56 protein-coding genes and 1 pseudogene (1 of these 57 running past the window's edge) are annotated in these 57,671 nt (G+C 31.3%); 27 read left to right on the plus strand and 30 right to left on the minus strand.

Features of this window, described 5'->3' with window-relative positions:
- Nucleotides 1–550: 550 nt before the first annotated feature.
- Nucleotides 551–2,356 carry an ABC transporter substrate-binding protein gene (locus tag KMP12_RS00895; RefSeq protein ID WP_215755861.1) on the minus strand — a complete coding sequence of 602 codons (1,806 nt, stop codon included), beginning with the start codon at nucleotides 2,354–2,356 and terminating at the stop codon, nucleotides 551–553.
- Nucleotides 2,357–2,559: 203 nt separating this feature from the next.
- Complete coding sequence (yidD, locus tag KMP12_RS00900; RefSeq protein ID WP_215755862.1) at nucleotides 2,560–2,814, minus strand: membrane protein insertion efficiency factor YidD; 255 nt, start codon at nucleotides 2,812–2,814, stop codon at nucleotides 2,560–2,562.
- A 171-nt stretch (nucleotides 2,815–2,985) separates the two neighbouring features.
- On the opposite strand from yidD, the gene hemH reads away from it, so the two are divergent.
- The gene (hemH, locus tag KMP12_RS00905) at nucleotides 2,986–4,002 is read left to right on the plus strand and encodes a ferrochelatase (RefSeq protein ID WP_215755863.1); all 1,017 of its coding nucleotides are present in this window, start codon (nucleotides 2,986–2,988) and stop codon (nucleotides 4,000–4,002) included.
- 162 nt (nucleotides 4,003–4,164) lie between these two features.
- Nucleotides 4,165–4,599, plus strand: coding sequence for a Dps family protein (locus KMP12_RS00910; protein ID WP_215755864.1), 435 nt, complete (start codon nucleotides 4,165–4,167; stop codon nucleotides 4,597–4,599).
- A gap of 285 nt (nucleotides 4,600–4,884) precedes the next feature.
- On the opposite strand, the gene KMP12_RS00915 is transcribed toward KMP12_RS00910, so the two are convergent.
- The 3 genes from KMP12_RS00915 to KMP12_RS00925 form a co-directional block, all read right to left on the minus strand.
- On the minus strand, nucleotides 4,885–5,154 hold the full coding sequence (locus KMP12_RS00915) for a type II toxin-antitoxin system RelE family toxin (protein WP_215755865.1): 270 nt from the start codon (nucleotides 5,152–5,154) through the stop codon (nucleotides 4,885–4,887).
- Nucleotides 5,147–5,371 carry a type II toxin-antitoxin system RelB family antitoxin gene (gene relB / locus KMP12_RS00920; protein WP_215755866.1) on the minus strand — a complete coding sequence of 75 codons (225 nt, stop codon included), beginning with the start codon at nucleotides 5,369–5,371 and terminating at the stop codon, nucleotides 5,147–5,149. Before relB ends, KMP12_RS00915 begins: the two co-directional genes overlap by 8 nt.
- Nucleotides 5,372–5,669: 298 nt before the next feature.
- Nucleotides 5,670–5,987, minus strand: coding sequence for a sigma-70 RNA polymerase sigma factor region 4 domain-containing protein (locus tag KMP12_RS00925; RefSeq protein WP_215755867.1), 318 nt, complete (start codon nucleotides 5,985–5,987; stop codon nucleotides 5,670–5,672).
- Nucleotides 5,988–6,184: 197 nt separating this feature from the next.
- Here KMP12_RS00925 and KMP12_RS00930 point away from each other — a divergent pair, with 197 nt between their 5' ends.
- A complete protein-coding gene (locus KMP12_RS00930; RefSeq protein WP_215755868.1) occupies nucleotides 6,185–6,544 on the plus strand; it encodes a helix-turn-helix domain-containing protein in 360 nt (119 codons plus the stop codon).
- Nucleotide 6,545: 1 nt separating this feature from the next.
- Complete coding sequence (locus KMP12_RS00935; RefSeq protein ID WP_215755869.1) at nucleotides 6,546–6,779, plus strand: hypothetical protein; 234 nt, start codon at nucleotides 6,546–6,548, stop codon at nucleotides 6,777–6,779.
- A gap of 13 nt (nucleotides 6,780–6,792) precedes the next feature.
- Here the strand turns inward: KMP12_RS00935 and KMP12_RS00940 are convergent, their stop codons facing one another.
- Genes KMP12_RS00940 through KMP12_RS00950 form a run of 3 tightly spaced genes read right to left on the minus strand, consistent with a single transcriptional unit; the run spans nucleotide 6,793 to nucleotide 7,425 of the window.
- A complete protein-coding gene (locus KMP12_RS00940) occupies nucleotides 6,793–6,963 on the minus strand; it encodes a hypothetical protein (protein ID WP_215755870.1) in 171 nt (56 codons plus the stop codon).
- A 37-nt stretch (nucleotides 6,964–7,000) separates the two neighbouring features.
- Nucleotides 7,001–7,213, minus strand: a complete 213-nt coding sequence (locus KMP12_RS00945; protein ID WP_215755871.1) for a DUF2922 domain-containing protein — start codon at nucleotides 7,211–7,213, stop codon at nucleotides 7,001–7,003.
- A 17-nt stretch (nucleotides 7,214–7,230) separates the two neighbouring features.
- Nucleotides 7,231–7,425, minus strand: a complete 195-nt coding sequence (locus tag KMP12_RS00950) for a hypothetical protein (RefSeq protein ID WP_215755872.1) — start codon at nucleotides 7,423–7,425, stop codon at nucleotides 7,231–7,233.
- 175 nt (nucleotides 7,426–7,600) lie between these two features.
- Between KMP12_RS00950 and cdaA the strand changes: the two genes are divergently transcribed.
- The 3 genes from cdaA (at nucleotide 7,601) to KMP12_RS00965 (ending at nucleotide 9,704) form a co-directional block, all read left to right on the plus strand.
- A complete protein-coding gene (gene cdaA / locus KMP12_RS00955) occupies nucleotides 7,601–8,422 on the plus strand; it encodes a diadenylate cyclase CdaA (RefSeq protein ID WP_215755873.1) in 822 nt (273 codons plus the stop codon).
- Nucleotides 8,415–9,374, plus strand: coding sequence for a CdaR family protein (locus tag KMP12_RS00960; protein ID WP_215755874.1), 960 nt, complete (start codon nucleotides 8,415–8,417; stop codon nucleotides 9,372–9,374). Before cdaA ends, KMP12_RS00960 begins: the two co-directional genes overlap by 8 nt.
- Before the next feature lie 78 nt (nucleotides 9,375–9,452).
- Nucleotides 9,453–9,704, plus strand: a complete 252-nt coding sequence (locus KMP12_RS00965; RefSeq protein ID WP_215755875.1) for a hypothetical protein — start codon at nucleotides 9,453–9,455, stop codon at nucleotides 9,702–9,704.
- 385 nt (nucleotides 9,705–10,089) lie between these two features.
- Here the strand turns inward: KMP12_RS00965 and ftsH are convergent, their stop codons facing one another.
- The 5 genes from ftsH to KMP12_RS00990 all read right to left on the minus strand — a co-directional run bounded on the left by ftsH (nucleotide 10,090) and on the right by KMP12_RS00990 (nucleotide 15,456).
- Nucleotides 10,090–12,111, minus strand: a complete 2,022-nt coding sequence (ftsH, locus tag KMP12_RS00970) for an ATP-dependent zinc metalloprotease FtsH (RefSeq protein WP_215755876.1) — start codon at nucleotides 12,109–12,111, stop codon at nucleotides 10,090–10,092.
- A 7-nt stretch (nucleotides 12,112–12,118) separates the two neighbouring features.
- The gene (gene hpt / locus KMP12_RS00975) at nucleotides 12,119–12,694 is read right to left on the minus strand and encodes a hypoxanthine phosphoribosyltransferase (protein ID WP_215755877.1); all 576 of its coding nucleotides are present in this window, start codon (nucleotides 12,692–12,694) and stop codon (nucleotides 12,119–12,121) included.
- Nucleotides 12,695–12,697: 3 nt separating this feature from the next.
- The gene (tilS, locus tag KMP12_RS00980; protein ID WP_215755878.1) at nucleotides 12,698–14,020 is read right to left on the minus strand and encodes a tRNA lysidine(34) synthetase TilS; all 1,323 of its coding nucleotides are present in this window, start codon (nucleotides 14,018–14,020) and stop codon (nucleotides 12,698–12,700) included.
- Entirely contained in the window at nucleotides 14,010–14,645 is a 636-nt protein-coding gene (locus KMP12_RS00985) for a S1 RNA-binding domain-containing protein (protein ID WP_215755879.1), read from the minus strand. The genes tilS and KMP12_RS00985 overlap by 11 nt, the downstream gene beginning before the upstream one ends.
- Nucleotides 14,646–14,748: 103 nt before the next feature.
- Nucleotides 14,749–15,456: a GntR family transcriptional regulator gene (locus KMP12_RS00990; protein ID WP_215755880.1), complete on the minus strand. Its 708-nt coding sequence runs from the start codon at nucleotides 15,454–15,456 to the stop codon at nucleotides 14,749–14,751.
- 256 nt (nucleotides 15,457–15,712) lie between these two features.
- On the opposite strand from KMP12_RS00990, the gene KMP12_RS00995 reads away from it, so the two are divergent.
- The 10 genes from KMP12_RS00995 (at nucleotide 15,713) to KMP12_RS01040 (ending at nucleotide 27,052) form a co-directional block, all read left to right on the plus strand.
- On the plus strand, nucleotides 15,713–17,020 hold the full coding sequence (locus KMP12_RS00995; protein ID WP_215755881.1) for an ABC transporter substrate-binding protein: 1,308 nt from the start codon (nucleotides 15,713–15,715) through the stop codon (nucleotides 17,018–17,020).
- Nucleotides 17,021–17,480: 460 nt separating this feature from the next.
- Nucleotides 17,481–18,590, plus strand: coding sequence for an ABC transporter ATP-binding protein (locus KMP12_RS01000; protein ID WP_215755882.1), 1,110 nt, complete (start codon nucleotides 17,481–17,483; stop codon nucleotides 18,588–18,590).
- 34 nt (nucleotides 18,591–18,624) lie between these two features.
- Complete coding sequence (locus KMP12_RS01005) at nucleotides 18,625–19,533, plus strand: carbohydrate ABC transporter permease (protein ID WP_215755883.1); 909 nt, start codon at nucleotides 18,625–18,627, stop codon at nucleotides 19,531–19,533.
- Between the two features lie 11 nt (nucleotides 19,534–19,544).
- Complete coding sequence (locus tag KMP12_RS01010; protein WP_215755884.1) at nucleotides 19,545–20,375, plus strand: carbohydrate ABC transporter permease; 831 nt, start codon at nucleotides 19,545–19,547, stop codon at nucleotides 20,373–20,375.
- Nucleotides 20,376–20,378: 3 nt separating this feature from the next.
- The gene (locus KMP12_RS01015) at nucleotides 20,379–21,068 is read left to right on the plus strand and encodes an N-acetylmannosamine-6-phosphate 2-epimerase (RefSeq protein ID WP_215755885.1); all 690 of its coding nucleotides are present in this window, start codon (nucleotides 20,379–20,381) and stop codon (nucleotides 21,066–21,068) included.
- Nucleotides 21,068–21,373 carry a hypothetical protein gene (locus KMP12_RS01020; protein ID WP_215755886.1) on the plus strand — a complete coding sequence of 102 codons (306 nt, stop codon included), beginning with the start codon at nucleotides 21,068–21,070 and terminating at the stop codon, nucleotides 21,371–21,373. Before KMP12_RS01015 ends, KMP12_RS01020 begins: the two co-directional genes overlap by 1 nt.
- A gap of 230 nt (nucleotides 21,374–21,603) precedes the next feature.
- Nucleotides 21,604–22,866: a restriction endonuclease subunit S gene (locus tag KMP12_RS01025; RefSeq protein ID WP_215755887.1), complete on the plus strand. Its 1,263-nt coding sequence runs from the start codon at nucleotides 21,604–21,606 to the stop codon at nucleotides 22,864–22,866.
- 161 nt (nucleotides 22,867–23,027) lie between these two features.
- Nucleotides 23,028–23,474: a MarR family winged helix-turn-helix transcriptional regulator gene (locus KMP12_RS01030; protein WP_215755888.1), complete on the plus strand. Its 447-nt coding sequence runs from the start codon at nucleotides 23,028–23,030 to the stop codon at nucleotides 23,472–23,474.
- A complete protein-coding gene (locus tag KMP12_RS01035) occupies nucleotides 23,467–25,287 on the plus strand; it encodes an ABC transporter ATP-binding protein (RefSeq protein ID WP_215755889.1) in 1,821 nt (606 codons plus the stop codon). Before KMP12_RS01030 ends, KMP12_RS01035 begins: the two co-directional genes overlap by 8 nt.
- Complete coding sequence (locus KMP12_RS01040) at nucleotides 25,274–27,052, plus strand: ABC transporter ATP-binding protein (RefSeq protein WP_215755890.1); 1,779 nt, start codon at nucleotides 25,274–25,276, stop codon at nucleotides 27,050–27,052. Before KMP12_RS01035 ends, KMP12_RS01040 begins: the two co-directional genes overlap by 14 nt.
- A 44-nt stretch (nucleotides 27,053–27,096) precedes the next feature.
- On the opposite strand, the gene KMP12_RS01045 is transcribed toward KMP12_RS01040, so the two are convergent.
- Genes KMP12_RS01045 through KMP12_RS01055 form a run of 3 tightly spaced genes read right to left on the minus strand, consistent with a single transcriptional unit; the run spans nucleotide 27,097 to nucleotide 29,736 of the window.
- The gene (locus tag KMP12_RS01045) at nucleotides 27,097–27,918 is read right to left on the minus strand and encodes an acetylxylan esterase (RefSeq protein ID WP_215755891.1); all 822 of its coding nucleotides are present in this window, start codon (nucleotides 27,916–27,918) and stop codon (nucleotides 27,097–27,099) included.
- A 1-nt stretch (nucleotide 27,919) separates the two neighbouring features.
- Complete coding sequence (locus KMP12_RS01050) at nucleotides 27,920–28,867, minus strand: acetylxylan esterase (protein WP_215755892.1); 948 nt, start codon at nucleotides 28,865–28,867, stop codon at nucleotides 27,920–27,922.
- A gap of 8 nt (nucleotides 28,868–28,875) precedes the next feature.
- Complete coding sequence (locus KMP12_RS01055; protein ID WP_215755893.1) at nucleotides 28,876–29,736, minus strand: ROK family protein; 861 nt, start codon at nucleotides 29,734–29,736, stop codon at nucleotides 28,876–28,878.
- A 190-nt stretch (nucleotides 29,737–29,926) separates the two neighbouring features.
- Between KMP12_RS01055 and KMP12_RS01060 the strand changes: the two genes are divergently transcribed.
- From KMP12_RS01060 to KMP12_RS01075, 4 genes are all read left to right on the plus strand, one after another.
- Nucleotides 29,927–30,805, plus strand: coding sequence for an N-acetylneuraminate lyase (locus tag KMP12_RS01060; RefSeq protein WP_215755894.1), 879 nt, complete (start codon nucleotides 29,927–29,929; stop codon nucleotides 30,803–30,805).
- Between the two features lie 102 nt (nucleotides 30,806–30,907).
- A complete protein-coding gene (gene nagA / locus KMP12_RS01065; RefSeq protein ID WP_215755895.1) occupies nucleotides 30,908–32,059 on the plus strand; it encodes an N-acetylglucosamine-6-phosphate deacetylase in 1,152 nt (383 codons plus the stop codon).
- 14 nt (nucleotides 32,060–32,073) lie between these two features.
- The gene (gene nagB, locus KMP12_RS01070; RefSeq protein ID WP_215755896.1) at nucleotides 32,074–32,796 is read left to right on the plus strand and encodes a glucosamine-6-phosphate deaminase; all 723 of its coding nucleotides are present in this window, start codon (nucleotides 32,074–32,076) and stop codon (nucleotides 32,794–32,796) included.
- A 22-nt stretch (nucleotides 32,797–32,818) separates the two neighbouring features.
- A complete protein-coding gene (locus KMP12_RS01075) occupies nucleotides 32,819–33,871 on the plus strand; it encodes a cyclically-permuted mutarotase family protein (protein ID WP_215755897.1) in 1,053 nt (350 codons plus the stop codon).
- Between the two features lie 139 nt (nucleotides 33,872–34,010).
- Here KMP12_RS01075 and KMP12_RS01080 read toward each other — a convergent pair whose 3' ends face one another.
- Together KMP12_RS01080 and KMP12_RS01085 are read right to left on the minus strand one after the other, a co-directional pair.
- Nucleotides 34,011–34,304 (minus strand): PspC domain-containing protein, encoded by a 294-nt coding sequence (locus tag KMP12_RS01080; RefSeq protein ID WP_215755898.1) that lies wholly within the window; start codon nucleotides 34,302–34,304, stop codon nucleotides 34,011–34,013.
- Nucleotides 34,305–34,976: 672 nt separating this feature from the next.
- Complete coding sequence (locus KMP12_RS01085) at nucleotides 34,977–35,432, minus strand: low molecular weight protein-tyrosine-phosphatase (protein WP_215755899.1); 456 nt, start codon at nucleotides 35,430–35,432, stop codon at nucleotides 34,977–34,979.
- Between the two features lie 219 nt (nucleotides 35,433–35,651).
- On the opposite strand from KMP12_RS01085, the gene KMP12_RS01090 reads away from it, so the two are divergent.
- Complete coding sequence (locus KMP12_RS01090) at nucleotides 35,652–37,376, plus strand: ABC transporter ATP-binding protein/permease (RefSeq protein WP_215755900.1); 1,725 nt, start codon at nucleotides 35,652–35,654, stop codon at nucleotides 37,374–37,376.
- Nucleotides 37,376–38,974: an ABC transporter ATP-binding protein gene (locus KMP12_RS01095; RefSeq protein ID WP_215755901.1), complete on the plus strand. Its 1,599-nt coding sequence runs from the start codon at nucleotides 37,376–37,378 to the stop codon at nucleotides 38,972–38,974. Before KMP12_RS01090 ends, KMP12_RS01095 begins: the two co-directional genes overlap by 1 nt.
- Nucleotides 38,975–39,234: 260 nt before the next feature.
- Here the strand turns inward: KMP12_RS01095 and KMP12_RS01100 are convergent, their stop codons facing one another.
- Both KMP12_RS01100 and KMP12_RS01105 read right to left on the minus strand, forming a co-directional pair.
- Nucleotides 39,235–40,542 carry an N-acetylmuramoyl-L-alanine amidase family protein gene (locus KMP12_RS01100; RefSeq protein ID WP_215755902.1) on the minus strand — a complete coding sequence of 436 codons (1,308 nt, stop codon included), beginning with the start codon at nucleotides 40,540–40,542 and terminating at the stop codon, nucleotides 39,235–39,237.
- Nucleotides 40,543–41,285: 743 nt separating this feature from the next.
- Nucleotides 41,286–42,515 (minus strand): aminopeptidase, encoded by a 1,230-nt coding sequence (locus KMP12_RS01105; RefSeq protein WP_215755903.1) that lies wholly within the window; start codon nucleotides 42,513–42,515, stop codon nucleotides 41,286–41,288.
- 796 nt (nucleotides 42,516–43,311) lie between these two features.
- Between KMP12_RS01105 and KMP12_RS01110 the strand changes: the two genes are divergently transcribed.
- The 3 genes from KMP12_RS01110 (at nucleotide 43,312) to KMP12_RS01120 (ending at nucleotide 44,832) form a co-directional block, all read left to right on the plus strand.
- Complete coding sequence (locus KMP12_RS01110) at nucleotides 43,312–43,800, plus strand: VanZ family protein (protein ID WP_215755904.1); 489 nt, start codon at nucleotides 43,312–43,314, stop codon at nucleotides 43,798–43,800.
- Between the two features lie 76 nt (nucleotides 43,801–43,876).
- Nucleotides 43,877–44,233 (plus strand): arsenate reductase family protein, encoded by a 357-nt coding sequence (locus tag KMP12_RS01115; RefSeq protein WP_215755905.1) that lies wholly within the window; start codon nucleotides 43,877–43,879, stop codon nucleotides 44,231–44,233.
- A gap of 23 nt (nucleotides 44,234–44,256) precedes the next feature.
- Nucleotides 44,257–44,832, plus strand: coding sequence for a hypothetical protein (locus tag KMP12_RS01120; protein WP_215755906.1), 576 nt, complete (start codon nucleotides 44,257–44,259; stop codon nucleotides 44,830–44,832).
- Between the two features lie 243 nt (nucleotides 44,833–45,075).
- Here KMP12_RS01120 and KMP12_RS01125 read toward each other — a convergent pair whose 3' ends face one another.
- The 10 genes and pseudogenes from KMP12_RS01125 to KMP12_RS01170 form a co-directional block, all read right to left on the minus strand.
- Nucleotides 45,076–45,405, minus strand: coding sequence for a hypothetical protein (locus KMP12_RS01125; protein WP_215755907.1), 330 nt, complete (start codon nucleotides 45,403–45,405; stop codon nucleotides 45,076–45,078).
- Nucleotides 45,405–46,079 carry a transaldolase family protein gene (locus tag KMP12_RS01130; protein WP_215755908.1) on the minus strand — a complete coding sequence of 225 codons (675 nt, stop codon included), beginning with the start codon at nucleotides 46,077–46,079 and terminating at the stop codon, nucleotides 45,405–45,407. The genes KMP12_RS01125 and KMP12_RS01130 overlap by 1 nt, the downstream gene beginning before the upstream one ends.
- A 159-nt stretch (nucleotides 46,080–46,238) precedes the next feature.
- Nucleotides 46,239–47,039, minus strand: coding sequence for an SDR family oxidoreductase (locus KMP12_RS01135; protein ID WP_215755909.1), 801 nt, complete (start codon nucleotides 47,037–47,039; stop codon nucleotides 46,239–46,241).
- A gap of 11 nt (nucleotides 47,040–47,050) precedes the next feature.
- A complete protein-coding gene (locus KMP12_RS01140; RefSeq protein WP_215755910.1) occupies nucleotides 47,051–47,404 on the minus strand; it encodes a PTS glucitol/sorbitol transporter subunit IIA in 354 nt (117 codons plus the stop codon).
- 26 nt (nucleotides 47,405–47,430) lie between these two features.
- The gene (gene srlE, locus KMP12_RS01145; RefSeq protein WP_215755911.1) at nucleotides 47,431–48,435 is read right to left on the minus strand and encodes a PTS glucitol/sorbitol transporter subunit IIB; all 1,005 of its coding nucleotides are present in this window, start codon (nucleotides 48,433–48,435) and stop codon (nucleotides 47,431–47,433) included.
- A 15-nt stretch (nucleotides 48,436–48,450) separates the two neighbouring features.
- A complete protein-coding gene (gene srlA, locus KMP12_RS01150; protein ID WP_215755912.1) occupies nucleotides 48,451–48,999 on the minus strand; it encodes a PTS glucitol/sorbitol transporter subunit IIC in 549 nt (182 codons plus the stop codon).
- Between the two features lie 28 nt (nucleotides 49,000–49,027).
- Nucleotides 49,028–49,471 (minus strand): transcriptional regulator GutM, encoded by a 444-nt coding sequence (locus tag KMP12_RS01155; RefSeq protein WP_215755913.1) that lies wholly within the window; start codon nucleotides 49,469–49,471, stop codon nucleotides 49,028–49,030.
- Nucleotides 49,472–49,481: 10 nt separating this feature from the next.
- Nucleotides 49,482–51,395 carry a BglG family transcription antiterminator gene (locus tag KMP12_RS01160; RefSeq protein ID WP_215755914.1) on the minus strand — a complete coding sequence of 638 codons (1,914 nt, stop codon included), beginning with the start codon at nucleotides 51,393–51,395 and terminating at the stop codon, nucleotides 49,482–49,484.
- A 471-nt stretch (nucleotides 51,396–51,866) separates the two neighbouring features.
- Nucleotides 51,867–52,169, minus strand: a pseudogene (locus tag KMP12_RS01165) (hypothetical protein); the annotation flags it as partial.
- Between the two features lie 248 nt (nucleotides 52,170–52,417).
- The gene (locus tag KMP12_RS01170) at nucleotides 52,418–53,143 is read right to left on the minus strand and encodes a M15 family metallopeptidase (protein WP_215755916.1); all 726 of its coding nucleotides are present in this window, start codon (nucleotides 53,141–53,143) and stop codon (nucleotides 52,418–52,420) included.
- A gap of 871 nt (nucleotides 53,144–54,014) precedes the next feature.
- On the opposite strand from KMP12_RS01170, the gene KMP12_RS01175 reads away from it, so the two are divergent.
- Nucleotides 54,015–57,671: the 5' portion of a sialidase domain-containing protein gene (locus KMP12_RS01175; RefSeq protein WP_215755917.1), read on the plus strand. Its footprint extends 1,743 nt past the window's final position; the window shows 3,657 of its 5,400 coding nt (coding positions 1–3,657); its start codon is at nucleotides 54,015–54,017; the stop codon falls past the right edge of the window.

The following is a 57,671-nucleotide window of genomic DNA, read 5'->3' on the forward strand; positions in this document are numbered from 1 at the left end:
ATATTTTTTGTGTCTATCGCTTTATTTTGCTCAACCGCAAAATTCAGCATAAAATATTTTTTGTGTCTATCGCTTTATTTTGCTCAACCGCAAAATTCAGCATAAAATATTTTTTGTGTCTATCGCTTTATTTTGCTCAACCGCAAAATTCAGCATAAAATATTTTTTGTGTCTATCGCTTCATTTTGCTCACACGCAAAATTCAGCATAAGACACTGTAAAGAAAAGACGAATTGCAAACTTAATTTTTATAAAACACAAAATTCAAAACGTACCACCTGTCTATCGCTTCATTTTGCTAACACGCAAAATTCAGCATAAGACACTGTAAAGAAAAGACGAATTGCAGACTTAATTTTTATAAAATACAAAATTCTGTACCTAAAATTATTTCCTGTCTATCGCTTTATTTTGCTTAACCGCAAAATTCAGCATAAGATATTTTTTGTGTCTATCGCTTCATTTTGCTAACACGCAAAATTCAGCATAAGACACTGTAAAGAAAAGACGAATTGCAAAAGCAATTCGCCTTTTTATTAACAGTGTCTAATTATCCTTGAGCACCTTTGTCTGCTGTTAATTCTAAGTTTTCGTATCCTAATTCACCTTTCCCAGCTTTAACTAAGTCGAATGATTTAACACGTTTGTTTACCCAAAGCATAGCCGTATTCCAGCTAAATGGTAACCATGCTCTTGTCTCAGCAAAGTCTTTATCGAATTTTTGGTAAACTTCTTTTAATTTATTATCATCAAACATTTCAGGAGAATTAATTTTCTCTAGGGATGCTTTTAAATTATCGTCAGTATAACGTTGGAAGTTAAGCGGAGATTTGTTTCCTAATAGTTGCGTTGGGTTAGGGTCTGTTCCTAGTCCCCATGCTCCTTGGAAGAGATCGATTTCTGGGTCATCTGCTTGAACACGTTGTGACCATTCGTTTGGTGCCATTAGTTTACCGTCTACTAATTTAACGTCTAAACCAACATCTTTCCAAGATTTCAAGAATGTATCTGCTAGGGCTTGGTCGAATGTTTGCCCTACGTCACGGATAGCAAAGTTAAATGTTAATTTTTTACCGTTTTTGTCTTCACGTAATCCATCACCGTCAACATCTTTTAGACCTGCCTCATCAAGAAGTTTTTTAGCTCTTTCTTGGTCTAGTTTGTAGCCAGGATTTTCTGGATTGTAAAGGAATTTTACAATCGGTGGATATAAACCTGAACCAGTAGGTGTAAATCTTAGACCTTGGTAGAGTTTAGCATTGATTTGGTCCCAATCAACAGCGTAACCGAATGCTTCACGCACCCTAACATCAGCTGCTTTAGCGTCAGGGTTGACTACTACTTCACCTTTTTCTTTGTCAAATTTACCTAGTTTAAATCCTACATAAGACATGTAGTAGTCAGGTTGCCCTAAGATTGTTCCATTTTGTAAGTCTTTTGTATTAGACCAGATATCTGCAGTAAGGTCTCCCATGAGGTCTACTTCTCCTGCCTTCATAACCTGGCTAGCTTGGGCTGGTACTACACGTTTAAATTCAATATTTTTAGTTTTAACTTCTGATTTTTTGAAGTAGTGTTCGTTAGCTTTAAGTGAAACACTTTCTCCAGCAACCACTTGGTCGATTACATAAGGTCCATAAGATAGTGGTTTTGTATTTAATTCTGCTTCAACAAATTTAGTGAAGTCTTTTGATGCTTCAGCTACTTGTTCAGCATTTAAGAAACTTGAAATAAAGCCAGAACCCCATAATAGAGCTGGTGATAATTTAGTATATTTGATAACTACTGTTTTATCATCTTTTACTGTAATACCAGAAATTTTATCAGCTTTCCCTTCGTGGTAGTCTTTCATACCTTCGATTAAATCAAATGTATCTTCATAACGAATATTTTCCACATAGTCTTTGTTACCCATTAATTCATAAGTAGCAACTATATCTTTGGCTGTAACGGGTTGACCATTAGACCAAGTTAGGTCTTTGTTAATTGTCAATGTTGCAGTTTTCGCATCCTTATCTAGGTGTAACTTTACTGCTCCACTATCGTCGTCTTGTTTAAAACGTTTTAAATCATCAGATTTAAAAGTATCTCCCGTAAATGCAGCCGTAACATAAAGGTCTGTTGCATTTAATGCAAATGCAGGATTATACATGCCTATTAAAGGGGCATTTGACAAAATACCAACTTTAAGTGGCGTATTAACAGCTGTTCCTCCATTGTCTACAGAAGTTTTAAATTCTACGGCAGGTTTTGCTCCGCTAGATTTCTTAGTAGAAGTACCAGAAGAACAAGCAGTAAGAACTAATGACAAAGCCATAGCAGAACTAAAAACTTTTAAAAATTTGCTTTTTTTCATTAAAAATCCTCCTTAAAAATAATAAGCACCCGGGTGCTTTGAAATAATTAATAGTAATATATCATTAATATATGCAAAAGTCAACTATATTTTCTGAATATTAAAATATTTTTTAGAATATTTTATTTTTTACCTTATCTAGTTAAAAATTATATAAAATAATAAATTAAAACTAGAAATTAGGCTTGAAATTTTACCATATTTTATTTACCTTTCTTTGATTTTTTAAAAACATCTTCCTTGAACAAGGGAACATTATCAAAATATTTCCCCTTATAAAGTGGATGACATTTTAAAAGTCGTTTTATGGTGAGATAAGTTCCTAAAAAAAAGCCAAACCTCTGATAACTTTCTAAAGAATAGGCTGAACAAGTTGGCGAAAATCTACATCTGGGTTTGGTATAGGGGGAAATAAATTTTCTATAAAACTTTATCAAGACTATAAATAATTTTGCCATAAGAACTCCAAATAAAATTAATTTTCTACTATTATTATATACTGAAATAATATTTTTTAAAATTATATAGGATTGTTACCAAAAAATTTAGTATAAAATTAAACTTTAATAAAATATTAAACTATATATTATGCTATAATTATTACAAATAAAATAAAAGAGGAAATTACTATGAAAAAAACAGCTATTTTAGTTATGACTTACGGCTCGCCAGAGGATTATTCTTTTGAGGGAATTGCAAAATTTTTTACCAACATTCGCAGGGGCAAAAGACCTAAAGACGAAGAAATTCAACACCTTTACGAAAACTACAAAAAAATTAACAAGTCTCCCCTACAAAAAATCAGTCAGGAAACTGTTAGACTACTAAGAGAAAGAATTGGTGCTACTTATAACATTTATTTTGCCAATAAATTTTCTACTCCCTACATTACAGACGCCATAAAAAAAATGGAAGATGAGGGCGTAGAAAAATGTATCTGCCTTATCTTAGAACCACATTACTCTATCTATTCAATTATGGGTTATGAAAAATTTTTAGAGAGTAAAAAAATTAAATTTAATCTTATCAAAGACTGGTATAAATCTGAAGCCCTAACTACTTATTGGGTGGCTGAAATTCAAAAAATAATTACAGCTATTAACTCTGATGATTATAAGGTAATATTTACAGCCCACAGCGTGCCGACTATTGCCCTAGATTATGGCGACCCCTATATCGAGCAAATAAAAGACAATATAAATATACTTGCCCAAAGACTTAACTTGAAAAAAGAAAATTATACTAATGCTTGGCAAAGTGAATCGGATATTGGTATACCTTGGATAAAACCTGACGTTTTAGAATATCTAAGAAGTCAAGAAGAACACAAGAAAAACTACATTTTTGTTCCCATATCATTTATTAGCGACCACATAGAAACTTTATTCGACAATGATATAGAATGCAAGGAAATTTGTGATGAATTAGCTATAAACTATTACAGACCAAAAAGCCCCAACTATGATGAAAGATTAATAGACGCTTTGGTAGAAACAATAGACCTGCATAAAGATAAGGACTTTATTTTTCTAAACGGTGAGGAGGGAACTTTTAACGAAATGTCAAGCCCTGATGAAAAAGACGATTTAAAAATGCCCGACTTCGTAAAAAAAACTCATAGCCAAAAAAGGAAAAGAAAATGTTAAAATGCCAAAACACATAAGAAAAATGCTAGAAAAGGCAGGGAAAATAAAAAAAGAAAACTAGAAATAATAATTAAAATTTCAAACAAGTTTTAGTTTTATAAATTATTTTATTAGCTTTATTTTATAAATAATAGTATAATTATCTTATAGGAGGAATAAGAAATGATACAACATGAACAATTAAATAAATTAGTAGCAAATCTTACAGTTTTATATACAAAATTACATAGCTTCCACTGGTATGTAAAGGGGTCATCTTTTTACACACTGCATGAAGTATTTGAAAAATATTATGACCATGTAACAGAAACATTAGACGAAGTGGCAGAAAGATTTTTAGCCATAGGTGGTCGCCCAGTTTCTACATTAAAAGGAGCTTTGGAAATAGCAACTATCAAAGAAGCAACAGAAAAAGAAACTACGGTAGAAATGGTAGCCGCTGTTTTAGCAGATTTTGAACTGCTGATTGCTGACGCTTCAGCCCTTATCGAAGTATCAGAAGACGCTAACGACCAAGGTACTGCCGACTTAGCACTAGGTTTGAAAACTGAACTAGAAAAAAATGTTTGGATGTTAAAAGCCTACTTAGATAGATAAGAAAAAAAGACTACATTAATTTGTAGTCTTTTTTATTTTGATAAAAACTTGATATAGAAAATATAAGCATATTCTTAATTTTTTTAAGCATAAATTTTATATTTTGCTAAGAGCAAGGTTAGTAAAATTTTTAAAAAATTTATCTTTATTTTAGCAGTTAAAAATTTTAAAGATAATTTTATAAAAAAAAGACGATTATCTAGTCGCCTTAAAGACGATTATCTAGTCGCCTTTTTAATAATATCTATAATTTCCTAAAATATATTTTATTAAAAAATCTGATTTTTAATTATATATTTCTGACCTATGTCCAACATGAATATTTGTTATTATTAATTTTTTATCATCTAATATTGCAATTATACGATAATTTGACACCCTAAATCTAACATAATCAGCTAGGTTACCTTTTAAATGTTTGCCAGGAGAAGTAGGAAAATCAACATCGTTTAAATGTTTATCTATCCATTTCATAATTTGCCTTCTTAGTCCACTATCTAGTTTGTCCAAATCATCGAAAAAACTTTGCATGTACTCAACTTTATATTTAGCCATATCTTTTCATCGCTTCTTTATGTGAAAAAGTTTTTTTATCATCTTCCAGCCATTTTTTATAAGATTTATCAGCCATTTCTATATCGTACAAATCTTCTAACTTTTCCATTACAGCTTGTCTTATAAAATCTGTTTTTGTTGTATTTTTTTCTTTAACAACATGTGTTAAAAATTTATTTACATTTTCATCAAATCTTACAGAAATAGGGACACTCATACAAGTCAGCTCCTTATATTGTATTTTATTTAACTACAACTATAACATATCTAAAATTTTATAGCAAGAAATTCTATAATATATCTAAAAAATTCAAAAATAAAAAAGCAAGTTAGTAATTATTATTACATAACTTGTTTTTAATCTACTAAGTTAAGACAGTTACTTAATTACAACTTACTTTTTTACAAACTATTTTTAATCTTGACCTTGCAAGCAGAATTGCTTTAAACCTAAAAATAAAATTTTATCTGCCTATTAAATAAATCTAAATTTCTATACTCCCCCACTTCCCTATTTACGCACTAATTTTTTCAGCTAACTCACTCTTACATTCCTTAAAAATTGCCTTTAGGTGCGACTGGGAAAAATGAGTTTTCTCGGCAACCTCTTTTATCAAATAATTTTTAACATAACGCAAGAGCATAGCCTCCTTATAAACTATATCAAGGCTGTTGTAAAAATTTATGGTAGTCAAAACATCTTTCACCAACTTTATTTGTTCCTCCTTATTTAGATATTCTCTTATATCCAACTTATTTTCCCCTTCTTTTAACAAGTCTTTTTCTAATCTATAGGCATTCCTTAATAAATATTCTATATACTTCTTATTCATACTATCCTCCTTTGTAACTTTAAAAGTTACATAATAAGCAAAAAAATTTTCTTTTCTTGCTAGAATTTTTATTTTGCTCTGAAACTCCTTGTCGAAATTATAATAACATTTAATTGTGTATCTTGTCAAGTTCTATAAAATGTTTTTGTTGCTTTTTAAGTTAAAAAATATTATACTTAGTCTAAGGGGTGATTGTTATGACAGTCGGCGACAAAATTAAAAATTTACGTCTTAAAAAAAAATATACTCTTGATGAACTAGGTAAACTCATAGATTCATCAAGACAAACCCTATATAAGTATGAACAAGGTATTATCACCAACATACCCAAAGAAAAAATAGAATTATTAGCCAAGGCACTAGGAACAAGTCCAGCCTATCTCTACGGTTGGGATAGTGATGAGGGCTACTATTTTGATGAGAATACTCGGGAAATTGCAGAGGATATTTTTGAAAATGATAACTTACGCATACTTTTTGATGCTAGTAGAAATGCTAGTCCTGAAGATTTGCAGCTAGTAACAAATCTTTTATTAAATCTAAAAGAGAGGGAATAATATGTACACTACTTATATAAATGATATTTGCATAAATGTTGAAATTCGTGATTTGCATTCTTGCAAGGTAAAGGGTTGTGCTACTCCAAACGAAGATGGCTCTTACACAATATTTTTAAATTCTAAATTTAGTCAAGCCCAGCTAGAAAAAACTTATAAGCAAGAATTAAATCATATTATCAATGAAGATTTTACCAAATATGATGTCAATGAAATAGAAATTTATGCCCACTAAAAATACCAGCCCATCAATTTTGTGGCGGTATTTTTTTATTTATATCGGTATAATTATTTATTGTCTTATTCAATTCTGCTAATTTTTCCGCTATTATCTTCAAGCTATTATCTAATTTTAATAAGAAAAAGACTGAAACAAATATTGGAAAACCGACAGAATTTATTATATTTATAATATCCATATCAATGATTTAGGCTGGTCTAACCCAGCCTAAGCTCCTATTCTATCACTTGTTCTTGACGAATGATATAAACTGCCTTATCAAAACTTGCCAAAACTCTTTTGCTAGTATTGAATATCTTTGTCGCGATAATTTTACTACCTACTTGACTAACCGTATCCTTATCTAAAGATTCTTTTGGATTTTTAATAATTAACTTGTATTTTTTATCGTCTGCTGTTGTAAAAATAAGTTCTAATGTTTTATTCATTTTTTATATCTCCTTTATTATATTGCTTCTGTTACTTGCATAGCATAGTCTTCTATATTATCAGATATAATAGTTGACATTAATATGCCCACCTCTTTTGCCTCTTCCTTAGAAATCTCCGGTGAAATCTCGAAAGAATGAGCTTTTTTTACCTGTTTAGCCGCTTTTTCCAGTGTGTAATTTAATTTTAATATTTTCTGTGTAGTTGTCATAATTTTTCTCCTTTTTATTTTTTGTCTTTGGCCTCTGACACTAAATATATCGTTAAAAATTTTATTTTTTCCGAATTATTTTTAAAATTTCTATATTTTCTAAAAAATATTAAAAAACTATGCTATAATTAAAATATTGAAAAATTATATTAAAAATTATTGGAAGGAGGATAATATGTTAGCTAACTACTTCAGCGAAATTACTTATATGAAAATTATAATATCTTTAATTGATATTTTGCTCGTTTGGTTTTTGGTTTACACCGCTTTGAAATTATTGAGTGGGACACGTGGTATTCAGCTTGTTAAAGGAATAATTATTATTGTTTTTTTGCGTCTAGCTTTTAATCTTATCGGTTTCCAAACAATGAGTTACATTATAGACCAACTGGTAAATTGGGGTGTCCTTGCTATAATTATTATCTTCCAACCAGAAATAAGAAGAACCTTGGAACACCTAGGTCGCTTTAACCTATACAATATAATTTTTAATAGGGATAGCAGCCTTGCTGACAAGGACAGGGCAAATACTATTAATGTTGTTGCTGATACTTCTAAACACATGGCAAGAAGACGTATCGGAGCTCTTATCGTTTTAGAAAATAATACTGGTCTTGATGAATATGCAGAGAGTGGAATTGAATTAAATTCTAATATTAGTAATGAACTAATTATTAATATTTTTATACCCAACACTCCCCTACATGACGGTGCCCTTATCCTAACAAAAGAAAAAATTAGGGCTGCTAGTTGCTTTTTACCCCTTAGCGATAACAAAAATATTGCCAGTAATTTAGGGACTAGACACCGTGCCGCCATAGGACTTTCTGAAAACACAGACGCTATTATCGTGGTCGTGTCGGAAGAAACAGGTCATATTTCTGTTGCCATGAACGGCAAACTAAAAGAAAATCTTCATGCAGGAGATTTAAAAAATTTCCTAAATGAAAATTGGCTAACAACAAATACTACATTGAGAGGCGATACTAATGGATAAAGACAAATTATTTTTAAAAATTGTATCCTTGTTAATTGCTATACTGATGTTTTTTTCAGTAAATGATAATTTATTATCTAATTTCTTTGAACAGGGCAAAAGTTCTAACTACACAACTACTTGGATAAGATCAGTACCCATAGAAGTAAATTATGACAAGAATAAATACTACATCTTAGGAATACCGGATAGTGTTGATGTTAAAATTACTGGGCCTACTGCCAAGGTGCAAAAAGAAAGTGTCGATAGAAGTTTCAAAGCACGCATAGATTTTAGTAAAATAGATGTGGGTGATAACCAAAAACTAAAAGTTGAAATCGTCGAATTAAATAATGGGCTTGAAGCAGTTAGTAATCCAGAATTTATCACAGTTTCTGTCCGCAACAAGATAAGTAGAGAGTATCAAGTTAAACCAACAGTTAAAAACGAAAGACTACTCCTAGGTTACAGCTTAAAATCCGTATCAGTAACTGACCAAACTATAAAAATTTCTGGAGCAGAAGAAAGTTTAGACAACATTTACGAAGTTCGAGCAGAAAGTACAGAAAAAACAAAAATCAGCTCTAACATCAAAGAAGAAGCAAAACTAGTTGCTTATGACAGAAACTTCAATAAAATAGAAGATATAGAAATGGAAAAAACTACTACTACTATTTCTATTAATGTAGAAGCCATAGAAAAAACTATTCCCATAACTATCAACCAGATTGGAGAATTACCTAGCGACTATGAATTAGTAAGCATAACAGTTGAACCAAATTCAGCAAAAATAAGGGCTGAGAATAAGGACATCCTCACTAACATCGAAGAAGCCTTTGTAGATGTTGAACTAACAGATATCAAACAAGAAACTAAGGAACTAAGCAATCTTAAAATATATGCAAACACAAGCTCATTATATACTTTTGATGTCGCAACTGTTAAGGTTACTATAAAAGTCAAGAAAAAATAAAAAAGAACTTGCAGTTTTTTTCTGCAAGTTCTTTTTACTTATGCTATAATCAAATAAAACAAAATATTCGGAGGCACCATGGAGGACAAAAAATTATTATTTATCGTTATCAGCACCCTAGCATCTTGTGTCAGTTTGGGGCTTATAATCGGTTCTTTTTTCCTAAAAAATGAAAATACAAAAAATTACATTATCCTAGTAGCATTTGCTATTCTAATAATTCAAAAAATTATAGAAATTATCAAAGTAAAAGAAACTAGAAAAATAAGTTCTGCTATCTTAATACTTTTAGCCACAGCACTAGGTTACTTTATAGGTGTTAGATTTTAGAATTTAATATATAAATAACTTATTAACATCTTACACCACTTATTTTTTAAATATTTTATAGACTAAAAATAGATAAAAAAATATTTCAGCATAAATTATGCTACATTATTTTCTGAGTCTATTTTAATTTTATAAGAATTAAAAAATCATAAATTTTTATCAAGTTATTTGCGACTAGACAAATTTATAATTAAAAATTTATTCGGACTTGGCTATATTCTTTTTTGCAAATTTTTTTATTAATAAGCCAGCACTTAATACTGCACTAATAATTTTTAAAAATTTCATTTTATATCTCCTAAAATTTTTCTAACTAAAGTCTAACACAGATAAAAATAATTAGCAATAAAAGACTTAATATTACTATTAAGCCTTTTATTTTTTATTAATTTTCTTTGTCTGTATCAGATTTTGCTTCTTCAAGATTTTCTTTATTTTCTGAAATTGCTTTAGATGGTAAAACTTGTTCTTCAGCTGATTTTTCTTTTTCTAAAGCCTCTTTTTTAGCTTGTTCTTCATAGTATTTTTTATTTACTATTTTGTCTAATTTTTCAGCTGTTTCTTCATCTAATTCATTTGGCATTTTTCCAAATTCAAATAGGGCAACTATTTCTTTTCTGTCAATAGTTTCTACTTTCATCAGAGTTTCAGCAATTAGTTCAAGTTTTCCTCTATTTTCTTCTATAAGATTTAATACTTTTGAATAATTTTCTGTAATTATTCTTCTTACTTCATTGTCTATTTCTCTTAAAATTTCTTCTGAGTAGTTGCCTATACTTGATAATTGTCGCCCTGTATATGGGTCATTATAAGGGAATTGTAAAGGACCTATCTTATCACTCATACCATATTCTGTTACCATGGCTCTTGCAATTGCAGTTACACGTTCAAAATCATTGTGGGCTCCAGTAGATACTTCATTAAAGAAAATTTCTTCTGCTGCACGTCCTCCAAGTAGTCCACAGATTTTATCCGTAAGGTCTGTTTTTGTCATAAAGTATTTTTCTTCTTCTGGTATCATCAAGTTGTAACCACCTGCGTCCCCACGAGGAATAATTGTTACCTTTTGAACCTTGTCTGCACTGTCTAAAACCATACCTACGATGGCATGCCCAGCTTCATGATAGGCTACTAGACGTTTTTCTTTATCCGTATACACTCTACTACGTTTGGCTGGTCCTCCAATTACCCTATCCATAGCTTCGTCTAAATGCGATTTTTCAATTTGAGTTTTATTTTCACGAGCTGCAAGAAGTGCCGCTTCATTTAATAAGTTGGCTAGGTCGGCACCAGAAAAACCAGGAGTTTTTTCTGCCATACTGCGTAATTCTACATCTTTAGCAAGAGGTTTGCCTTTGGCATGTACTTTTAATATTGCCTCACGCCCTTTTACATCAGGTGTAGATACTTTTATCTGTCTATCAAATCGTCCAGGACGACGCAGGGCAGAATCTAAAACATCTGCTCGGTTAGTAGCAGCTATTACTATAATACCCTTGTCTCCTTCAAAACCGTCCATCTCGACCAATAGTTGATTTAAAGTTTGCTCACGCTCATCATTTCCACCACCTACACCAGAACCACGTTTACGTCCTACTGCATCTATCTCGTCGATAAAGATAATACACGGTGCTGCTTTTACAGCTTCTTTAAATAAATCACGAACACGACTAGCCCCAACCCCAACAAACATTTCTACAAAGTCTGAACCCGAGATTGAGAAAAATGGAGCCCTTGCCTCTCCTGCTACTGCTCTAGCTAATAAAGTTTTCCCTGTCCCTGGAGGTCCTTCTAAAAGTACCCCTTTGGGAATTTTAGCTCCCATTTTTGTAAACTTGCGGTGGTCTTTTAAAAATTCTACCATTTCTGCCAGTTCTTGTTTTTCTTCATCACAACCTGCCACGTCTGCAAAGGTAACTTTAGCTTCATCACCCTCAATTTTTTTTGCTTTGGATTTTTGGAAACTCATTATTTTTCCTCCTCCGCCTCCTTGCATTTGGCTCATAAAGAAGAATAACAATCCTACCATCAATAAAACTGGGAAGGCATTACTCAAAATGCTTATTATCACATTTGTTTTGTCTGCTGCCTTAACTTCTAAATTACCAATATTTTTTTCCTTAGCCTTATTGTAAAAAGCTTCCCATATTGATTTATCCTGAGTTGATATTGTTGAAGTAAATGATTTATCACTGTCAGTATATTTACCTTTTACTATAAATACTTCTTCTGATTGTTGGATAGTAACATCTTTTAATTTATTTTCATCTAATTTTTGTACTAATTGCGAATAATTAATATTCTCTATCGGCCCTGGCAGGTCTTTTTGCCAAAAAGCGAATATACCTATTGATAAAATTATCATGGCTAGTATCGCTAATGTTGGTCTTTGTTTTTTATTATTCATAGAGTAGCTAATCTCCTTCTATCTTATTTTTTACAGTATATATTTCTGGTTTCAAGACACCTATGTAGGGGAGGTTGCGGTATTTTTCTTCATAATCTAAACCAAAACCTACTAAAAATTCATTCGGTGACTCAACTCCTATATAATCTGCATTAACTTCTACTAATCTTGCTTCTGGTTTGTCTACTAAAGAAGCACAAGCTATACTCTTAACTTTTCTTTCCTTTAAGTATGTCATAAGATGTTTTAAAGTTCTACCAGTATCTACTATATCTTCAACAATTATAACATCTCTATTTTCTAAGTCCATAGTTACGTCTTTTCTCAAAATAATACTCCCTGTTGAAGATGTTCCACCATGATAACTTGCTACATCTATAAAATCTGTAACTATGTGTATATCTATATGCTTGATTAGTTCAGACATAAAGGGCATAGCACCTTTTAATGCACACAATAAAACAGGCTCTTGCTCAGAATTTTTATAATCTTCCATTATTTGTTCTGCTATTCTTTTAGAAGCGAGAACTATTTCTTCGTGGCTAAATAATACTTTTTCAATATCTCTTTTTAAATTTTTCATTATTTATCCTTTCAACAATCTTAAATAATAATCGTATTTGCTGTTTTTACTTATTTTACTACCAATACCCAAAACACCCAGAGCCTGCCCCTCCTTATTTTTAACAACTGGCAACCTATCCCTTAGACTTTTCGGGATTTTTTCATCTATAAAAATTCTAGCAATCTTTTTGTGTATATTCCCTCTTTTTATAGTATCTCCATCCTGCTTAGGTGCAAGCAAGAGTGGTAAATCACTTTGGTTAAAACCAAGTTCAGCCTTATTATTATCTCTTGTTATAATTATTTTATAATCTCCAAAATCACAGCTAAATCCATCGTAGATGTCATTAGCTAAAATTTCTATCCTATTATTATAACATTTTTTTTCTATTTTACATACACTTATACTTTGATATTCTTTGATTAATTTAATATTTTCTTTTAAATCTAGGCTAATATTAGCTTTTTTACTAGCTAAATTTTTTAAGGCTGTAAATATTGCCCGCCTGCTGACATTAAAATTATTAAATTTTTCGTTGATAATATAGTTAATAAGAAAATATTTTTCAATATTATGTAAAATATCAAAATCCGCTAGATTAATTTGGTATTTGCTATCATTAATTTTATTGATGTGGGGTATGAATTTAGATAAGGTGTTAAGCCTAACCAAATCATTCAAATCATTGTAATAAGTAGCAAATTCTAATAAATTTTCTTCAGCACCCTTGTTAATAGCTGCTAGATGGGGAACTATCTTGTGCCTAACATAGTTTCTTGTATAGTCTGTATCAAAATTAGTCATATCCTGATAAAATTTTATATTGTGTTGACTTGCATATTTTTCTATATCTTGCTTGGATATATTTAGCATGGGTCTTAAAATTTCAATATTATTTATAATAGTAGCTTCTTCTATTGATAATCTGTAATCTATGGTTCTACCTGAGAATAGTCTTAATATAATATTTTCTACACAGTCATTTCTGTGGTGGGCAGTTACTAGCTTACTTACATTCTCAAGTCCAGCAAATTCTTCAAAGGCTTGATAACGTAAAGAGCGAGCTTGCATTTCTTCGGAAATATGCTGTTCTTTTGATTTTTCTTTTAGGTGTAATTCTTTTTTATAAAATTTTACCTTATTTTTTTGAGCTAGATTTTCTACAAAAATAGCTTCTTTATAAGATTCTGTACGCAGACCGTGATTTATATGAAAGACCACAAGTTCCTTGTAGCTATCCTTATATTTATCAATAAGCAGATGAAATAAAACCACTGAATCTACACCACCAGAAAGGGCAAGGCCTAACTTATCATTTTTATTCCATAAGATATTAAGTTTCATTTAGCCACCCACTTTCTTTTATCCTGTTTTTTACCTCTTCTAATTGTTCAAGTCTTTTTTCATAATTCGCCACCATATCCTCAACAAAATTTTCTGGAATAGGTAAAAACACTTTTTCTTCTTTATTTTCTAATTTTTTTTCGTCTGCTAATTTTGTAATAGAATTTTTCTTTTGAAGGGATATTTTTATATTACCTATTGTTGTTAATTTTTTTAAATCATTTAGGCTAGGACTATTTTTATCTTGTTTTCTTTCTTCTTTTTTAACTTTTTCTTTTGCCAGCTTATCCTGTTTTTTTTGAGATTTAATATTGCTTTTAGCCAGAGTAGTTTTTTTAATAGATTTATTTTTTTCTTCCATTATATTATTATTTTTTTTATCAGTTTTTTCATCTTGCTTAATCTCTTTTTGGGTCAGAACAAAATAATCTTTTTTCTTAGAAAGTATTTTAGCAGAAATATTATAACCCACAGAAAAAATTTCTGTTAGCTTCTTCTTTTTAGAAATATACATATATTCCTTAGGCAACAAGGCTTTTTCTCCATTTTCTAACTCTATAAACATGCCATAGTTATAAACTTCTGTAACAAGCCCACTAACCTGACTACCTTTTTCTAATATCAAAATAACCACCTCACTCAAAAATACTTTTTTATTATAACATATTAAATTTACTATTAATAGAAAAGAAAAAACAGAAATAAATATTTATTTCTGCTTAATTAATTTAATCATGTATTTCTATTTTGTAATATTTGTAGTTAATATAAATTTTTACATATTCAAAAATTTTGCCGTTGGGTAAAAATGTTTGTCTGTCAAATTCAAAACACGGTTCATTATAAGGTGCAATCAAGTCTTTTACTTCTTTGGGAAGACCTACCGTAACACTTATAGTTTTTTTAAATTTTTCTTTATGAATATCTATACGATATTTATTTCTAATCATAGTTGCTAATTCACTAAAATCTTCTAAATTTTCCGTATCAATATTAGGAAGATATTTTATGGGTATATAGTTTACTTGATAGGCCCAATTAATAGTATCAATATATTTTACACGATTTACTTTTAGTAATTTTTGAGGCTTAATTTTTAAAAATTTTGTACATATTTCTTCATCAACTATTATCTCTGCTGAAAGAACCTTAGATTTTTCTATATTTTTTGGATTGAAATAATATTTAAAATTATTATTTTCTGTAAAATATATTTTTTTATTTACCAGGGTTTTACAAACAAAACTTCCCCTGCCCTGAACCCTATAAATATAACCGCTGCTTACTAAGTCATTTAAAACCCTAACCGCAGTTGTGCTACTAACATTATAAATATCTTTTATTTCTTTTTCTGTATATATTTGTTCACCCTCTTTGAAGATGCCACTTTCTATTTTTAAAATTATATTATTAATAATTTTTTCATATTTTTTCATTATATCACCACCGAACGTATAGTAAACACCTATAAATAATCAATATAATATTATCATTTTAGGATATATTTGTAAAGGAAATTTCTAATACTTTTTTTCACGCTTTCATAAAAAAATATAAATAATTAAAAATTAGTAATTCAATTAAAAAATATTATTAAAAACGCTTTACATTTTTTGAATAATGTGCTATTATAGATTTAACACGTTAAGTGCAATAATTTTTATCTTAATATATCTAAAGGGGGCTCAGTTTATGAGTAAAAAATTTTTAAAAATTATTTCTGCAGCTGCTGCTTCAGCTGTATTACTTACAGGGTGTGTAGGTGGAAAAAAAGATGATAAAAAAGCCGCTGACCCTAATGCAAAAGTTGAGATTACATACTGGAACTTCCCTCAATTCACAAAAGACAGTGAATTTAAAACAACAGAGGAATATGACGCAGCATTAATCAAAGCTTTTGAAGCTAAATATCCAAATATTAAAGTAAACTATCAAAAAATTGAGTTTACTGATGGACCAGCTAAAATCGAAACAGCTATCCAATCAAAAACAGCTCCAGATGTCATATATGACGCTCCTGGGCGTGTAATTGCTTGGGCAGCAAAAGATTTATTGGTGCCATTCGATAATATTGACAAGTCTAAATTAGCTCCAGCTGCAGTAAATGCATCTAGCTACAAAGACAAAGTGTACCTATATCCACAAGGTGTTGCTCCATTCTTAATGGGTGTTAACCTTGACCTTACAGATAAATTAGGTGTTACTGATTTATTACCGCTTAAAAAAGAAGGACGTAACTGGACAGTTGAAGAATACGAAAAATTCTTAAAAGCTGTTAAGGAAAAAGACCCAAGTATAACTCCTGCTTTATTCTACACTAAATCAGCAGCAGGCGACCAAGGCCCACGTGCATTCGTATCTAACCTTTACGGTTCTTGGATTACAGATAAAGATGTAACTAAATACACTATCAACGATGAAAAAGGTGTTAAAGGGCTTGAGTGGGTTAAAAAAGCTTATGATGAAGGTCTTTTAGGACAAGGTGTTGCCCTTGAAGCTAAAGACGCATTAGAAGCGTTCAAATCTGGACAAGCAGCTTCTACTATCCTATTCTCACCAGGGATATCATCATCGCATGCATCTGGATTTAACTTTAAATTCTTACCATTCCCTAACAACAGCGGAAAAGCTACTTATGAATACCTAGTTGCTGGTCCTGCTATCTTCGATAATGGAGATGCAAACAGAGCAGAAGCAGCTAAAAAATTCGTAGACTTCATGGTTAATGATAAGGATTGGGGTAAACGTACTCTATTAGCTTCTGGTAACTTCTCAGCCAAAGTTGGTGAAACTGGTCTTTACGATTCAGAAGAACTTAAATTTGCTGAAAGCCTAACACCACAATTTGGTCCATACTACAACACTATACCTGGATTTGCTAAAATGCGTCCGCTATGGTTCAATATGGTTCAAGGTGTACTTAACGGAACTTCTACTCCTAAAGCAGGATTAGACAAGTTCGTTAATGACGCTAACAAAACTATTGAAGAAGCAAAATAGTTTAAATTAAACAGAAACTCAAATTTGAGTTTCTGTTTTTTTATAAACTAATTTATTTTAAATTTATTTGCTGCGAATTTTTATATTACAATTAAATATCTACAAATATTTTTAAAAATAAAATAATTAGCGTTAAAATTTTTAAAATAAAAATATTTTTTATCAGTCATAATTATAATGAATTTAATATTAATTAAATTTTTATCTTATAAGCAATATAAAAAATTTTATAAATAACTAAAAAATACATAAAAAAATAAGGAGTAATTTAACATATTAAATTACTTCTTAATATTTTATATGCAAAAAATAATATCTTTTTATAAATCTCTACCATAACCTTAATACGGCTTTTTAAAATTTTAAAAATCACAAATAAAACGCTTTACAAAATGCCTATAACATGGTATTATAAATTTAACACATTAAATAATCTATTTTATAATTATCGGAGGTTTTTATGGTAAATCTTTCTTTAAAAAATATTTATAAGAAATATGACAACGGCTTTGTTGCTGTTACAGATTTTAATCTGGAAGTAGCAGACAAAGAATTTATAGTTTTTGTAGGTCCTTCTGGATGTGGTAAATCTACTACTCTACGTATGATTGCAGGTTTAGAAGATATTTCTGAAGGAGAATTCTACATAGGGGACAAATTGGTAAATAATGTGGAACCAAAAGACCGTGATATAGCCATGGTATTCCAATCTTACGCTCTTTATCCTCACATGACAGTTTTTGAAAATATGGCTTTCGCTTTGAAACTTAGAAAAGTTCCTAAAGATGAAATAAAAGCTAAGGTTGAAGAAGCCGCTAAAATTTTAGGGCTTGAAGAGTTACTTGACAGAAAACCTAAGGCTTTATCAGGTGGACAACGTCAAAGGGTTGCTCTAGGGCGTGCTATCGTTCGTTCTCCAAAAGTATTCTTAATGGACGAACCACTATCAAATCTGGATGCTAAACTACGTTCAAACATGCGTGCTGAAATAATTAAAATTCACAACTCGCTTGGAGCTACTACTATCTATGTAACTCACGACCAAACAGAAGCTATGACAATGGCAGACAGAATTGTTGTTATGAAAAAAGGGATCATTCAACAAATAGGTAAACCAAAAGAAATCTATGACGAACCAGAAAATCTTTTCGTTGCTGGATTTATCGGGGCACCTACAATGAACTTCCTACACGGTAAAATATCAGAAGGTAACTTTATAACTAAGGGGAAGACCGCTATTGAAATACCTGAAGCTATGCGTAATAAGTTAATAGAAAAAGGTTATGAAGGAAAAGAAGTTGTTTTAGGTATTAGACCAGAAAATATTTCTAATGACCCCCTAGTTTTAGAAACTTACAGCCATGCAACAATAACTTCAAAAGTAATAGTTGCTGAATTGTTGGGTTCTGAATATATTGTTCATACTGAAATTAACGGGGAAGACATAAAAGCAATAGTCCATTCTAGACAAAATATTAAAATGGGAGATGAAATAAAATTTGCTCTTGACATGAATAGAGCTCATTTCTTCGATGTAGATACAGAATTGTCTATTCTTTTAGAAAAGTAATTAAAACTAATTTTAAAAATTTAAAGGAGACAACATGAAAAAAGCAACAGTAAATAAAAAACGCATAGATTATAGTGCATACTTGTTCATCCTACCTGTTTGTATTTTCTTTATTACATTCGTTTTAGTTCCTATGATTCGTGGTCTTGAGTTATCACTATTCAGTTTCTCTAAACGAAATCCTGTTTTCGTAGGATTTAAACAATATGCAGACTTACTTTTTAGTAGTAATGGGGCTACTATTCACGAACCTTTTATGAAATCTTTAGTTAATACTGTCATAATAACTGCAGTGGCAGTTCCTATCGTAGTATTAGTTTCGATTTTTGTTGCGGTAACAATATATAATAAACACGCAACTGTAAGGTCATTCTTCCGTGGTGTATTCTATATACCAGCTATCTCTTCTGTAGTTTCTGTTACGGTAGTTTGGGCATGGATTTATCACCCACAATACGGTATTTTAAACTACCTATTTAGCTCAGCAGGTATTATAAGTAAAAATGTTGACTGGCTAGGGAATCCCAATACAGCCCTATATGCAATTATCACTATACTGATAACTACTTCTTTGGGTCAACCAATCATACTTTATGTTGCAGCATTGGGTAACGTGCCAAAAGAATTATTAGAAGCAGCTGAAATTGATGGTGCTACTAAATGGCAAGTATTTAGAAAAATAACTTGGCCACTTATTATGCCAACAACACTTTATATAGTAGTTGTTACTACAATAAACTCTTTCCAATGTTTCGCACTCATCCAACTTTTAACAGCTGGTGGTCCAAACTACGGAACAAGTACAATCATGTACCTAGTTTATGAAGCAGCAATCAAAAATGGTGACCATGGTATTGCTTCTGCAATGGGTATTATTTTAGCGATTGTCATAGGAATTATATCTATCTTACAATTCAAATTCCTATCAACAGATAACGATTAGGAGGGAAAATAATGAAAGAGAAAATAAGTATTTTTAAAATAGTATCAATGATTATATTACTAGGCTTGACAGTATTCTTCATATTCCCATTCTACTGGATAGCATCAGGTTCATTTAAACTTCAAGATGTTGCAATATCTATTCCGCCAGAATGGTGGCCTAGCAAGCCTATACTTGATAACTATACAAAACTTTTCACACCACTAACTCTACGTTGGTTCTTTAACTCAGTTTTTGTATCAATAGCAACTACTTTTCTAGTATGTGCTACTTCTGCACTAGCAGGATATGCTTTAGCTAAAAAAGAATTTCCTGGAGTTAAGATTATATTCATGATTTTTGTTGCCGCTATGGCACTACCAAAACAAGTAATATTAATTCCTTTATTAAACTTAATTACTGAATTTGGTCTGATGAACACATACTATGCTCTAATTTTACCAGCAGTTGGTTGGCCGTTTGGGGTATTCCTAATGCGTCAATTCTCTCAATCAATACCGAAAGAATTACTTGAATCAGCAAGAATAGATGGTTGTGGTGAATTAAGAACATTTACTAATATAGCCCTACCAATTATCAAACCTGGTATTGGAGCCTTAGCAATATTTACATTCATTTCTAGTTGGAACGATTACTTCTCACAATTAATCTTCTCTAACACACCAGAAATGTCTACCCTACCTCTTGGACTTGCAGCCTTAGCACAAGGTCAAGAATTTTCAAACGACTACGGACTACTAATGGCAGGAGCTACCCTAGCTTCTTTACCTATGATTATAGTATTTATTTGTTTCCAAAATTACTTTACTCAAGGTGTTACATTAGGAGCGGTGAAAGGATAAAATATGAAAAAAGAACAATTATTCGACTACTTAAAAGGTGGATTAATAGTTTCTTGCCAAGCATTAGAAGGAGAACCTCTATACAGAAAAGAAGGTGGCGTTATGATGCTTATGGCTCAAGCAGCAAAAGAAGCTGGTGCCATAGCTATACGTGCCCAAGGAATAGTAGATATTGTTCAAATTAAAAACTATGTTAAGCTACCTGTTATAGGGATTATAAAAAAATCATATCCAGGCTACGACTCGTACATTACTGCTACTATGGAAGAAGTAGACGCTCTTGTTGAAGCAGGTTCTGATATAATAGCGCTAGATTGTACTCTTAGACAACGTGGCGATGGAAAAACTGTTAATGAATTTATAAAAGAAATCAAAACAAAATATCCAGACCTAGTTCTTATGGCTGATATTTCTAATTTGGAAGAAGCTATTAATGCAGAAAAAGCTGGTGTTGATTGTGTAGGTACAACTATGAATGGCTACACTCCTTACACAGCTGATTCTAAAAAATTCGACCCAGATTTTCTAGCTAGTATTAAAACAAATGTTAATATACCGATTATAGCTGAAGGAAAAATACATGAACCAAAAGAGTTAAGAGCTGCCCTAGATGCAGGTGCTCACTGCGTTGTGGTTGGCGGAGCAATAACTCGTCCTTTAGAAATAGCTAAAAGATTTGTGGCAGAGCTATAATGACTATACTTTATCTTATGGCTTATTGGTACACATACAGCAAATGGTATATACTCGGTTCATGGTTTGTAACACACATGCTTAATGTTGCATTTAAAAAATTGTGGTTATCTCCTCTGATTGTAAATGCAGTAGCTATTATACTCCTAGCTGCTGGAATATATTTGGGTATGATTAAAGGTCAAGAAGTAGGTATATCATTTTTATCAGTATATATGCCAATAGTATTTTCTAGTATAATTATGAATTTAATTGTACTAGCTTATAGAAAAATTAAAGAAAAAATAAAAAATTCTATAATTTAATATCTAAATTTCACTCCAGAAGTTAGAAAAAAATCTAATTTCTGGAGTGTTTTTTTATTATCTATATAATAATTAGTAAGGAGGCAAAGAACAACAAGAATAATTTATAGTGAATATTATTTTTTTCATATGGTAAGAGAAAATATAGTATGCTATAATAAAACCTAGCAAAATATTATATAGAAAAAATAAAAACAAAAATAAGTAAGCAAAATAAAACAGGAGAATAGATGAAAAAGTATGAGAAATACAAAGAAATAAAACTGCCCTGGTTAAAAGAAGTGCCAGAACATTGGGAGATATTAAAAAATAGGAATATTTTTAAGTATAGAAAAGAATTAAATAAGAATAATATAGAAAAAAATGTTCTATCTTTAACTTTAAATGGTGTTATAAATAATGATATTGAAAATCCAATAGGACTATCTCCTAAAAACTATGAAACATATCAGTTATTTAATAAAGATGATTTAGTTTTTAAATTAATTGATTTAAATAATGTTAAAACAAGTAGAGTAGGTATTGTTCATGAAAAAGGTATAATGAGTCCAGCATATATTAGGTTTACTAGTGATAAAAATAAAAATTTTCCTAAGTACTACTATTATTGGTTTTATAGATTATACATAGAAGAAGTTTTTAATAAATTGGGAAATGGTGTTAGAGAGACTATAGGGAAAAATGAACTTTTAAATATGGTAGTTCCCAGTCCTTCATATAAAGAACAAAGCCAAATAGCAAACTTTCTTGATTGGAAGATAGGGGAGATTGATAGGTTGGTGGGGTTGGAGAAAAGGAAAGTTGAGAGGTTGGGGGAGTATAGAAAAAATTTTTTAAGCTACTTGATGAAAAATGAAAAAAATTGTAATTTAATTAGTTTAAAAAACATTTTAAAAATAAAAAGTATAAAAAAATCACAAAATGTGGGGGATTTAGATTTACTTTCTGTAGTTAGAGATAAGGGGATAGTCTTAAGAAATTTAGATTATGAAGATGAAAATCATAATGTAATACCTGAAGATTTATCTAATTATAAAGTTGTTTTTAAAAATGATTTTGTAATGAATAAAATGAAAGCTTGGCAAGGTTCATATGGTATTTCAAAGTTAAAAGGAGTAGTAAGCCCAGCCTATTTTGTATTTGAATTTACTAGTAAAGATATTTTACCAGATTTTTTTCATTTATCTATTAGATGTAGAAATTATATAGATGAATTTGCAAAATATTCAAAAGGAATAAGAGTAGGTCAATGGGATTTTGATTTAAGTGAAATTAGAAATATATATTTTAAATACCCAAACATTGATAGACAAGTATATATAATAAATAAAGTAAAAACAACATACAAAAAATTAGATGAAATAATTTCAAAAACAACAAACCAAATCACCTACCTTGAGGAGCTAAAAAAAAGCCTAATATCTGATGTAGTTACAGGTAAAATAGATGTAAGAGATATAAAAATACCAAATTATAAAAAACAAAAGTATTGATTAGAAAAACTAATCAATACTTTTTTATATTACTAATTTTTGTAATATTGCTTTTTTAAATTTTAATTTATTAAAAATTAGTTCTCATGAAAACTTTTATATTGACAAGAAAAATTATTAGTAGTAAAATAGTTTCCACGCTAACTATTTTGGAGGATATTATGGAAAATAATTTATCTAACATAAAAAAATTATTAAATGACCTTGAAAAGTACTGTACAAAAAAAGCCAAGTTATATGACGTGGAAAATTTGGCAGGACCTCAGGGAAAAGTACTTTATTATCTATACAAAAATAAGGACAAAAAAATTTTTGTTAAGGATATAGAAAAAAAATTCGATATGACAAAGTCAGTAACTAGCAACTTACTTAAACGTATGGAAAAAAATAATTTTATAGAAATTATTCCATCAAAAAAAGATAAACGTTATAAGCAAGTTGTCTTGACAAGCTATGCAGAAAATAAAATACCTAACCTACTTCTATTTACAGCCGATGTTCATAGCGTATTGGGTAAAGATATTTCAAAAGATGATTGGCTAATTACAAAAAAAGTTTTAAAACAATTAGCTGAAAATATTTTAAAAGAGGAGAACAGCGATGTTTAAATTATTAAAAAAATTGACAAAAACAGAACTACTATTTGTTCTAATATCGGTAGCTTTTGTTTGTGCTAATGTTTGGTTAGAATTGGAAATACCAGCATTTATGTCAGAGATAACAACCCTACTGGGTACTCCTGGCACAAGTGCAAATGATATTTTTTCATTTAGTATTCACAGTCCAGGAATGAAAATGCTCTACTATTCTTTATTAAGTTTTATAGCTTCTGTTGTAGTAGGATTTTTCTCATCAAGAGTTGCCGCTTCATTTACAAGCAGAATACGCTCAGAAATATTTCATAATATACTAGACTATTCAGAAACAGAAATTAAAAAATTCGGTATTCCTAGTTTACTAACAAGGTCTACAAATGATATTACTCAAATTCAAATTTTAATAACAATAGGTTTGCAGGTTGTAACAAAAGGTCCTATCATGGCTATTTGGGCTATGACTAAAATAGCTGGCAAGGGTGTTGTTGAATGGATGTGGGCAACAGCCGTTGCAGTTGCTTTTCTAGTTTTTGTTATTGCCATCTTACTAACTTTAGTCTTTCCTAAGCAAAGAATTATTCAAAAGATGACAGACAACTTAAACTTAATCACTAGAGAATCATTAACTGGTATCCGTGTTGTTCGTGCCTATAATGCCGAAGGTTATCAAGAAGAAAAATTCCAAAAAACTAATGATGATGTTACAAGACTAAACTTATTTGTTACTAGAATTTTATCTGTTATGAACCCCGTAATGTTATCAATATCTAGCGGTTTAACTTTAGCTATATATTGGATTGGTGCTTTCTTAATAAATGACATTAAGATACCCCAAGACCCTAGCAAGATAGAACCTGCCATGCGTGAAAAACTAGCAATATTTTCTGATATGATAGTATTCTCATCTTATGCCATGTTGGTAGTAATAGGTTTTATGCTTATGCTGGTAGTCTTTATGATTTTACCAAGAGCCATAGTTTCTGCCAAAAGAATTAATGAAGTTTTGGAAACTACAAGTTCTATTAAATTTAACAAAAATACACAAAAACATTCTCAAGAAAAGGCTACTGTAGAATTTAATAATGTTAGCTTCAGATATTCTGAAAGTTCAGAAGCTGTCCTTGAAAATGTATCTTTTAGAGCCGAAAAAAGTCAAACTGTTGCCTTTATAGGTTCTACTGGTTCTGGTAAATCAACCTTGATTAATCTTGTTCCAAGATTTTATGACGCAACGAGTGGTCAAATAAAAATTAATGGCAATGATATTAAAAATTATTCAAAAGAAGATTTACACAACATAATAGGATATATACCACAAAAAGCAGTCCTATTTAGTGGTAGTGTAAAATCTAATATACAAATGGGAACTAGTAAGCAAGAAAATCTAAGTGATGAGGCTATTTGGGCAACCCTTGAATTAGCCCAGAGTAAAAACTTTGTTGAAGCTAAAGAAGATGGTTTGAATGCCCACGTTGCTCAGGGTGGAACTAATTTTTCAGGGGGTCAACGTCAACGTTTGGCTATAGCTCGTGCCTTGGCAAGAAAACCGGAAATTTTAATTTTTGATGATTCATTCTCAGCACTCGACTATAAAACAGATAAAATTCTGCGTGAACAACTCAAAGAAAAAACAAAAGATACAACAAAATTAATAGTTGCACAAAGAATTTCTACTATTATTGATGCCGATTTAATTATTGTTTTAGAAGAAGGTAGAGTCGTTGGTCGTGGCACTCATGAAGAACTATTAAAAACTAACAAGGTCTACCAAGAAATTGCCTACTCTCAATTATCTAAGGAGGAATTAGAACATGAAAAAAAATAATACTTCTTTCTTTGGAAAATTAAAAAACCATACGCAAGGCTTCCAATTAGGATTTATTGTCGCTATTATTTTAGCTATTGTTTCTGCCATTACGACAGTAATTGGCCCCGAAAAATTAAAAGAAATTACCAATCTTATAGTAGAGGGAATAAAAATTAACAGCGACGGAACTTTTTCTAATATTGATATAGACAAAGTTGTAAATATAGCCATATTTTTAACAATTCTCTATTCAATATCGGCACTTGCAGGCTATGCTCAAAGTTTTATAATTGCAACCATTGTCCAAAAATTTAGTAATAGACTTCGTAAACTTATCTCGAAAAAAATAAATAGTCTACCCCTAAAATACTTTGATTCACATTCACAAGGAGATACCCTATCTCGTGTTACCAATGATGTTGATACGGCTAGCCAGTCTTTAAATCAAAGTTTATCGCCAATTATTTCATCAACAATACTAATTTTGGGTGCAGTATTTATGATGATTAAAACTAATTTTACTATGGCTATGACTGCAATAGGTTCTGTTTTTATCGGTTTTGCCTTATCTGTAATAATTATGATTTCATCGCAAAAAATCTTTAAAAAACAGCAAACTAACCTAGCCCTAGTAAATGGTTATATAGAAGAAATTTATTCTGGTCATAATGTTGTAACTAGCTACAACGCTATAAATCAAAGTAGCAATGAATTTAATAAACTGAATAGTAAACTCCATAAAACTATATGGAAATCTCAATTTATATCTGGTATCATGATGCCTATGATGATATTTATAGGTAACTTTGGTTATGTTATGGTCTGTGTGGTGGGAGCAATCTTGGTTATTGACGGAAAAATTACAATAGGCCATATCGTAGCCTTTATGACCTATGTGCGTATTTTTTCACAACCCCTATCACAACTTGCCCAAGCAGGAACACAAATGCAATCTGCCAGTGCAGCCATGGGACGTATCTTTGAATTTTTAGAAGAAAAAGATATGCAAGATGACAGCGACAAAAAACGTCAATTAGACCATATCAAAGGAAATGTAGAATTTAAAAATGTTTCATTCGGTTATAGCGAGGAAAAAACAATAATTCATAATTTCACAGCAAAAGCAAATGCCGGGCAAAAAATTGCCATAGTCGGTCCAACTGGAGCTGGTAAAACTACCATAGTAAACCTATTAATGAAATTCTATGAAATTAATAAGGGGGCAATAGAAATAGACGGTGTCGATATTAAAAATATGAGCAGGGCTGAAATCCACGACGCTTTTTCTATGGTTCTTCAAGACACTTGGTTATTTGAAGGAAGTGTCCGTGATAACCTGGTTTATAACCAAAAAAATATTTCTGATGAAGATGTTAAAAAAGCTACAAAAGCAGTCGGCGTTCATCACTATATCAAAACTTTACCCAATGGTTATGACACTATCCTAAACGATGCTAATAGCCTTTCAGTAGGACAAAGACAGCTAATAACTATTGCCAGATCCCTACTAAAAAATTCACCACTTCTAATACTTGATGAAGCTACATCATCTGTGGACACTCGTACAGAACAAATAATTCAAAATGCCATGGATACATTGATGAAGGGACGTACATCTTTCGTTATAGCCCACAGACTTTCAACCATTAAAAATGCAGACTTAATACTGGTTATGCGTGAGGGTAATATTATCGAACAAGGTAACCACGATGAACTGATTGAACAAAATGGTTTTTATGCCGAACTTTATAATTCACAATTTGAAGAGGGTGAAGAAGAATAAAAAAAGCAGAGTAAAATTTACTCTGCTTTTTTCTATCTATATTTTTAATCTTGGGCTAAATTTCTAAGCACATACTCATCAAAAAAGTGTTCTTGTAAAACTTCTTTTTCAAACTTGCGATATTTTTTAATTTCTTTTTTACTTGCCAGCATATCAAAAAATTTATTTTGACAAGCTAGTGGAGTTACTGGATTTAAACCAGACTGTCCGTAATAAACTTCCGCTTCTATATCTTTTACATAGCTTAGAACATCTATTTTTTCTAAAGACTTGAACATTTCATCTTCTTTTTCAATGTTGTAGCGTAGATAATTTCTTAGGGGTTCGTAATAGCCTGTATCCTTATCTTCAACTACAATAGTTTCAAAATCACAGTTATCGATATTAGCGATAAATAATTTATCTATTTTTTTACTAACTGCACTTGCAACAGCTAGACATGCAGCACCCTGACCTACTCCAAAGCCGTATATTTTTTTTGAAGAAAATTCTTTTTCTAAAATACTTACTAGGTCTAAAGTATCTTGATAAAGATTTAAGAAATAATCATTTTCTAAAAAAGGTGCATAGATAGACCAGCTTTGTTCATTGCTACTTTTTCCGATTTGACCCCTAACGTGTAAAGAACATACGGCGTAACCATGTAGGGCGTATCTACTCAAGTTTAGGTAATCTTTAGGTGATATCTTGTAGTCAGCAACTTCTAAAACTACCGCCTTTACTTCTCCTTTAGGAAGGAATAAGTCTGCATAGATATTAGAATTATCTCCTGCTAAAAAACTAAGTCCGTAACAGTCAGCACTAGGATGCCCCTCTAAAATATTTGTTTTGTTATAAGTAAATTCTCTTTTGTATTGTAATTCCATTTTACACCCCTTTATTGTTTGCCAATAAAAATTCTAGCATTTTGTCATTAAAATCTGGCATTCTCTCATGGGCAAATTTTTTATATAAAATCATTTTTTTCTTACTCTTGATATTATTATAAACTGCATATTGGGTAGGTATAGGACAAACTAAATCTATTTTGCTTCCTGCAAAAAGAACATCTGCTTTTATCCTAGGAGCAAAATTTTTCGTATCTATGTAGGCTAGTCTTTTGAAAAATTTTTCGTCATGCTCGCCAGTGTTGTTGAACCAACGAGCATAATAGCGTAAACCTTCGTAGGCTAGCAAGTCTAAATCCATGTCATATACTTTTTTCATATCTGACAAGAAAGGATATTGAATAATACATTTTTTTATATCAGGATTTAAGCCTGCACAAATCGCAGAAAAAGCTCCACCTTGAGAACCACCAGCACAATTTATATTATTTTCATCAATAAAATCTAAGTCTTTAGCTATCCTAACAAGTAAACACACATCTAAAATATTTTTACGATAAAGCATATTATCTAGGCTATCATCTAAACCTGCTACTATATGGCCTGCTACTGTTGTGCCCTTAATTCCTCCAATATCTTCACTCCTCCCTCCTTGACCGCGAAAATCCATAGCAAAAGCTACATAGCCTAAAGAACAAAAAGCACTTTTTTTAAACCAATTTCTGCTGCAACCTGGATAACCGTGGAAATAAAATAGGGCTGGTAACTTTTTAGAAGTTTTTGGTTTTATTAACTTGGAATATATGCTAGCACCGTCAAAACTTTCAAAAGTTAGATGAAAATACTCTATATCAGAAAAATTATATTCTTCTGCCCTCTCTAAATTATATTTTAATGGTATACTTTCAATAAATTTTAGTTGCTCGTCCCAATAAGTATCAAAATCATCTGGTCTGGGATAAGATCCCTTGTAATCTTCTAAAAACATAAAAACTCCTAATTAAAAAATGGACTTATAGCTCCATAAAGAGCTGCATCATTATCTAGCTGTGCTACTAAAAATTTAGTTTTATTTGTTTTTATAGAATTAATCTCTCTTACTTTTCTTTCTATAAGATTGATAATATATTCTCCCTGCTTAGATATTGCACCACCTATAACCACATATTTCGGATCTAGTATAAATAAAATATTAACCAAGCCTAGTGCTAATTCTTCTAGCCACTCATCAAGTATTCTAAGACAGTCTTTATTTTCATTTCTACATTCAACAAAGAAATCTTTAACACTTAAGTTTTCGTCATATTCTGCTTTTATTTTATTAGCCAAGGCTATGGTAGAAGCTCGCTGTTCATAAGTAGTTTTAGTTTTAGGGTCATAAAGACTTCGTCCTACTTCGCCAGCTCCAAAATTAGAACCAGTCAAAATTTCTTTAGCATAGTAGGCTCCGCCTATACCTGTTCCCAAGGCTACGCAAAATACTTCTTCTAAACCGCAGGCCGCACCATTAATTAATTCTCCTCGCAAGGCACAATTAACATCATTATCTACAAAAATTTCTAGGTCTAATTTTTCTCCGATTTCCTTTTCAAAATCAGTTCCGATATAATTTTTTATAGTAGGAGTAGCAGAAATAACTTTTTTCCTTAGTGTATCTATTACACCCGCTGATGAGATACCAACTTTTTCAAAAGAATATTTTCCTCTAATTTCCTTAGAAATTTCTACTATAAGATCTGTAATTTTTTTCTCCACATTGTCAGGAGTATCTGCAACTTGTCTATAAATTATATTTTTTTCTTTATCTACTACTGCGAATTTAATAGTTGTTCCTCCAACATCAACAGCTAAATACATAATTTCCTCCTTAAAATTTAATATGTTATTTTAATATCATTATACACAAAAATAAAAATTTATGCTAGTATTATTTTCTATAAAATAAAGAATGATAGCGTATTTGTTCTTGACATAAGATTAAAAAAAGTATACAATATAAATGAAAATAATTTAATGTGTTAAATTCTAAAAAATAAGGAGATTGTTCATGAAAGACTTAAAAGGTGTTTATTCTGCATTATTAGTCCCATTTGATAAGGAGGGAAATCTATTAGAAGATGGACTAAGAGAAGTAATAAATTACAATATCAACGTAAATAAAGTTGATGGTTTATATGTAAACGGAAGTAGTGGGGAAAATTTTTTACTAAATACCGCTACTAAAAAACGTATTTTTGAAATCACAAAAGAAGAGGCTGGAGATAAAATTAAACTAATAGCTCAAGTTGGCTCTCTTGATTTGAATGAAGCTGTTGAACTAGCTAAATTCACAACTGAATTGGGTTACGACTCACTATCAGCTGTAACTCCATTCTACTACCAACTTTCATTCGAAGAAATAAAACACTACTACCAAACAATAATTAATGCAACAGACAACACAATGATTCTGTATTATATTCCATTCTTAACTGGTGTTAAAATTAGTTTAGACCAATTTGCAGAATTATTAGACAATGAAAAAGTTATCGGTGTTAAATACACTGCCGCTGACTTCTACCAATTAGAACGTTTCAGAAAGAGATTCCCTGATAAGTTAGTTTGGTCAGGATTTGATGAAATGCTTGTTCAAGCCGCAGTAAGTGGTGTAGACGGAGCTATCGGTTCTACATTTAACGTACAAGGAGCCTTAAGTAAAAAAATATTCCACCTTGCTAAAGAAGGTAAGCTTGAAGAAGCTTACCAATTACAACACAAAGCAAATGACCTTATCGAAAAAGTTCTTGAACTAGGACTTTATCAAACTCTAAAAGAAATTCTAAAAATCAAGGGTGTAAATGCAGGACACTGCAAAAAACCTATGAAAGAATTTGACACAGAAAAATTACCAGAACTAAGAAAACTGGTAGAAGACTATAACCTATAATATATTCAGGTTAAATATAATTTAAAGCCTACTAAAAATAATATGATTGAAGCCTGAGAAATTCTCGGGCTTTAATTATAGATAAGGAAATGAGGGAAAAATATGCTAATAAAAAGTAGAAAAGTTTGGCTATCTGGTCAATTTTTACCACTAATCATAGAAATTATAGACGGAAAAATAACTTCTATCTTTGAATACGATGAAAATAAAAGTGTAGATTATGACTTTGGAGCAAATAGAATCTTGCCCGGTTTCATAGATATACACACACACGGAGCTTACGGTTTCGATACAAATGACGCCGACAAAGAAGGGCTTAGCAAGTGGGCAAAGAATATTGGTGAAGAGGGCGTTACAGCATTTTGTCCAACAACCATAACACAAACAGAAGAAGTTTTAACTAAGGCTGTGAAAAATGTAGCCGAACTTATGGCTGAAGATTATGAGGGAGCTGAAATATTGGGTATCCACTTTGAAGGTCCCTACCTAGATGTTGAAAAACGTGGTGCTCAACCCCTATCTTGTTTAGCCAAACCTAGTGTAGACCAATTTAAAAGATTTCAAGCAGCTAGTAAGAACAATATTCGCTTAATTACCATAGCCTGCGACCTAGACCCTGACTACAAACTAACTAAGTATCTTGCCGCTCAAGGTATAAAAGTTAGCATGGGGCATTCATCTGCAAACTACAAACAAACTGCCCTAGCCTTTGCAAATGGAGCCAACTCACAAACTCATGTTTATAACGGTATGACAGGTTTCCACCACAGAGACCCGGGACAAGTAGGTTACGCCTATTTTTCAGATGACAGCTACGGAGAATTAATATGCGATGGTATCCACTCTACACCAGAAGCAATAAGTATCTTCTTCAATGCCAAAGGAAAAGAACGTAGCATCTTAATAAGCGACTCTATGAGTGCTAAAGGTTTGGGTGCTGGAGAATATATTTTTGGTGGCGAAAAAGTTATCGTGCATAAAGACGGTAGTGCCACTCGTGAGGACGGTAGACTAGCAGGCTCAACTGCAAGCATCATAAAAAGTTTAAAAGTCGTTGTAGAAGAAGCATTAGTTCCTATCACATACGCAATTAATGCCTGCACCAAAAATCCAGCCAACCTTCTAGGTATCGGAGATAGAAAGGGTAAAATAAAAGTAGGTTACGATGCAGACCTTACAATAATTTCAAATGATTATGAAGTAATAACTACCTTTGCAAGAGGGAAAGTTACATATAAAAATAAATTTTATTAATAAGGAGAAATAATATGCAATATAATGTATATAAAACAAAAAAAGAGGCTTCTATGGCTGCCTTTGAACTAATGAAAAAAAACTTAAGTTCAAACGTAACTCTAGGACTTGCTACGGGTGATACACCCAGAGACTTATACAAGGCAATGATAGAAGATTATAATAAGGGCGGTTTTTCTTATAAAGATGTAAAATCATTTAACCTAGATGAATATGTAGGCATCTCTTATGAACATCCAGAATCTTACCACAAGTTTATGGAAGCTAACTTATTCGACCATATTGATATAAAAAAAGAAAATACTCATGTCCCTGACGCAAGTGCAGAAAATTTAGAAAAAGCTATTGCAAATTACCAAAATCTCTTAGATAATAGCATTATAGATATACAAGTATTGGGTGTGGGAAGTAACGGTCATATCGGTTTTAATGAACCCAATACTCCTTTTGATATCGGTGTCCATCTTGTGGATTTAAAAGAAGAAACAATTTTAGCAAATTCAAGATTTTTCGACAACAATATAGACCTTGTACCAAAACAAGCTGTAACTATGGGCATAAATGACATTATGAAAGCAAAAATGATTATACTACTTGCATTCGGAAAAAATAAAAAACAAGCTATAAAAGAATTATTATCTAACTTAGAAGTTTCTACCTCTATACCATGTACAGTTTTAAAACAACATGCCAACCTACACATCTTTGTCGATGAAGAAGCAGACTACCAAAGATAGAAGTCTAAGGAGATTTATGTAAATGGTTAATATAATAAAAAGTTTTAAGGTGGGAGAACTCCCTGCCCCACAGGGTTATGAAAAAAATATTGGTGTTGCCAATATGCTGTGTGGCATTATAGACAATAAAATTATTTTGGGTGGCGGAGAAAACTTCCCTTACAAGTCAGTATTGGATGGCGGAGATAGGGTAATCCATAAATTCCTATACCTTATAAGACCCATAGAAAATTCATTTCATATTATTGACAAAACAGAATTTGAAAGACCAGTAGCCTACGGCTCTACCGTTGAATATAACAATATTATTTTCTATGTTGGTGGTAATAGAATTTTAAAAATAAATGTTATCAACAACAAGCTTCACCTCCAAGAATATGTAAATCTACCTTTTAACATAGAGAGAGGTATTGCCCACATTCAAGGCGGTATCATCTACTACGGTTTGGGTTGCATAGACGGAGAATATACAAATAGATTTTTCTCCTTTAATATCTTTACAAAAGAAAATATTGAACTACCATCATTCCCAGCTTCTGGTAGAGAACATTCAGTATCAGCTATCTTCGGAGACGAAATAGTAGTATTCGGTGGTGCTAATCAAACAGCCTATACAGAAGGCTACAAGTACAACATCAAAAAGAAAATTTGGACAACTATAGGAGATGTTGAAATCGACGGAGAGAAAATTTCAGTTATCGCTGCTGGCTACACCAAAATTGATGACGACACCTTGGTAGTAGTAGGTGGTTTTGCAAAAGAAAGATGGGATGAAGCAAACTATAAACTTAGCCACTTAAGAGGAGAAGAAAAACAAGAATTTAGAAAATTTTATTTCACCCAAGAACTTGACTACTATAACTGGAATAAAAAATTATTATTCTATAATCACAAAACAGAAACTTGGTCAAGTCCAGGTGATATAGATTTCAATCCAAATTGTGGTAATGCACTTGTGCTAATAAACAATAGTTTATACTCTATTATGGGAGAAATAAAACCTGGTATCAGAACTCCAGAAATACACAGAATAGTCTTAGACAAATTAAATTACAAAGAAAAAGAACTATACTAATATAAAAATAGTGTGGATAAAAAATCTGCACTATTTTTTATTTAAAATTTTTTACGAACCTAAATAAATTATTATCTAAAAAATTTTTATTAATACTAAAAAATAAAAAATAGCTGTAAAATTTTACAACTATCATTTTTTATATTTCTCTACTATTTACATCAATAAAATCATCACTTTTTTTATAATTATCAATCTTGCCATCTTCCAAGGGTAAATTGTAGGCTAAAAAGTAATAAAAGAAAGCAGTTAAAGCAAAAGAAAATATTACACTAAAGAACCAACAGGTTCTTACATTTACTACTTTATAGCCAAATCTATTGGCAATTCCTTTACAAACTCCAGCAAATATAGCACCCTCATTAGCCCTATAAATACCAAAAAAAGAAGCTATGGCTGTAAATGGTTTTTTAAAAGAACTTTTTTTATTCAAAATCTTTGCTCCTTATATTTTTGAATTTTATAATTTAATTTATGTATTTTTATATTATGCCACAAAAAATAAATATTATCAAATTTAAAAGCAAAAAGTAAACTTTACTAATACAACTAAACTTAAATATATTAATATAGTTATAACTTTTAATATAATAAATATATGTTATAAGTACCATATAATTAACACTTTTGAAATTATAATCATTTATACAAAAAATTATAACTAGATAGCAAACTTTTCAAAATTAAATCACATAAATTTTTTCCATATTCAAATATCTTAAAATTATTAAAATAAAAAGCTAAGCTATAATTTTTTCAAGCAAGATAAAAGCTAAATAAAAATTTTACGGCTATAGTCCCTAACATAAAATTTAAAAACTAGCCTAAAAACAAAAAATTATATTATATATTTTCTGGAAAAAATATAAATTTAAAATAATATTTTAAAAGTAAATCACATAAATTTTTTCCATATTCAAATAGCAAATATCTTAAAATTATTAAAATAAAAAGCTAATATATAATTTTTCTTAAATTTTAAATATAAGTAAATAAAAAGTTACATCTTCAAGAAAAGCTTGTTTATAAATAACAAGTAACTTCTTAATTTTGTAACTTTAAATTTAATATTATTAACTTAGCTATATAGAAAAATAAAAAATATTTATAATTCTTCTTTTATCTTTTCAAGTAGGGCCTTGCAACCTAAAAGGACATCTTCATAAGTTTTGTCAAAGTCCTTAGTGTGCCAAGGGTCTGCTATTCCTCTTTTAAGTCCTGCATATTCTAGTAGCATTTTCACTTGACCGCTAGGTCTTTTTCCGATAAATTTTTGAATATTTTTTATATTGCTTTCGTCCATAGCCACTATATAGTCATTAGCCAAATCTCTATCTTCTAAGGTGCGAGAGTACATACCTGCAACAGAAATATTTTCTCTTGCCAACCTTTCTTTTGTTCCTTGATGAACTGGATTGCCATGTTCCCAAGAACTTGTTGCTGCTGAATCTATTTCTATCTGCTTGCTAAGTCCCTCCTCTTCAACCATTTTTCTAAATACCGCTTCTGCCATGGGTGAACGACATATATTGCCAAGGCAGACAAATAAAACTTTTACCATTTTTTCCCTCCTTTTTCAATTTAATTATATACTATTATAAGATTTTTATATAATATTTAACTTAGGCAGGGAAAAATTTTATGAAATATGAACATTATGTGAATAAATATTATTTTTTAGCAAATATTAGAAAAGTTTATTATTTTTACATGAAATTTTTATTATATTCTTATATAATAGTATTTGATAATTATTATCAATTAAACTTAAGGAGGAGCTATGAAAATTGACAAAAGAGCCCTTGCTCTATTCTATATAAAAACTGAAGTTTATCTCATTGCCTTTTGTAAGGTTCTAACTTTCCTTTCTTCTTTATACCTTACCTACAATTTTGTAGACTTATTATTCAAACTAATAAATAAAAATGCAGATTCTTCTTATCTCACCCTATTTATACTAAGAAGCCTTTTTGCCCTTATAGTCTACTACTTGGCAATGTTTTTTGACAATAAAATTTCCCATGAAATTGCTAAAAAAGTTCGCAACTTGTTACGGACAGAAATTTATAACAAGATAGAAAAATTATCCCTAAACTATACAGAGGCCGTTTCGACAAGTAGCTTGCTGGTTATGAATTCTTCTTCCATAGTAAGTATCGAATTATATTTTAATAAGTTTATACCCCAGGTTTTCGCAACAGCTCTTATAGTTATATCTTCTTTGGTCATATACGGTTTTATTAGTATCTGGCTTAGTATTGCCATGCTAATTCTCTATCCCTTAATACCCCTATCAATTATGATTATTATTAAAAAATCAAAAAAAGCTAATAAAAAAACTTTTACAGATTTTCTTAGCTTGTCGGAAGTATTTTTTGATAGGTTGCAGGGTTTTACGGTAGCAAAAATTTATGGCAAAGAAGCTAATGTCAGCCATGAAGTTGATAAACTTAGTTTGAATTATCGCAAGTCTACAATGCAACTCTTAAAACACCAGCTAAATTCTATCAATGTAATGGACGCTATTACCTATCTTTCTATTTTTATTATGTCTATTATTGCCATCTTGACTTTGGATAATCCTATTTTTATTATCTTTGTTATTGTTGCCAGTTTTGAATGCTTTAAGCCCTTGCGAGCTATGGGCGGACTATTCCATATTTCTATGAAGGCTAGTGTCGAACTAGAAAACATTTATAAACTCCTGGACTACAAAGAAGATGCAAAAGATAAAAATATCAGACTTGCTCCCGGTTATGATATAAATATTAATAATGTCGATTTTGCTTATGACAACAAGAAAAAAATCTTAAAAAATATAAATATGACTTTTAGAAAGTCAGAAAAAATTGCCCTTGTTGGTGAAAGTGGTTCTGGAAAATCTACACTTATAAAACTTTTACTGGGCTTAAAAAGGGTGCAAAAAGGTTTTGTAAAATACGCCGACTATAATTTGGCAGATGTGGACTTTAAAGAATTAGCAAAAATTATAACGCTTATTACAAGTGATAGCTATCTTAATGCAGACACTATCCGTAATCATCTAGCAGTTAATGAAAACATTAGCGAAGATGAAATGTTTGAAGTTTTAGAAAAAGTAAATCTAAAAGACCTAGTCTTAGAAAATGGAGGTTTAGACTATAAATTAGCAGAGGGAGCTGCTAACCTTTCAGGAGGGCAAAGGCAAAGACTTTTGGCGGCCAAAGCCATACTAAAAAATTCCTATATCTATATTCTTGATGAGTCTGTATCCAACATTGATGATTATAGCAAAAAATGTGTCCTAGCTGCCTTTGATAGTATCAGCAAGGATAAAATCATACTTATTATTTCTCACGACTTAGAAGTTACTAAAGACTGCGACAAGATATATGTTCTAAAGGACGGAAAAATTTTAGAAGAGGGTAGCCATATAGAACTTATTAATAAGAATAATCTTTATGCCAACCTATCCAAAGAACAAACTAGTCTAAAAAATAAATTTCTTGCAAGGGAGGTAGAATAATGACATCACTAGCTAGTTTAAAACAATTACTAAATTTAACAAAAGAACTTAAAAAGCCCCTAATAAAAGCAACTATTTTCGGTTCTCTTGCCCACATCAGTCTTCTTGTCTTTACATTTCTATTAGCCCTAATCTTTTTAAACAGGGGCTGGTCTGTTTACCTGCTGGCTGTCTTAGCCTTTTTGCTAGCCTTTATCAAAGGGTTTTCAGCCTATGCAGAACAACTTTTAAATCACTACGTAGCCTTTAAGATACTCCACATTTTACGTATCAAGGTTTTAGAAAAATTCAAAAAAATATCCCTAGACAAGTTTCTAAAAAATAATTCTGGCGACTACATGACAGTTATTACTAACGATATAGAAATATTAGAAGTTTTTTATGCCCATACCATAAGCCCATTTTTTATATTTTTAGTCCAAACCTTTGTGCTAACCACATTCTTAGCTTTCTTTAGTCTGAAATTAGCCTTGCTTCCCCTAATCATATATCTAATAATGGGTCTTGCCCTGCCCCTGATTTTTAAAAATTCAGCTCAGAGATACGGCGATAATTACCGTAAGCAACTGGCAGATATAAATAAGAACTCTAAGGAAGAAGCCTATTCTATATTTGAAAGTATCCAATACCAAAAAATAGATGCTGTTAAAGAGAAACTAAATAAAGAAACTGAGACCCTAACTAGTAGCTCTTATAGAAAAAATCTTTTTCAAATAAATCTTAACTTTATAAATATGCTAATTTATAATTTGGCTGTCATATCCTTTATATTTGCCGCAAAAAAACATCTAAGTGATACAAATACAATAATAGCCCTTGTCGCTATGTTTATAGTCTCTTTTACCCCTATATTTTATATGGGTAATCTAGCTTCTACCCTTAGTCCAACAATGGCAGCAGGAAAAAGATTTTTAGAACTGATAAACCTAGCTGAAGAAGAGGAAAACTCTGGTAATATAGTTGACTTCAAGGAATTAAAAGTTGATAAACTTAACTTTAGTTACGGCAAGAAAAAAATAATAGATAACCTAAGTTTTTCTGCTAAAAAGGGGCAAATTGTCGGCCTTGTTGGCGACAGTGGTAGGGGAAAATCTACCCTGGCAAAATTAATAATGAAGTTCCTCCCCCTTGAGGATGGTCAGATAAAAATAGACGGTGTCGATATTTCTAAGATAGACAATACCTATTTCAGAAAAAATTCCTCTATCATTATACAGGATACTTATATGTTTAATACGACTTTGGCAAAAAATATTGCCCTCTTTGATAAAAAAATTGATAATGAAAAATTATATGCCAGTTTAGAAGCAACCAATCTTAAAAATTTCGTCCAAGCTCTGCCAAAAAAAGAAGAGGAAATAATTGGCGAAGGTAGTAGTAATATCTCTTCTGGGCAAAAACAACGCCTATCAACTACTCGCTCCCTATACAGCAAGTCAAAATTACTAATTTTAGATGAGGCAACTGCCAATATAGATATCTTTAGTGAAATTGAATTGCTAAAAACATTGGAAAAAATAAAAAAGGATAAAATTATCCTTATAATTTCCCACAACAAATCCACCCTATCTATTTGCGACAAGATAGTTGAAATATAAAAAGACCTATGACGGGTCTTTTTTGGTAGAAAGTTTTTATGCTAGCTGGTATGATAAAAATTTTTAATTAAAGTAAATTTAGATTTTTATTAGCTAGCTAATTAATAAAATGATAGAAATAAAAAATGCTAATAAAAGCTAGTAAGGTATAGGCAAGTAAAATAATATTCTAGCCGGGGCTACCAATTTATATTATTAGAAGCTGGTCAAAAATAAAAAACTTGCTAGACAAATGTCTAGCAAGTTTTTTTGTGTAGGTATTATTTTACCCATGCTCCATTTTCATCTACTAAATAGCCATCTGGAGTATATTCATTAACTGCCATGTAGCCACCTTGTTTTAGGTAGTACCAGTTTCCGTCAGTGTGTTTAACCCACTCATTTTGAGCCATGTAGCCTCCTGGATTTAGGAAGAACCAAGACCCGTCTACATATCTCCAAGTGTTCTCGGCCATTTTTCCGTCGTTATCGAAGTAGAACCAAGAATTGTATCCTTTGTCGAATACCCAGCCCTTAGCCATAGTTCCATCTTCTTTATTGTAGTGCCAAGCTCCGTCTTTTTTAGCAAATCCTGGAGTGAATGTGTCAGCAAGACCGTATTCAGCATTTAATTTAGTTAAGTAGTTATCACTTAATCCTGGAACTTTAGATTCTACATAGGCTAAGGCTTCTTTTAACTCATCTACATATTTTTTATTATATTGAGCTACTGCCTTATAATATTGAGCATCCCCAAGTAGATTTACATATTCTGGATCTCCTACTTTTGCACCACTTACAGCAAGTTTTCTAGCCGCTTCAGAGTAGTCGAATTCAGCCTTTCTTAACTCTTTTTCAGCTTCTTCTAGTTTAGCCTTAAAGTTACCTACACTTTCAAGCAACATTCCTAAAGCTTTTCCAGCTTTATCTCTAGCTTTCTCAAGATCTTCTGTATTACCATCAGCTTTTGATGCTTCTAGCTCAGCTTTATATCTTTCAAGATAAGCAAGATTAAGTTCTGTTGTAGCATCCTCTACTGCCTTTTTGGCTGCTTTGATTTCAGCTAGTTCTTTAGCTTTATGTTTCTCAACCAATGCAAAAGCACCTTGAGCCACAGTTAATGCATCCTTATCCATATCTAATTTTTCTTTTAAATCAGCTAATTCTTTCTCAGCTTTTGCAACTTTCATTAACTCTGTTTGTAAATCTTCGTCAGTGTAGCTAGGTTTTGTAGTAGAAGTGTATTTTCCTACATTAAGTTGGGCTAATGCAAGTTTTCCTTCAGCCTCCTTAACCTTAGTTTCAGAATTTTTAACTTCTTCTTCAAATTTATTAACCTTTACTTTAGCATCTTCTAACAATTCTTGATGTTTTTTCTCTAAATCTTTATAGCCTTCTTTTTTAAGTAGCATCATTAGAGCATCATTAGCGTCTTTAACTTTTCCTTCAGCCGCCTTAATAGCTTCGTCAGATTTGTATTTAGCTAATTCGCTAAGTTTGGCTTGGGCGTTTTGTGGTTGTGTAAAAGCTGTAACTGATGGTAATACTAAACCAGCAACTAAAGCTGATGCGATTAATTTTTTGTTCATAAGCATGAATCTCCTTTAATAATATATTTTATGTTCTAATAATACCACCATATTATTGAGATGTCAACACTTTTATTAATCATTTCATTACAAAAATGTTACAAAAATGTTACAAAGCTATATATATATATATATATTAGGCTTCTTCAAAAATAATTAGCATTTTTGCCCTAAAACTGTTAGGCAGTGGTTGCAAAATAATTACTTTAGACTTGCAGAAGTCTTACAGACAGACCCAGAATAATTTCTTCTATATAAATATAAAAAATAAATATAAAAATAATTCTAAGTTAGGAAACTGGCCAATTCTATTCTTATAAATTTTCTTACAATATTTTCCTATTAACTTTTGATAAAATAATTACAGAAAAAATAAAATATTTATTATTTTTATAATCTAATAATGTAGATTTATCAGAATATACAGATATGTTCATAGATTTTTCTCCTAAATAAAATCGCCCACTAGTTATAGTAAGGAGAATTAGCCAACAAGATGACCTACTTACCTTAGGCTTAAACTTTCATTGACTGCTTGCTACTACACAGTCTATGTTCCCCCATAACCGAATTAGCCACTAAATATTACTAAAAGTCAATATCTCTGAAATAAAGATTTATTTAATATTTTTATTTATTTTTGCTAAAATTAAAAGCCAATCTGATTGGATTTTAATATTTTATAAATTTTATTTTTTATGTAAGATTAATAAATTATTTTCTAGCTTATAACTTATAAAACCTTACGCCCAGTTACCTGCTTTAAATATTGCTACTTCTTTGCCCTCTTTTGTTATTCCTACTATGTTTGTAGTCTTATCCCCTATCATAAAGTCAACGTGAATTAAACTGTCGTTAGCTCCAGCTTGAGCTAGTTCTTCTTCTGACATATTTTCTCCATTTTCTAAACAAGTCGGATATGCTTTCCCTAGGGCGATATGGCAAGATGCATTTTCATCGTACAGAGTTTCTAAAAACAGAATATTTGTATTTGAAATTGGTGAATGGAAAGGAACTAGGGCAATTTCTCCAATACTTTTTGCACCTTCATCTGTTTCTAGTAAATTTTTTAGAACCTCTGCTCCTCTTTTTGCAGCAAAGTCAACAACTTTTCCATTTTCAAATTTTAACCAGAAGTCATCTATTAAAACTCCGCCATAATTAAGAGGTTTAGTATTATAAACTATTCCGCTAGTAATATCCTTATGGGGCAGGGTAAATACTTCTTCTGTTGGAATGTTGGCGACAAATCTTTCTCCTGTTTTACCTGCGATACTTCCTGCACTTTGCCAAATGTGATTGTTTGGAAGCCCTACATATAGGTCTGTTCCGTTTTCGCTTCTTATGTGGATTTTTTCAAATTGGCTAGAGTTTAAAAAATTTCCTTTTTCATCAAGTATAGAAATATGTTCTTCCCAATTTGCTATACCGTCGCCATCAAGGCGGCAAGCAGTCAGTATCAAGTCCCATAGTTTCAAATAGGCTTCTTGGTCTGCTAAGTCTGGGAATAATTTTTTAGCCCAAGCTACTGAAGATGCTGCCGTTACACACCAAGGACATTCATTATTCATTATAGCTTTCATATAGTTACGCAGGGCTTTTGCACGGGCTAGCATATCCGTTTTTAATTTCTCGCTATCAACCCCTGCCAAACCGTCTGGGTCATCACTTATTATAGATATAAAGCCAGCAGCGTTTTTAACTGCTTCTTCATTTTTAGATACCAACCATTCTGGAAATTCTGCTAGACTTTCCTTGCTGGCATAAGTTAGGCTTTGTCTTTTTAATTTTTGGTCATTCCAGTCAATACTAACTTTTTTTGCTCCTAACTTATAGCATTCTTCAGATACTTTTAGGGCAAAATCTCTTGCTTCGATACTTGAGCGAATAACTATCTCCTGTCCTACTTGTGTATTGATACCTATTTTTGCAACAACTTTTGCATAATTTTCTATTCTTTGTTCTAATGTCATACTCGCAACTCCTTTTAAAAATTACCCTAATTATACCACAGCTTGTAAAGTCTACCAACTAACTATTCTTAAATTATTTTAAAGAAAAGATATTTAAGCCTACAAATTCTCTAAAAGTTTTTTTAATTTATTAGCTAATTCCCCTAAAATTTTCTACTAATAAACTAATATTTTTTTAAAATTAATTTAAAAATTTTTCTAACAGAAGTAAGTGTCAAATATACTTGACAAAATTCACTAGAAAATATAAAATAAAAACATAAGCAAGAGATATTACGAAACTCATATAAAAAAGACAGGAATTGCAGTTCCTGTCTTTTATTTTTTCGAGGCTAGTTACTTATATTTAATTCTATCTAGCCATTTGCAAATGTAATAAGCAAAAAGATTTAACATAATAGAATTTATTAAAGATATTACGAAACTCATACTACCACCTCCCTCTGTTACGAGTTTAGTGTTTAAGTAACAAAAATATTGTAGCATAAACTAATAAATAAAAACAAAGTAAAAAATAAAAATTTTAAAATTATTAAACTATACAAAATTTATTACTTAAAAATTACTAGCCTTGCTAAAAATTTTACAAAAATTTTTATAAAAACTTGCTGATAAAAACCACGTTTAATTAAACTTTATAAAATTAGATTTTAAAAATTTATTTGCTAAAATTTTTAAACCTATAAAGCTCTTTTAAAATAAAATATTAAAAATTAATCACTTCTTTCTAATATTATTTTATATTGTTATTACTTATGTTATAATTGTCTTGAGATAAAATTAAGCGAGAATTTCTATGCCATCAAAAAAAACACATTTAATATCCAATATTTTATTCTGCCTCTACCTAGTATTTTTAACTTGGATTATTATTTTCAAATTAGACCTGGATGTTTTTTCTTTTATTAAAAATCATTCTGCAAGAAATATCAATCTTCTTCCCTATGCCTATATGAATAAACTGGAGGTATTTTTAAATATTTTAGTATTTATTCCCTTTGGTATTTATGGCAAAATTATTTCTGATAATTCTAGTGGACTGTCCGTGATTTCCTACGCCTTTAGTCTTAGCTTTTTTTACGAAGCATCCCAGTACATTTTTGGTGTTGGTTATAGCGACATTACCGACCTAATAGACAATACTCTGGGTGCAATAATAGGTGTTCTACTTTTTAAAATACTAAATTTAACTTTTAAGGAACATACCCAGACCCTAGTAAACTTTTTTGCCCTAGCAGTAGTTTTCGCTTTTCTTTATGTATTACATAGCTATCATTTACTATAAATAACTTTTAATCTTATTTTTTATTTTAAAATATCTATGCTATAATATAGATGAAAAAATATGAAAGGAGAAATATATGAAAATTTATGAATATCCGAAATGCTCAACTTGTAGAGCGGCTAAAAAATTTATCAAAAACAATGATATTGATGCTGAATTTATTGATGTAACAAAGCAAACACCAACAAAAGAAGATATAAAAAATATTTTGAAAAACTTTGGTGTACCAATAAAAAAACTTTTTAATTCTAGCGGTATCCTTTACAGAGAAGGCAAGCTAAAAGAAATACTACCAAATCTTTCTTTAGACGAGCAAATTGACCTACTTTTAAGCGACGGTATGCTTATAAAAAGACCCCTTGCTTTTGATATGGATAATGAGGTCTTTTTACTAGGCTTTAAGGAAGAAGAATGGGAAAAACAAATTAAATAAATTTTATAAGGGGAGGTACTTTTATGGAGGACAAAATAAGACAATATGTGGAAAATGAATTTAATAATTTAGCAGAAAATAAATTTAACAGTAAAAAAACAAAAAAATTAGCAAAAAACAGAGTTATGAAAAACTCTCTAAAAGTCTACAACAAATACATAAATAAGGGCTACTCTGAAAATAAGGCTTTAGATTTAACTCTTAGCTGGAATAAGAAATATTCTCTTAGAAGTAATATCTTTATGGTGAAAAATACAATCTATTTTTCTGGAGGAATGAAAATTTATGCCACTACCTTTATTACTTTACTAATTATTATGGCTATTTTATTTATGGTAGACGATGATATCATTGTTTTTCTTTCAGCCTTTTTATTATTTATTTTAGCTAACATAATATTGTTAACAAAAGATTATAGCAAAGATAAATTATATAAAATTATTGTTAATTCTAGGTTTATATACTTCATACCCATAGCCCTTATTTTTTACTTATTCAACCATAAAAATCTTATATTTATGGGAGGGGTATTTTTACTACCTATTGAAGTATTATTTATACAAATATACATCTTGTTTAATAAAAATAAAGCCTGCTAAATACTCAAGCTAAGATTTAGATTAAGTCTTAGCTTGTTTTTTAAAAAGTATTTATTAATTTTTTCAATATTTAATGGTTCTTTCTAATAAGGTTAGTAAAATTGTATATTATACAAACTTAGTTTTTATAATTTTTTTCAAACTTCCTAGCACTAAATCAAATTCTTAAAAAATTAATTTATAACTATCTTTTTATTTAGCCTTATATTTTGTTTTTATAAGAACTTAAAAATAAAGTTTTAATTATTTCACTTCTTTATTTTTTGCCTTATTTAATATATTCAAATTACTAACTAATTTTTTAACTGCATACCAAGTAAGAAGTATAAGTATAAGTATAAGTGTAATGTAGTAAAACCAAGAACGAATGTTATATATATGTTCTATTAAAAACAAAACACTTACAAGTGTAAATATTATACTTATCTTGACAAGATTATTACGATATTTACTTAGTTGTTTTTTATCAAGTAATATACGAGTTTCATAAGGAATTAATTTTTCTAAAAATAACATAAGACTTGCAAAACTACCTAGAACTATCATTAAGATATACGTAATAGTACAAACCATTATATAAAATCTCCAACCCTTAAATTACCGAATGTTTTATCCCAATCCACTTCAAAATCTAAAATAGATTTGTCTGTATAGGGGTGCCAAATACTTTGTTCTAATAAATCTGCAGAGACTGTAATAGTGTCTACTCCAATTACTAATAAGTCTGTAAATTGTTCAATATTTTTAAAACTTGCAGCTAATATTTTTGTATTATAAGAAGATAAAATTTTTTGCATATCAGCTAATACTTTTATAGATTCCATACCGATGTTTGCCATTCTGTTGACATAGGGAGCAACATAGTCAGCACCTGCTTTGGCTGCGGCAAACACTTGAGAAGATGTAAAAATAGAAGTTACCGTTACTCCAATACCTTCCTTTTTACACAAAGAAACAGCTTTTAAACCTTCTTTTGAAATAGGAATTTTAATAAAGAATTTACCTCCAAAAAACTTATGTAATTTTATAGCTTCAGATAAAATTTTTTCGGCAGTTTTTTCTGTCGTTTGAATATGTATTTCATAGTGTGAATTTACAAATTTTTTAATCTCATACATTTTCTTTTGCAAATCTGAACTCTCTTTTGCTAAAATAGAGGGATTTGTGGTAATGCCTGATATAGGATAATAGTCTGCAATTTTTTTTATTGCTTCTATATCGCTACTATCTACTAGTATATTTGTCATACTATCTCCTTTCTATTACTTCCTACTATTATTAATTCTAAGTGTTTTATACTATGTCTTAAATTTAACTTTTAAAGTAATATTCAACTATATATCAAAAATATTACCTTAACAGTTATAAATTTATTTGGTATAAAAGAAAATATTTTTATTTAATTTCTAACCTCGTGTTTTTCCACCTGCAACATTATAGGTTACTCCATGAACATAACTTGCACGTTCACTAGCCAAATATGCTACAAGGTCTGCTACTTCACTAAGTTTTCCATCTCGAGCAAGCGGTGTTGTCTTGCTACTTGTGTAGCCTTCACGAATTTTCTCAACCGTAACTCCTCTTGTGTAAGCTAGTGCTTGCTCATAAGCTAATGTTCGTAAACCTGTTGCTTCTAAAATACCAGGTGCTACGCCTACAACTCTCACCCCGTATTTTCCTAATTCTTTTGCCCAAGAGCGTGTAAAAGAATTAACTGCATTCTTACTAGCTGCATAGATGCTTTGTCCTTCTGAACCTTCTAATCCGCATTCTGATGACATATTAATAATAACACCACTACCTTTTTCAACAAAAATTCGTCCAACAGTTTGTGCTACTAGATAAACACCTTTTACATTAATATCCATTACTTTATCATAAACAGCATCATTTAATTCATACTTACTATAACTTTTTTTACTGTCTACTAGTAATGTCGGGATATTAATTCCTGCATTGTTTACCAAGATATCAACACTACCAAATTTTTCTAATGTTTTGGTTACCATTTTTTCTACATCTTCACGTTTTGATACATCACACGCTAGGTACATAAGTTTATCATTGTCTGATTGTTTTTCTTGCAAATCACTAACTACTACATTACAAGCCTGATTTAAAAATTCTTGTACAACTGCTGCCCCTATACCAGAACAACCACCTGTAACTATCACTGTTTTTCCTGTTAAATTTAACCATGTTGTCATAATATTCCCCCTTACTCTTCTATTCGAATTACTGTTCCTATTTCTAAGACTGGACACTGTTTATTTTCTACGGCAATAGCTCCAGGTAAAACATTGCTATCACCACTAAAATTAACTGTTAGATGGCCTAGTTGCACCAAATTATGTTCAGCAATATCTCCTACCGCAATAATTTCATAATCTGAACCGTCTATTATCAAACGTTGTCCAACTTTAATTTTTGCTTTTGTAGGTTTTATAGCGATACTATAACAATAATCTTTTAAAGTTTCTGGTGCATTATCTCCAAAAGTAATAAACATACTATCGCCAAGTTCTTTAACTAAAACTCCCTTTTCTTTAACTGTATTTTCGTATACTAACACATTTTCCACTCCATAACTTTAAATTTTTAATACAAACCAAAGCTTGCTAACCAAGCAACAATAACACGAGGAACTCCTATAATAAATCTAGAATATAGTACAGAAACAACTCCAACTTCTACTGTTTCTGGTTCTGCTTCGGCTAAACCTAATCCTACTGGGATAAAATCACACGCACATTGTGTATTAATTGCAAACAATGCAGGTAATGCTAAACTTGGAGGTATATTTCCTTTTCCAATTTCAACCCCAATTAATGTACCGATAATTTGTGCAATAACCGCACCTGGTCCAAGTAAGGCAGATAAAATTGGAATTGAACAAACAAAACCTAAGGCAGCTAATCCATAAATATTACCTGCTAATGGTGTTAATAATTTGGCAAACCAATCTCCAAAACCAGAACCCTGAATAATACCTATTAACATCGCCACAAATGCCATAAATGGTAAAATAGTTGTAATCATAGCTTGTACCGCATCACGTCCTGCTTGATATAATGTATGAACAAATTTCCCAACATTCATACCTATTTTTTGAACAAGAGATGATTTTGAATTTTCTGCCAATGTTTGAGATACTTTTTTATCAGCACTATATTTAAATTCACGTTTTTCCTCTGAAGAATAAACTATTTTTTCATCACTACTTGCTAGACCATCTACAGCTTTGATTTCATTCAAACCTACTGCTGAAACATAAATGTCTTCTTTAATAAATTTAGCAAGCGGTCCACTAGGTCCGACAGGCATAATATTTATTGTCGGAATACGTTTTTGTGGATAAATACCACAACGCAGTGTCCCACCACAATCAATAATAACTAAAAATATTTCTTCATCAGCTACAGATGTTTTAAAACCATTTACAGCACGGCAACCCGTAAGTGAAACTATTTTCTCAACAATTTCAGGTTCTGCTCCTCCACCTGTAATATAAAGTAGTACATCTTTTCCAGGTTTTGGTGTAACTGTTAAAGGACCACCAAAGCCTCCACTTCCTTTTTCAATACGAATACTATTGTAAGTCATGTCTAGTTCCTCCTATTATTTTATCTGCAATTCATTTTTCAACATAATTCCTTGTTGTTTCATTACGATTTTTGTTGTAAAATCAGTAGCCCAACCTGCAAAGAAATTCATGACTAAACCAACCAATAAATAGTGAATTGCTAAAGGTGTTATGTTTAGACCTAATTGTGTAATTCCATTTGCTATTCCTAGGTAAATAAAAATTTCTCCGACATTAATATGTGGAAAAATACCACTATTTGTATGACAGTGATAAGATGCAGAAGCATAATAACTTGGTTTCATACGTTCTGGTAAAAATTTACCCATAGATAGTGCCATAGGATTTCCTAGCATAAAGGCTGATAAGAATGGCAAGACTCCATAAGCCAACACCACGTTTTTTGAACACAGTTTTGCAAAGTTATCAACACGCTTAGGTCCGATAAATGCAATCAATGCATTCATAAATACAAGTAATAATAATACTTTTGGAATAATTCCAGTTACCCAACTAACAAAGGTTTTTGCACCCTCATCGAATAAGCCTGTAAATCCAGAAGCCAATTGAACAATATAATCCATTTTTTTCTCCTCCTAATAAATATATTTTTTATGAATTAAATTTTAATTTGCGATAAATTTTTATAAATGGACTCGGCGGCATTGGCACCTCGTCACCATTTGAAACAGTTTTGAATGTTACAACTCCGTCTAAAATTGCACTTGTTAAGGACTTAGACAAACCCAAAGCTTTGCAATCACCTTCATTAATAGTAGCTACATTTAGGCCGTTAAAAGCATCATATCTGTGAAATCTTGCAAGAACAGTTACTCCTTGCATCACTGCACCGTCTATGACTTTTTGTTTGTCATCTATTGCAAACATCACAATTGCACCAGCACGGAAAGCCCCTTTTTTTCTTCCTATAACAACACGTCCTTTTTGACGCATTTTGCGATAGTATTTGTGAAAACTTTGTATCTGAATATAGGTCAATAGATACTGTAAAATAAAAGCTATCAATATCAAAAAACCAAGAGCAACTATGTTCATAATATTCCTCCTATCTGTATAAATTTGTTTCTTTGATAAAGTAATGAACTAAATCTGTGTAATTTTTCAATTTTGATATTCCAGTGAGAAACTTTTCATCTTTCATCATTGAAATCAACTCATCATAAGTTTTTACAAGTACCATAGAATAACTAAGGTCAGCAGGTATGGCTGCTAAAAAAATTAGTTTCAAATCTGGTTTGTCAGAAAAACCATCTTCACTAACTCCTAAAGACAATATAAAACGATTAGATTTAAGATTTATTACATGGGGAAAAGCCACATGGTCTGTAAAAATCATAGACGAACGCTTTTCTCTCTCAATAACACGTTCTAAAAACATCTTGTCAACAATATTTTTTTCTATCAACTTATTGACTATATTATGTAGGTTCTCCTGGTAAGTTTTTTGTGGGTCGCATATGAAAAATGTTTCTTCTGAAATAGAGCTAATAAGTACCGACTCCATACCTCTAATGATTGGCATGTTTACCTTGTCAATATACCTCATCAAACCAATTTCTTTTTTTATATAGGCAATATCTAAAATTTCTGGCTGAAATATTACTCGTACATCTTGAGGAAAATCTTTTTTTACCGTTGAAATTACAAGTTGATAATCTTTATAGTCAACATTTTCATAAGGAGAACGAACCGTTAAATAAATATGCTCTTTGAGTTTTGATTCCAACTGAAAAATCATCAATTCCCTAAAAGCTGACCCGGTTTGTGTGATTAGCAAAACTTTCATTTTATCAAAATTAATAATCAGCTTATTAATAAAAGTTTCAAAATATACTGCCAAATAACAAACTTCAGCTTCCGAAATCTGATAACCATAATCTTTTTGGATAACGCCTGAAGCTAATTGTGCAATCTTGTAGGACATAACATATTTTTCTTTGATAGTTTCCGTCATATTGTTACTATAATTAACACCATATTTTTGTCTTTGCATTAAAAAGTAAATATGATACATAAATTCTTCCACCATATTTGAAATATCAAAATCAATACCATACTCAAAATAAATTTCTCCAAGAATATGAGCAACAAGTTGTTTATACTCTTGATTATCTTTCAAACTTTTATTAATGCTTGCAATATTAGTTGGTAATCTCATCGTAGCAAAGCAAATTGTTAAAAATTTCTTTTCATCTTGCGATAATTCTAACTGATATTTTCCTTTAATATATTTACATATATCTTCTAAAAAGTCTGACGTGTAAAAATTTAATAATTCATCATACTGGTTTTTGGTGAAATGTAAATAAAATCCATTGGCAAATCTGTCTAGTGATACAGTTAAATATTTAATAAACTCACTTTTTATTTGAAAATCAATATGATGTTTTATGAGTAGTTCGTTGATATAATCATTATCCTCTTTATCGAAAATATCCTCTTTATAAATATAATTATAAATATTTTCAATAACAAACATCCGAATGTCTTTTTCAGCTCCTTTTACATTTAGACCAACATTCGTTTTTCCAATTATGGAGAGTTTGTATTCTTTGACAATATCTTTTAATTTCTTAATATCGCTGAGTAGTGTACTACGGCTAACAATCATATCAAAAGCCAAATCATCAATAGTGTGTGATACTTTACTTTCCATCAATTTTTTAAAAATATAAACCAATCGAACTTTACTAGAGTCAAAATTTTTATACATATCATAAATACTAGATTTAATATTTACATATTTTTCAAATTTCACAATGTAGAGAAGATAGCCACCGCTATCATATTTAATGTAGGCAGCATCTCCTAGCATAGCATTTAAATCTTTGATTTCATTTTGAATGGTTTTTTTCCCAACTCTAAATATATCCGAAAAATATTTTTCCTGTACGATAAAATTTTCTTCTAGTATATTTAGTATCCGCAAACTTCTATTATCATAGTTGAAAATATCCACAAATCTCACCACCTATTTTTATTATAAGGGGCTTATATTCAAAAATTAATACGGTTATTTTCTAGCTTGTAGAAATTGATTATCATATTTATAGTAGCAAGGTTTTAATATAACAATTTATTTAACTTATTATTTTTTATTACAAGAAATACTTTTATATAGAAAAAAATTTTTTATTTAATATTAAGCGAGAAAAAAGATATAAAAATAAATTCCATATTAATTTTTTTCTTATAAACAAGAAACTTAAAAATAAATAATCATTAATCAGACCATAAAAAAATTACTCAATATATAATAAAGTAAAAATCATAATATAATTAAAAATTAACTATCATTCTTAAAATAAAAAATCTAAAAAATAAAAAAACAAGCTTTTTCAAGCTTGTCTTTTAAAAAAGTATTTATTAAATTTTTTAATATTTAATTGATAATTAAGGGCTTTTTATTTAAATATAGGTTTCTAATAAGCTAGTAAAATTGTATATTATACAAACTTATTTTTATAATTTTTTTCAAACTTCCTAGCACCAAATCAAATTCACGACTAGCTAAAGTTCTCATATCAAAAATAATAGTATTATCCTTTATTCTTGTAATAATTGGTATTTCTACTTCTAACAAATATTTTTCTAGTTGGGTTGATGATATTTTTTCATGACTTAGTTTTACTGCTACACTTTCTAGGTAAGAAGCTGGATAACTTCCTCCACCAACTTCTGCTTCATCATCAGAACTTTCATAGCCCACTCTTAAATTTTTATCAGCTTTTTTCGCTAGGTCCTTTAATAAATTAGAAAGAGCTCCCGACCCATCTTAGAGTTTCAACCACCACAGACTATCATATTCAAATTTTTATTTTCCATGCAATTTCTTCTATCTATATCTCTTGTATTATATTATACTACTTATTATCTTATTTTTAAAGACTGTTACAAAATACCTTACAGAGCAAGTTACTTATATAAAACTAAAAAATCCTACCTACATAAATAGTAAAGAGGATATATTAACTTAATATTCTATTCCTTATAATCTCCACCTTCAACACCAAGATATTCTTCTAAAGAAATATTTTTTTCGTATATTTCCCTAGCAATAGCCTCTCCAACATATCTAATATGCCAAGCCTCTGCCATGTATCCTGTGCTATTGGTAAATTCATCTTTATATCTTATTATAAAACCAAATCTGTGAGCATTGTCTGCTAGCCATTTAGCTGCTTGCTTGCTTGTTTTTCTTGTATCTTCTGCTCCAAGGAGTTGACCCTCCCTATCTATTAGGTCGAAGGCTAAACCACTCTGGTGTTCGCTATAACCTGGTCTTGCAGAAAATGTGTCAGCCTCTTTTTTACCATGAACAGCCACGTAGTTGTTATAGAGATTTTTCTGAGTTTCATAACTTCTAAAACCCGACGTTTGATTAGAAACATTTAAACCTAAACTCTGAGCTTCTCTTATAATCTTATTGACCTGCTCTCTAGCTTTTGGGTCTTCTCCCTTGTTATAAGATTTTGGCAAGGGATGTTTTTTATTTATCACCATTAGCCCCTTTACAATCGTCGGTTCTTTGGCAGTTTCTGGTGTTAAGTTGGTGTTGGTTGCAACCTTTTCTTCTTTCTTAGTTTCTGTTTTTGTAGTAACTTCTTTTTGTTTATTAGCAACTTGCTCTTCCTTGTAATACAGATTATAAAAAATAAGCCCTAAAAATAAAACTAGCACTGCTAAAAATGATAATAATTTTTTCATAAATACCCCTCATATTAAATATATTTCAATGTAATTATACCACATGAAAAATTTTATTTCTATAATGAATAGAAGAATTTTCACATGAAATAAAAACTTGTTGAAAATAAAGCCTAACAAGAAAAATCGCAAGAAAACACCAATAATTTTCTCCATAAAGATTTAATAAATAATTTTATATCTAGTAGCTAATTAATTGCCTACTAGTTTTTTATAAAATTACTTTTTTAAAAATACAAACAAAATTTAAGTTTATGAATTAAATTTTTTGATTATCTGAAAATTTTTTATTCTTAATTGTAATATCCTACTTTGATTTTTAATAAAAAAATATTATTAATTATTTATTTTTTATTTCCATAAAAATTATTCTTTGCACAAGTTTATATAAGTACTATGCTTAAAATGAATTTTATTATATTTTCTAAGAAAGTATTAATATACTAAATAATTTAGGTTGTTAAATATAAGACCTTGTGCATGAAGCTGCTTCTTTGCTTATAGGTTAAAGAAATCGTTTTTATTTTTTTTATAAAAATTTATGAAAGCCCTTGACATATATATATATATATATATATAATTAAGGTATATACTATATTTTACTTTATTATAAGTCTAGTCTGATATTGATTTTATAAATTCATCAGATGGGTTTTTATAGATATTAAAAAAAGCATCTAATCTAATTACCTAGTAAAGAATATAAATAATGATAGGCTGGATTTCTTCAAGTCTTAATTTTATTATCCTTACTATGTAAGATGAAAAACAGAGGAGAGGGGGATAGTTCTTTAACTTTAGAAAGTTTTTAAATTGAAAACTGAAGATTTTTAAATAAATTAAATTAATTAAAATTAATAGGAGGTTTTATATGTTTTATATGAAGGATAGGTTAAACAGACAAAAAAAATATTCAATCGTTAAATTGACGATAGGAACTTTTTCTGTTGCTGTCGGAAGTGTTATATTGGGTCTAAATCCAGTGCAGGCTACAGAGGTATCAAATGAAAATCCAAGTTCCGAAGGTGTAGAGTCATCCCAAGAAGATCCAGTTAGTCAACCAGTTGAAAGTGCAAGTGCTGTAGCCCCAAGTGGACAACCGGGAGCAAGTTCAACAGAGGAAGCAAACACCGACAGAGCACAACCTAATAGCGATGAACAACCAGACGCTGACTCTCAACCAGTACTTGCTAAGCCAAGTCTTGAATCTCCAAGCGAAGAAACAGCAGGAGCCACTCAAGCTGGAGAGCTAGCAGGAACTGGAGCAGAGCCAGCATCTCCAGAAGCAAACCCAGGAAGTGGTGGAGGTATGGCAGCAGCTGGAGCGATACCAGAATCTGGACAACCAGCACTAGGAGAAAGCCCAACATCCCCAGCAGAATCTCAACCAAGACCAGAAGCTGGAGAACTAGCAGGAACTGAGGGACTGGCAGAAAATCAACCAAGTGAAGAAAACGGCGAAACAGTATCAAGCTCGTCAGACTCTGCAGAAATGCCAGAAAGAGATCAACCAATGGCAAATCCAAGAACTGATGGAGAGATGTCAGAAGTAGTGGCAAGCCCAGGCACTGACGGAATGGGAGGAACTGGAATGAATCCAGAATCTGCAACAATGGGCAACTCTCAACCTGGAGAAGCAGACTCAGGAAACAATGGAGGAATGGCAGAAGCAGAAGCTGGACGATCAGAAATGAATAGTCCAAGTGTTGGTGGAGAAGTAGTTGAACCAAAAGCAGGGGATGCAGCAAGGCCAGAATCTCAACCGATGGCAGAAAGCAATGGAGCAATGGGAGAAGCTGGTGAAACAGTCCCAGCTGAAAGCCCAGGACAACCAGCAGCAAGACCAGAAGCAGGAGCAAGCTCAACAGCCCCAGCAGCTCCTGAAGCAAGGTCAGAAGATGGAGCAGGAGCAAGTCAAGGAGAGCCTGTAACAAGGTCAGAAGATGGAGCAAAACCAAATCCAGAAGTTGGAGATACGGAAGAAGAAAGCCCAAGACAACCAGCAGAAGGGGATCTTGTAAGAACCCAACCAAGCCTAGAAAACAGTGTAGATAGGCCAGGAGCTGTAGCAAGTCCAGAAAACAATGGAGGAATGTCAGGACAGCCAGCAGAAAACACAGAAAATGAAGAAAGACCAGCAGTCCCTGATGCAATGCCAGATGCAAACCCAGGAAATAGTGAAGCAATGCCAGAAACTGAAACAGAGCCAGAAGTTGGAAAACTTGTAGGAACTCAGCCAATGGCAGAAAACACAGGAACTGGAGCAAACCCAGCAGAAAGTGGGGGACCAGGGGGAGCAAGTTCAGCAGGAGCAATGGCAAACTCAGAAGCAGATGGAGAAGTAGTTCAACCAAAAGCAGGAACTGGAACAGAAGCAAGACCAGAAAATCAACCAATGAGAGAAAATACAGGAGAAGCAGAAACAGGGGCAAGACCAGAAAGTGGTGAAACAGCCCCAGATGGAAGTGGAGAACCAGCAGCAAGACCAGAAGCCCCAGCAGAGAAACCTGGAGCAAGACCAGAAAGTGGTGGACCGATGGCAGGAGTAGCAAGCCCTCCAGCTCCTGAAGCAAGGTCAGAAAATGAAGAGATGGTAAACCTGGGAAATAGTGAAGATACAGAAGAAACTGAAGAAAACTTAGGAGAGGACACAGAAACTGAAACAATTGTAATAACAGACAAGGATGAAGTTGCAAGGCCAGAAGTAGCAGGTAACTCTCAACCAACAGGAGAAGAACAACCAAGTGAAACTCCAAATGCTCAACCAGGACTTGTTCAGCCTCGTGTTGAAACTCCAGGTGGGCAACCAGCAGACAGTGTTCAACCAGATGCAGAAGCTCAACCAAGTGAAACAACAGAAGAATCGAATACTGAACAACCAGCTATAATAGAGGAAGCTAGACCAAAAGACATGATTGCAGAAAAATTCAAGGATTCTGCAGTAGTTAGCCGTGAAGGATTGGTCTTAAGTGATACAAATGGCAAACGTGTTGACCTAACTAGTGAATTAGAAAAATTCAAGAACTTAAGCAATGCAACTTATCATTTGGAATTCAAGCCCGCGAAAAATTCTCCTTCCTTTTATAACCTTTTCTCAGCCTCTAGTACAAAAGTTGAGAATGAATACTTTGCTATATTTGTAAAAGATGGCAAGCCCAACCATGAATCGCGTGGAAATACTGGCGATCAATTTTATAATAGTTTTGAAGATGCGACTGGAAGAATTAAGCCAGGAGAATGGAACAGTGTTACTTTGACCCTTAGCCAACCAGAGGGTGCCGATAAACCAGGTAAGGTCAGTTTGTATGTGAATGGTGTTCTTTCTAAAGAAATCACCAGCACAGATCCTATTAAACTAATCAAAGATATGCCAGATGTCGACACTGCCCAGATTGGAAAAACCAAAAGAAAGGCTAGAGAGGTTTGGGAATCAAATACAGATGTTGACCGTTTAACGATTTACAACCGTGCCTTGACACCAGAAGAAGTAGCTGTCCGTTCTAGCTTGTACCATCGTGAAGATCGTACCCCAACACTTTATGAAGGTTCTGTTTTGACAGATAAGACTAATATTTATAAGAGTGGGCTTGCAGGTCGTAAAAATGCTGCTGGTAAATTTGGTTACCGTATTCCAGCTCTACTTGTTACCGACAAGGGAACCCTAATTGCTGGAATTGACGAACGTCGCTTGCATAAATTAGACTACGGTGATATTGCAATGGTCGTTCGCAGAAGTGAAGATAAGGGTAAAACATGGAGCAAGCCGATTATTATTTCTGATTTAAGAAATAACGAGAATGCTTACGATCGTAATCAAGGTGCCCCCCTAAATATTGATATGTCCTTGGTACAAGATCCTAAAACAAAGCGTATTTACTCACTCTTTGATATGTATCCAGAAGGGCGTGCTGTTTTTGGTCTTCCAAATATAGAAGAAAAAGCCTATACAGAAATTGAAGGCAAGACTTACTTAAATCTGTATAAGACAGGCGAAACAAAACCCTACACAATACGCGAAAATGGACTTGTATATACACCAGAAGGTACAGCAACAGACTACCACGTCGTTGTCAAAGGTGAAGAAGCTGCATTTAGCGATTTAGGGGATATCTATCTCGGTGATGAATTACAGGGTAATATCTACTTCCAAACTAACAAGACATCTGACTTTCGCGTAGCAAAAAATTCCTATATCTGGGAATCACACAGTGATGATGACGGTAAGACTTGGTCTAGCCCACGTGATTTGACGCCACAAATCAAAGAGTCGTGGATGAAATTCTATGGCATCGCCCCAGGAGCAGGTATTGCCTTGAGAACGGGTGATCACAAAGGACGCTTGGTAGTTCCAACTTACTCTACCAACTTCACAAGCCACCTAACTGGTTCCCAATCTTCTCGTGTTATCTACTCAGACGACCACGGAATGACTTGGCATTCAGGTAAAGCAGTTAACGATGGGCGTAATTACAATGGAACAAAACTCGATTCTAAAACTATGAATGTTGCAAACGCCCAAAACACAGAG

This window comes from Gemella sp. zg-1178 (genome assembly GCF_018790995.1).
GTDB lineage: Bacteria > Bacillota > Bacilli > Staphylococcales > Gemellaceae > Gemelliphila.

Excerpts from the sequence above, each read along its gene's own strand:
- KMP12_RS00895 (WP_215755861.1), bottom strand. The coding sequence starts at position 2,356 with ATGAAAAAAAGCAAATTTTTAAAAGTTTTTAGTTCTGCTATGGCTTTG.
- yidD (WP_215755862.1), bottom strand. The coding sequence starts at position 2,814 with ATGGCAAAATTATTTATAGTCTTGATAAAGTTTTATAGAAAATTTATT.
- hemH (WP_215755863.1), top strand. The coding sequence starts at position 2,986 with ATGAAAAAAACAGCTATTTTAGTTATGACTTACGGCTCGCCAGAGGAT.
- KMP12_RS00910 (WP_215755864.1), top strand. The coding sequence starts at position 4,165 with ATGATACAACATGAACAATTAAATAAATTAGTAGCAAATCTTACAGTT.
- KMP12_RS00915 (WP_215755865.1), bottom strand. The coding sequence starts at position 5,154 with ATGGCTAAATATAAAGTTGAGTACATGCAAAGTTTTTTCGATGATTTG.
- relB (WP_215755866.1), bottom strand. The coding sequence starts at position 5,371 with ATGAGTGTCCCTATTTCTGTAAGATTTGATGAAAATGTAAATAAATTT.
- KMP12_RS00925 (WP_215755867.1), bottom strand. The coding sequence starts at position 5,987 with ATGAATAAGAAGTATATAGAATATTTATTAAGGAATGCCTATAGATTA.
- KMP12_RS00930 (WP_215755868.1), top strand. The coding sequence starts at position 6,185 with ATGACAGTCGGCGACAAAATTAAAAATTTACGTCTTAAAAAAAAATAT.
- KMP12_RS00935 (WP_215755869.1), top strand. The coding sequence starts at position 6,546 with ATGTACACTACTTATATAAATGATATTTGCATAAATGTTGAAATTCGT.
- KMP12_RS00940 (WP_215755870.1), bottom strand. The coding sequence starts at position 6,963 with ATGGATATTATAAATATAATAAATTCTGTCGGTTTTCCAATATTTGTT.
- KMP12_RS00945 (WP_215755871.1), bottom strand. The coding sequence starts at position 7,213 with ATGAATAAAACATTAGAACTTATTTTTACAACAGCAGACGATAAAAAA.
- KMP12_RS00950 (WP_215755872.1), bottom strand. The coding sequence starts at position 7,425 with ATGACAACTACACAGAAAATATTAAAATTAAATTACACACTGGAAAAA.
- cdaA (WP_215755873.1), top strand. The coding sequence starts at position 7,601 with ATGTTAGCTAACTACTTCAGCGAAATTACTTATATGAAAATTATAATA.
- KMP12_RS00960 (WP_215755874.1), top strand. The coding sequence starts at position 8,415 with ATGGATAAAGACAAATTATTTTTAAAAATTGTATCCTTGTTAATTGCT.
- KMP12_RS00965 (WP_215755875.1), top strand. The coding sequence starts at position 9,453 with ATGGAGGACAAAAAATTATTATTTATCGTTATCAGCACCCTAGCATCT.
- ftsH (WP_215755876.1), bottom strand. The coding sequence starts at position 12,111 with ATGAATAATAAAAAACAAAGACCAACATTAGCGATACTAGCCATGATA.
- hpt (WP_215755877.1), bottom strand. The coding sequence starts at position 12,694 with ATGAAAAATTTAAAAAGAGATATTGAAAAAGTATTATTTAGCCACGAA.
- tilS (WP_215755878.1), bottom strand. The coding sequence starts at position 14,020 with ATGAAACTTAATATCTTATGGAATAAAAATGATAAGTTAGGCCTTGCC.
- KMP12_RS00990 (WP_215755880.1), bottom strand. The coding sequence starts at position 15,456 with ATGAAAAAATATGAAAAAATTATTAATAATATAATTTTAAAAATAGAA.
- KMP12_RS00995 (WP_215755881.1), top strand. The coding sequence starts at position 15,713 with ATGAGTAAAAAATTTTTAAAAATTATTTCTGCAGCTGCTGCTTCAGCT.
- KMP12_RS01000 (WP_215755882.1), top strand. The coding sequence starts at position 17,481 with ATGGTAAATCTTTCTTTAAAAAATATTTATAAGAAATATGACAACGGC.
- KMP12_RS01005 (WP_215755883.1), top strand. The coding sequence starts at position 18,625 with ATGAAAAAAGCAACAGTAAATAAAAAACGCATAGATTATAGTGCATAC.
- KMP12_RS01010 (WP_215755884.1), top strand. The coding sequence starts at position 19,545 with ATGAAAGAGAAAATAAGTATTTTTAAAATAGTATCAATGATTATATTA.
- KMP12_RS01015 (WP_215755885.1), top strand. The coding sequence starts at position 20,379 with ATGAAAAAAGAACAATTATTCGACTACTTAAAAGGTGGATTAATAGTT.
- KMP12_RS01020 (WP_215755886.1), top strand. The coding sequence starts at position 21,068 with ATGACTATACTTTATCTTATGGCTTATTGGTACACATACAGCAAATGG.
- KMP12_RS01025 (WP_215755887.1), top strand. The coding sequence starts at position 21,604 with ATGAAAAAGTATGAGAAATACAAAGAAATAAAACTGCCCTGGTTAAAA.
- KMP12_RS01030 (WP_215755888.1), top strand. The coding sequence starts at position 23,028 with ATGGAAAATAATTTATCTAACATAAAAAAATTATTAAATGACCTTGAA.
- KMP12_RS01035 (WP_215755889.1), top strand. The coding sequence starts at position 23,467 with ATGTTTAAATTATTAAAAAAATTGACAAAAACAGAACTACTATTTGTT.
- KMP12_RS01040 (WP_215755890.1), top strand. The coding sequence starts at position 25,274 with ATGAAAAAAAATAATACTTCTTTCTTTGGAAAATTAAAAAACCATACG.
- KMP12_RS01045 (WP_215755891.1), bottom strand. The coding sequence starts at position 27,918 with ATGGAATTACAATACAAAAGAGAATTTACTTATAACAAAACAAATATT.
- KMP12_RS01050 (WP_215755892.1), bottom strand. The coding sequence starts at position 28,867 with ATGTTTTTAGAAGATTACAAGGGATCTTATCCCAGACCAGATGATTTT.
- KMP12_RS01055 (WP_215755893.1), bottom strand. The coding sequence starts at position 29,736 with ATGTATTTAGCTGTTGATGTTGGAGGAACAACTATTAAATTCGCAGTA.
- KMP12_RS01060 (WP_215755894.1), top strand. The coding sequence starts at position 29,927 with ATGAAAGACTTAAAAGGTGTTTATTCTGCATTATTAGTCCCATTTGAT.
- nagA (WP_215755895.1), top strand. The coding sequence starts at position 30,908 with ATGCTAATAAAAAGTAGAAAAGTTTGGCTATCTGGTCAATTTTTACCA.
- nagB (WP_215755896.1), top strand. The coding sequence starts at position 32,074 with ATGCAATATAATGTATATAAAACAAAAAAAGAGGCTTCTATGGCTGCC.
- KMP12_RS01075 (WP_215755897.1), top strand. The coding sequence starts at position 32,819 with ATGGTTAATATAATAAAAAGTTTTAAGGTGGGAGAACTCCCTGCCCCA.
- KMP12_RS01085 (WP_215755899.1), bottom strand. The coding sequence starts at position 35,432 with ATGGTAAAAGTTTTATTTGTCTGCCTTGGCAATATATGTCGTTCACCC.
- KMP12_RS01090 (WP_215755900.1), top strand. The coding sequence starts at position 35,652 with ATGAAAATTGACAAAAGAGCCCTTGCTCTATTCTATATAAAAACTGAA.
- KMP12_RS01095 (WP_215755901.1), top strand. The coding sequence starts at position 37,376 with ATGACATCACTAGCTAGTTTAAAACAATTACTAAATTTAACAAAAGAA.
- KMP12_RS01100 (WP_215755902.1), bottom strand. The coding sequence starts at position 40,542 with ATGAACAAAAAATTAATCGCATCAGCTTTAGTTGCTGGTTTAGTATTA.
- KMP12_RS01105 (WP_215755903.1), bottom strand. The coding sequence starts at position 42,515 with ATGACATTAGAACAAAGAATAGAAAATTATGCAAAAGTTGTTGCAAAA.
- KMP12_RS01110 (WP_215755904.1), top strand. The coding sequence starts at position 43,312 with ATGCCATCAAAAAAAACACATTTAATATCCAATATTTTATTCTGCCTC.
- KMP12_RS01115 (WP_215755905.1), top strand. The coding sequence starts at position 43,877 with ATGAAAATTTATGAATATCCGAAATGCTCAACTTGTAGAGCGGCTAAA.
- KMP12_RS01120 (WP_215755906.1), top strand. The coding sequence starts at position 44,257 with ATGGAGGACAAAATAAGACAATATGTGGAAAATGAATTTAATAATTTA.
- KMP12_RS01125 (WP_215755907.1), bottom strand. The coding sequence starts at position 45,405 with ATGGTTTGTACTATTACGTATATCTTAATGATAGTTCTAGGTAGTTTT.
- KMP12_RS01130 (WP_215755908.1), bottom strand. The coding sequence starts at position 46,079 with ATGACAAATATACTAGTAGATAGTAGCGATATAGAAGCAATAAAAAAA.
- KMP12_RS01135 (WP_215755909.1), bottom strand. The coding sequence starts at position 47,039 with ATGACAACATGGTTAAATTTAACAGGAAAAACAGTGATAGTTACAGGT.
- srlE (WP_215755911.1), bottom strand. The coding sequence starts at position 48,435 with ATGACTTACAATAGTATTCGTATTGAAAAAGGAAGTGGAGGCTTTGGT.
- srlA (WP_215755912.1), bottom strand. The coding sequence starts at position 48,999 with ATGGATTATATTGTTCAATTGGCTTCTGGATTTACAGGCTTATTCGAT.
- KMP12_RS01155 (WP_215755913.1), bottom strand. The coding sequence starts at position 49,471 with ATGAACATAGTTGCTCTTGGTTTTTTGATATTGATAGCTTTTATTTTA.
- KMP12_RS01170 (WP_215755916.1), bottom strand. The coding sequence starts at position 53,143 with ATGAAAAAATTATTATCATTTTTAGCAGTGCTAGTTTTATTTTTAGGG.